At 60.5% G+C, this 51,291-nt stretch carries 49 protein-coding genes and 1 pseudogene (1 of these 50 running past the window's edge); 35 read left to right on the top strand and 15 right to left on the bottom strand.

The genetic code is table 11. The features are described 5' to 3' along the window. Positions 1–624, top strand: a pseudogene (locus GNF76_RS29315) (hypothetical protein); the annotation flags it as partial. 79 nt (positions 625–703) lie between these two features. Here the strand turns inward: GNF76_RS29315 and GNF76_RS11105 are convergent. Next, positions 704–3,598 (bottom strand): ribonucleoside-diphosphate reductase subunit alpha, encoded by a 2,895-nt coding sequence (locus GNF76_RS11105; RefSeq protein WP_155583193.1) that lies wholly within the window; start codon positions 3,596–3,598, stop codon positions 704–706. An 862-nt stretch (positions 3,599–4,460) separates the two neighbouring features. Here GNF76_RS11105 and GNF76_RS11100 point away from each other — a divergent pair. Both GNF76_RS11100 and GNF76_RS11095 read left to right on the top strand, forming a co-directional pair. After that, entirely contained in the window at positions 4,461–5,186 is a 726-nt protein-coding gene (locus tag GNF76_RS11100) for a response regulator (protein WP_178123279.1), read from the top strand. Continuing rightward, complete coding sequence (locus tag GNF76_RS11095; RefSeq protein WP_178123278.1) at positions 5,183–6,793, top strand: ATP-binding protein; 1,611 nt, start codon at positions 5,183–5,185, stop codon at positions 6,791–6,793. Before GNF76_RS11100 ends, GNF76_RS11095 begins: the two co-directional genes overlap by 4 nt. Before the next feature lie 94 nt (positions 6,794–6,887). Here GNF76_RS11095 and GNF76_RS11090 read toward each other — a convergent pair whose 3' ends face one another. After that, entirely contained in the window at positions 6,888–7,604 is a 717-nt protein-coding gene (locus GNF76_RS11090) for a 4'-phosphopantetheinyl transferase family protein (RefSeq protein WP_155583192.1), read from the bottom strand. A gap of 263 nt (positions 7,605–7,867) precedes the next feature. Between GNF76_RS11090 and GNF76_RS11085 the strand changes: the two genes are divergently transcribed. The 3 genes from GNF76_RS11085 to GNF76_RS11075 are packed head-to-tail and all read left to right on the top strand — an operon-like array spanning position 7,868 to position 10,224. Continuing rightward, on the top strand, positions 7,868–8,185 hold the full coding sequence (locus GNF76_RS11085) for a hypothetical protein (RefSeq protein WP_155583191.1): 318 nt from the start codon (positions 7,868–7,870) through the stop codon (positions 8,183–8,185). 18 nt (positions 8,186–8,203) lie between these two features. Continuing rightward, on the top strand, positions 8,204–8,881 hold the full coding sequence (locus GNF76_RS11080) for a response regulator transcription factor (protein ID WP_155583190.1): 678 nt from the start codon (positions 8,204–8,206) through the stop codon (positions 8,879–8,881). Then, the gene (locus GNF76_RS11075; RefSeq protein ID WP_155583189.1) at positions 8,878–10,224 is read left to right on the top strand and encodes an ATP-binding protein; all 1,347 of its coding nucleotides are present in this window, start codon (positions 8,878–8,880) and stop codon (positions 10,222–10,224) included. Before GNF76_RS11080 ends, GNF76_RS11075 begins: the two co-directional genes overlap by 4 nt. Before the next feature lie 113 nt (positions 10,225–10,337). Here the strand turns inward: GNF76_RS11075 and GNF76_RS11070 are convergent, their stop codons facing one another. Beyond that, the gene (locus GNF76_RS11070; RefSeq protein ID WP_155583188.1) at positions 10,338–11,336 is read right to left on the bottom strand and encodes an AraC family transcriptional regulator; all 999 of its coding nucleotides are present in this window, start codon (positions 11,334–11,336) and stop codon (positions 10,338–10,340) included. 331 nt (positions 11,337–11,667) lie between these two features. Here GNF76_RS11070 and GNF76_RS11065 point away from each other — a divergent pair, with 331 nt between their 5' ends. Together GNF76_RS11065 and GNF76_RS11060 are read left to right on the top strand one after the other, a co-directional pair. After that, the gene (locus GNF76_RS11065) at positions 11,668–12,999 is read left to right on the top strand and encodes a dicarboxylate/amino acid:cation symporter (RefSeq protein WP_155583187.1); all 1,332 of its coding nucleotides are present in this window, start codon (positions 11,668–11,670) and stop codon (positions 12,997–12,999) included. 137 nt (positions 13,000–13,136) lie between these two features. Then, positions 13,137–14,318, top strand: coding sequence for a CaiB/BaiF CoA transferase family protein (locus tag GNF76_RS11060; protein ID WP_155583186.1), 1,182 nt, complete (start codon positions 13,137–13,139; stop codon positions 14,316–14,318). A 125-nt stretch (positions 14,319–14,443) separates the two neighbouring features. Here the strand turns inward: GNF76_RS11060 and GNF76_RS11055 are convergent, their stop codons facing one another. Together GNF76_RS11055 and GNF76_RS11050 are read right to left on the bottom strand one after the other, a co-directional pair. Next, complete coding sequence (locus tag GNF76_RS11055; RefSeq protein ID WP_155583185.1) at positions 14,444–14,938, bottom strand: SprT family zinc-dependent metalloprotease; 495 nt, start codon at positions 14,936–14,938, stop codon at positions 14,444–14,446. Between the two features lie 129 nt (positions 14,939–15,067). Beyond that, positions 15,068–15,670 carry a Yip1 family protein gene (locus tag GNF76_RS11050; RefSeq protein ID WP_155583184.1) on the bottom strand — a complete coding sequence of 201 codons (603 nt, stop codon included), beginning with the start codon at positions 15,668–15,670 and terminating at the stop codon, positions 15,068–15,070. Positions 15,671–16,057: 387 nt separating this feature from the next. Here GNF76_RS11050 and ttcA point away from each other — a divergent pair, with 387 nt between their 5' ends. Both ttcA and GNF76_RS11040 read left to right on the top strand, forming a co-directional pair. Further along, on the top strand, positions 16,058–16,882 hold the full coding sequence (gene ttcA, locus GNF76_RS11045) for a tRNA 2-thiocytidine(32) synthetase TtcA (RefSeq protein ID WP_155583183.1): 825 nt from the start codon (positions 16,058–16,060) through the stop codon (positions 16,880–16,882). A gap of 67 nt (positions 16,883–16,949) precedes the next feature. After that, on the top strand, positions 16,950–17,621 hold the full coding sequence (locus GNF76_RS11040; RefSeq protein ID WP_155583182.1) for a DNA-3-methyladenine glycosylase I: 672 nt from the start codon (positions 16,950–16,952) through the stop codon (positions 17,619–17,621). Positions 17,622–17,646: 25 nt separating this feature from the next. Here the strand turns inward: GNF76_RS11040 and GNF76_RS11035 are convergent, their stop codons facing one another. Genes GNF76_RS11035 through arsC form a run of 3 tightly spaced genes read right to left on the bottom strand, consistent with a single transcriptional unit; the run spans position 17,647 to position 19,005 of the window. Then, on the bottom strand, positions 17,647–18,057 hold the full coding sequence (locus GNF76_RS11035) for a DUF2069 domain-containing protein (protein WP_178123277.1): 411 nt from the start codon (positions 18,055–18,057) through the stop codon (positions 17,647–17,649). Beyond that, positions 18,041–18,655 (bottom strand): NAD(P)H:quinone oxidoreductase, encoded by a 615-nt coding sequence (wrbA, locus tag GNF76_RS11030; protein ID WP_178123276.1) that lies wholly within the window; start codon positions 18,653–18,655, stop codon positions 18,041–18,043. The genes GNF76_RS11035 and wrbA overlap by 17 nt, the downstream gene beginning before the upstream one ends. After that, positions 18,652–19,005: an arsenate reductase (glutaredoxin) gene (gene arsC, locus GNF76_RS11025; RefSeq protein WP_155583181.1), complete on the bottom strand. Its 354-nt coding sequence runs from the start codon at positions 19,003–19,005 to the stop codon at positions 18,652–18,654. The genes wrbA and arsC overlap by 4 nt, the downstream gene beginning before the upstream one ends. A gap of 116 nt (positions 19,006–19,121) precedes the next feature. On the opposite strand from arsC, the gene GNF76_RS11020 reads away from it, so the two are divergent. Further along, complete coding sequence (locus GNF76_RS11020) at positions 19,122–19,583, top strand: TlpA family protein disulfide reductase (protein WP_155583180.1); 462 nt, start codon at positions 19,122–19,124, stop codon at positions 19,581–19,583. 92 nt (positions 19,584–19,675) lie between these two features. Here the strand turns inward: GNF76_RS11020 and GNF76_RS11015 are convergent, their stop codons facing one another. From GNF76_RS11015 to GNF76_RS11000, 4 genes are all read right to left on the bottom strand, one after another. Then, a complete protein-coding gene (locus tag GNF76_RS11015; protein WP_155583179.1) occupies positions 19,676–20,080 on the bottom strand; it encodes an META domain-containing protein in 405 nt (134 codons plus the stop codon). Then, positions 20,077–20,517 (bottom strand): hypothetical protein, encoded by a 441-nt coding sequence (locus GNF76_RS11010; RefSeq protein ID WP_155583178.1) that lies wholly within the window; start codon positions 20,515–20,517, stop codon positions 20,077–20,079. The genes GNF76_RS11015 and GNF76_RS11010 overlap by 4 nt, the downstream gene beginning before the upstream one ends. A gap of 71 nt (positions 20,518–20,588) precedes the next feature. Further along, positions 20,589–21,578, bottom strand: a complete 990-nt coding sequence (locus tag GNF76_RS11005; RefSeq protein ID WP_155583177.1) for a 2-hydroxyacid dehydrogenase — start codon at positions 21,576–21,578, stop codon at positions 20,589–20,591. Positions 21,579–21,603: 25 nt separating this feature from the next. Then, positions 21,604–24,357 (bottom strand): response regulator, encoded by a 2,754-nt coding sequence (locus GNF76_RS11000; protein WP_178123275.1) that lies wholly within the window; start codon positions 24,355–24,357, stop codon positions 21,604–21,606. 205 nt (positions 24,358–24,562) lie between these two features. Between GNF76_RS11000 and GNF76_RS10995 the strand changes: the two genes are divergently transcribed. Both GNF76_RS10995 and GNF76_RS10990 read left to right on the top strand, forming a co-directional pair. Further along, the gene (locus GNF76_RS10995; protein ID WP_155583176.1) at positions 24,563–25,291 is read left to right on the top strand and encodes a response regulator transcription factor; all 729 of its coding nucleotides are present in this window, start codon (positions 24,563–24,565) and stop codon (positions 25,289–25,291) included. Continuing rightward, on the top strand, positions 25,278–26,648 hold the full coding sequence (locus GNF76_RS10990; protein WP_155583175.1) for a sensor histidine kinase: 1,371 nt from the start codon (positions 25,278–25,280) through the stop codon (positions 26,646–26,648). Before GNF76_RS10995 ends, GNF76_RS10990 begins: the two co-directional genes overlap by 14 nt. 2 nt (positions 26,649–26,650) lie before the next feature. Here the strand turns inward: GNF76_RS10990 and GNF76_RS10985 are convergent, their stop codons facing one another. Next, positions 26,651–27,166 (bottom strand): DUF2062 domain-containing protein, encoded by a 516-nt coding sequence (locus GNF76_RS10985; RefSeq protein WP_155583174.1) that lies wholly within the window; start codon positions 27,164–27,166, stop codon positions 26,651–26,653. Positions 27,167–27,301: 135 nt separating this feature from the next. Between GNF76_RS10985 and GNF76_RS10980 the strand changes: the two genes are divergently transcribed. The 12 genes from GNF76_RS10980 (at position 27,302) to GNF76_RS10925 (ending at position 38,770) form a co-directional block, all read left to right on the top strand. Further along, a complete protein-coding gene (locus GNF76_RS10980) occupies positions 27,302–29,563 on the top strand; it encodes a DNA internalization-related competence protein ComEC/Rec2 (protein WP_379652556.1) in 2,262 nt (753 codons plus the stop codon). A gap of 75 nt (positions 29,564–29,638) precedes the next feature. Further along, positions 29,639–30,274 (top strand): MotA/TolQ/ExbB proton channel family protein, encoded by a 636-nt coding sequence (locus GNF76_RS10975; RefSeq protein WP_178123274.1) that lies wholly within the window; start codon positions 29,639–29,641, stop codon positions 30,272–30,274. Continuing rightward, positions 30,271–30,699 (top strand): ExbD/TolR family protein, encoded by a 429-nt coding sequence (locus tag GNF76_RS10970; protein ID WP_178123273.1) that lies wholly within the window; start codon positions 30,271–30,273, stop codon positions 30,697–30,699. The genes GNF76_RS10975 and GNF76_RS10970 overlap by 4 nt, the downstream gene beginning before the upstream one ends. Next, positions 30,699–31,709: a tetraacyldisaccharide 4'-kinase gene (gene lpxK / locus GNF76_RS10965; protein WP_155583172.1), complete on the top strand. Its 1,011-nt coding sequence runs from the start codon at positions 30,699–30,701 to the stop codon at positions 31,707–31,709. The genes GNF76_RS10970 and lpxK overlap by 1 nt, the downstream gene beginning before the upstream one ends. 24 nt (positions 31,710–31,733) lie before the next feature. Continuing rightward, a complete protein-coding gene (locus GNF76_RS10960) occupies positions 31,734–31,919 on the top strand; it encodes a Trm112 family protein (protein ID WP_003174668.1) in 186 nt (61 codons plus the stop codon). Next, the gene (kdsB, locus tag GNF76_RS10955) at positions 31,916–32,680 is read left to right on the top strand and encodes a 3-deoxy-manno-octulosonate cytidylyltransferase (protein ID WP_155583171.1); all 765 of its coding nucleotides are present in this window, start codon (positions 31,916–31,918) and stop codon (positions 32,678–32,680) included. Before GNF76_RS10960 ends, kdsB begins: the two co-directional genes overlap by 4 nt. Further along, positions 32,680–33,144, top strand: coding sequence for a low molecular weight protein-tyrosine-phosphatase (locus tag GNF76_RS10950; protein WP_155583170.1), 465 nt, complete (start codon positions 32,680–32,682; stop codon positions 33,142–33,144). Before kdsB ends, GNF76_RS10950 begins: the two co-directional genes overlap by 1 nt. Beyond that, entirely contained in the window at positions 33,141–34,160 is a 1,020-nt protein-coding gene (gene murB, locus GNF76_RS10945; protein ID WP_155583169.1) for a UDP-N-acetylmuramate dehydrogenase, read from the top strand. Before GNF76_RS10950 ends, murB begins: the two co-directional genes overlap by 4 nt. Positions 34,161–34,417: 257 nt before the next feature. Continuing rightward, positions 34,418–34,888 (top strand): (2Fe-2S)-binding protein, encoded by a 471-nt coding sequence (locus tag GNF76_RS10940; protein WP_155583168.1) that lies wholly within the window; start codon positions 34,418–34,420, stop codon positions 34,886–34,888. Next, positions 34,885–37,203 carry a xanthine dehydrogenase family protein molybdopterin-binding subunit gene (locus tag GNF76_RS10935; RefSeq protein WP_155583167.1) on the top strand — a complete coding sequence of 773 codons (2,319 nt, stop codon included), beginning with the start codon at positions 34,885–34,887 and terminating at the stop codon, positions 37,201–37,203. Before GNF76_RS10940 ends, GNF76_RS10935 begins: the two co-directional genes overlap by 4 nt. Beyond that, positions 37,203–38,189, top strand: coding sequence for an XdhC family protein (locus GNF76_RS10930; protein ID WP_155583166.1), 987 nt, complete (start codon positions 37,203–37,205; stop codon positions 38,187–38,189). The genes GNF76_RS10935 and GNF76_RS10930 overlap by 1 nt, the downstream gene beginning before the upstream one ends. Beyond that, the gene (locus GNF76_RS10925) at positions 38,186–38,770 is read left to right on the top strand and encodes a nucleotidyltransferase family protein (protein WP_155583165.1); all 585 of its coding nucleotides are present in this window, start codon (positions 38,186–38,188) and stop codon (positions 38,768–38,770) included. The genes GNF76_RS10930 and GNF76_RS10925 overlap by 4 nt, the downstream gene beginning before the upstream one ends. A gap of 67 nt (positions 38,771–38,837) precedes the next feature. Here GNF76_RS10925 and rne read toward each other — a convergent pair whose 3' ends face one another. After that, the gene (rne, locus tag GNF76_RS10920; RefSeq protein ID WP_155583164.1) at positions 38,838–42,062 is read right to left on the bottom strand and encodes a ribonuclease E; all 3,225 of its coding nucleotides are present in this window, start codon (positions 42,060–42,062) and stop codon (positions 38,838–38,840) included. A gap of 768 nt (positions 42,063–42,830) precedes the next feature. Here rne and rluC point away from each other — a divergent pair. From rluC to GNF76_RS10905, 3 genes are read left to right on the top strand one after another with little or no spacing between them, the layout of a single operon-like run. Further along, positions 42,831–43,790, top strand: a complete 960-nt coding sequence (rluC, locus tag GNF76_RS10915) for a 23S rRNA pseudouridine(955/2504/2580) synthase RluC (RefSeq protein WP_155583163.1) — start codon at positions 42,831–42,833, stop codon at positions 43,788–43,790. After that, complete coding sequence (locus GNF76_RS10910) at positions 43,777–44,439, top strand: HAD-IA family hydrolase (protein ID WP_178123272.1); 663 nt, start codon at positions 43,777–43,779, stop codon at positions 44,437–44,439. Before rluC ends, GNF76_RS10910 begins: the two co-directional genes overlap by 14 nt. Positions 44,440–44,460: 21 nt before the next feature. Further along, entirely contained in the window at positions 44,461–45,450 is a 990-nt protein-coding gene (locus GNF76_RS10905) for a S49 family peptidase (RefSeq protein WP_155583162.1), read from the top strand. A gap of 130 nt (positions 45,451–45,580) precedes the next feature. Here GNF76_RS10905 and GNF76_RS10900 read toward each other — a convergent pair whose 3' ends face one another. Continuing rightward, positions 45,581–46,159: a Maf family protein gene (locus GNF76_RS10900; protein WP_155583161.1), complete on the bottom strand. Its 579-nt coding sequence runs from the start codon at positions 46,157–46,159 to the stop codon at positions 45,581–45,583. Between the two features lie 105 nt (positions 46,160–46,264). On the opposite strand from GNF76_RS10900, the gene GNF76_RS10895 reads away from it, so the two are divergent. From GNF76_RS10895 to fabF, 7 genes are all read left to right on the top strand, one after another. Beyond that, a complete protein-coding gene (locus GNF76_RS10895) occupies positions 46,265–46,795 on the top strand; it encodes a YceD family protein (protein ID WP_005790551.1) in 531 nt (176 codons plus the stop codon). 13 nt (positions 46,796–46,808) lie between these two features. After that, positions 46,809–46,991: a 50S ribosomal protein L32 gene (gene rpmF, locus GNF76_RS10890; RefSeq protein WP_003179396.1), complete on the top strand. Its 183-nt coding sequence runs from the start codon at positions 46,809–46,811 to the stop codon at positions 46,989–46,991. Between the two features lie 4 nt (positions 46,992–46,995). Beyond that, on the top strand, positions 46,996–48,006 hold the full coding sequence (plsX, locus tag GNF76_RS10885; protein ID WP_155583160.1) for a phosphate acyltransferase PlsX: 1,011 nt from the start codon (positions 46,996–46,998) through the stop codon (positions 48,004–48,006). Positions 48,007–48,133: 127 nt separating this feature from the next. Continuing rightward, positions 48,134–49,072, top strand: a complete 939-nt coding sequence (fabD, locus tag GNF76_RS10880) for an ACP S-malonyltransferase (protein ID WP_155583159.1) — start codon at positions 48,134–48,136, stop codon at positions 49,070–49,072. 31 nt (positions 49,073–49,103) lie between these two features. Further along, complete coding sequence (fabG, locus tag GNF76_RS10875; protein WP_004371297.1) at positions 49,104–49,847, top strand: 3-oxoacyl-ACP reductase FabG; 744 nt, start codon at positions 49,104–49,106, stop codon at positions 49,845–49,847. Between the two features lie 192 nt (positions 49,848–50,039). Further along, complete coding sequence (gene acpP / locus GNF76_RS10870) at positions 50,040–50,276, top strand: acyl carrier protein (RefSeq protein WP_010165887.1); 237 nt, start codon at positions 50,040–50,042, stop codon at positions 50,274–50,276. A gap of 110 nt (positions 50,277–50,386) precedes the next feature. Further along, positions 50,387–51,291: the 5' portion of a beta-ketoacyl-ACP synthase II gene (gene fabF / locus GNF76_RS10865; protein ID WP_178123271.1), read on the top strand. The gene runs 340 nt beyond the window's last position; 905 of the gene's 1,245 nt are visible here — the first part of the coding sequence; its start codon is at positions 50,387–50,389; the stop codon falls past the right edge of the window.

Genomic DNA, 51,291 nt, shown 5'->3' with positions numbered 1-51,291 from the left:
CTGCCGCTTACTGAGGGGGCCAATCATTACAATTACAAAGTGGATAACAGCAATCCAGGGCAAAAACCGAAAAACATCTGGAGTGGCTTCAGCCAGGGCCCAGCCGGAAATTGCGTCACTGTTTCAGCAATCAAGGCTGCTATGCAGCAGTTCGGTCAGAAACCTACTGATGTCTTTAAAAGTGTAAAGGAAGCAGGTGATGGCTGGGACGTGGTGATGCGGGATGGGGGCGCGGTCCATGTATCCAAAGCAGAATTGAAACAGGCGGCAGAATACGCGCGATTCCAGGGTGATGATCCGTCCATGATAACGGATGCCAATTTCATGTATGCCGCGAGCGTCAAACGTGCGCAAAAGGAAGGAAATGACGGTTACAGGAACCTTGGCTTTTATGACGCAATGAAAACGCTCAATGATGGAGAACATAGCCGGGAAGGTTTGTATCGCTTGGGCCTGAAAAACAATATGCGGGCCGCTACGGACGCTGATTTACGGCGAAGTAAGGTGGGGACCGTGGAGTACAACGGTCACTCGATGGCCGTTTTCGATGGTCGGATTGAGTTGTGGGGGCGGCGAGGTGGTGCGCCTCAATCGGGCACGGCGACGGTATTGTTTGGCACTTAAGGCAAAAGAAAACCCCCGATAGCCGGGACTATCGGGGGCTCTTTCAATCCCGGGCACTCATGCCCGGGACCGGCTCAGCTTATTGGCAAGCTTCGCAATCCGGCTCATCAATCGCACACGCCTTTGGCACGGGTGCCGGGCCGGCAGGAGCAGCCAGGACCGAATCATCACCGTGGTTGCCGCCGCTGGAAACCGCGTTCAGCTTACCGGTGTTGATGGTCGACTTCTCGGTGCTGGTGGCGGCCAGGGCACGGAGGTAGTAAGTGGTTTTCAGGCCACGGTACCAGGCCATGCGGTAGGTCACGTCCAGCTTCTTGCCCGAAGCGCCGGCGATGTACAGGTTCAGCGACTGAGCCTGGTCGATCCACTTCTGGCGGCGGCTGGCGGCGTCAACGATCCACTTGGTATCCACTTCGAAAGCGGTCGCGTAGAGCTCTTTGAGTTCTTGCGGGATGCGCTCGATCTGCTGCACCGAACCGTCGTAGTACTTCAGGTCGTTGATCATGACCGAGTCCCACAGGCCGCGGGCTTTGAGGTCGCGAACCAGGTACGGGTTGATCACGGTGAATTCGCCCGACAGGTTCGATTTCACATACAGGTTCTGGTAGGTCGGTTCGATCGACTGCGACACGCCCGTGATGTTGGCGATGGTGGCGGTCGGTGCGATGGCCATGATGTTGGAGTTACGAATGCCTTTCTGCACACGGGCACGTACCGGCGCCCAGTCCAGGGATTCGTTCAGGTCAACGTCGATGTACTTCTGGCCACGTTGCTCGATCAGGATCTGTTGCGAATCCAGCGGCAGGATGCCTTTGGACCACAGGGAACCCTGGAACGTCTCGTAGGCGCCGCGCTCGTCGGCCAGGTCGCAGGAAGCCTGGATCGCGTAGTAGCTGACCGCTTCCATGGATTTGTCGGCGAACTCGACTGCAGCGTCCGAACCGTAAGGAATGTGCTGCAGGTACAGCGCGTCCTGGAAGCCCATGATGCCCAGGCCAACTGGACGGTGCTTGAAGTTGGAGTTCTGCGCCTGCGGTACCGAGTAGTAGTTGATGTCGATAACGTTATCGAGCATGCGAACGGCGGTGTTCACGGTGCGTTGCAGCTTGGCGGTGTCCAGCTTGCCGTCTGTGATGTGGTTCGGCAGGTTGATCGAGCCCAGGTTGCAAACGGCGATCTCGTCCTTGTTGGTGTTCAAGGTGATCTCGGTGCACAGGTTCGAGCTGTGGACCACGCCCACGTGCTGCTGCGGGCTGCGCAGGTTGCATGGGTCTTTGAAAGTCAGCCAAGGGTGGCCGGTTTCGAACAGCATGGACAGCATTTTGCGCCACAGGTCTTTGGCCTGGATGGTCTTGAACAGCTTGATCTTGCCTGGGTACTGGGACAGGGCTTCGTAGTACTCGTAACGCTCTTCGAAGGCCTTGCCGGTCAGGTCGTGCAGATCCGGTACTTCCGACGGCGAGAACAGGGTCCACGGGCCGTCATCGAAGACGCGCTTCATGAACAGGTCAGGGATCCAGTTGGCGGTGTTCATGTCGTGGGTACGACGACGGTCATCACCGGTGTTCTTGCGCAGCTCGATGAACTCTTCAATGTCCATGTGCCAGGTTTCCAGGTAGGCACACACAGCGCCTTTGCGCTTGCCACCCTGGTTGACCGCTACGGCGGTGTCGTTCACGACTTTCAGGAACGGTACGACGCCCTGGGACTTGCCGTTGGTGCCCTTGATGTACGAACCCAGTGCACGCACCGGCGTCCAGTCGTTGCCCAGGCCGCCAGCGAATTTGGACAACATGGCGTTGTCGTGGATCGCGTGGTAGATGCCCGACAGGTCATCCGGCACGGTGGTCAGGTAGCAGCTCGACAGCTGTGGACGCAGGGTGCCGGCGTTGAACAGCGTTGGGGTCGACGACATGTAGTCGAAGGACGACAGCAGGTTGTAGAACTCGATGGCACGGTCTTCTTTGTGCTTCTCTTCGATCGCCAGGCCCATGGCCACGCGCATGAAGAAGATCTGCGGCAGTTCGAAGCGGATACCGTCCTTGTGGATGAAGTAACGGTCGTACAGGGTTTGCAGGCCCAGGTAAGTGAACTGCTGGTCACGCTCGTGGTTGATCGCCTTGCCGAGTTTTTCCAGGTCGAAGGTGGCCAGGATCGGGTTCAGCAATTCGAATTCGATACCCTTGGCGATGTAGGCCGGCAGCGCCTTGGCGTACAGGTCAACCATCTCGTGGTGGGTAGCGCTTTCGGCAACTTTCAGGAAGCCCAGGCCTTCGGCACGCAGGGTGTCCATCAACAGGCGGGCGGTGACGAACGAGTAGTTCGGCTCACGCTCAACCAGGGTACGGGCGGTCATCACCAGGGCGGTATTGACGTCGGTCAGGGCCACGCCGTCGTACAGGTTCTTCAGGGTTTCACGCTGGATCAGGTCGCCGTCGACTTCTTCCAGGCCTTCGCAGGCTTCGGTGACGATGGTGTTCAGGCGGCCCATGTCCAGCGGCGCGAAAGAACCGTCAGCCAGGGTGATGCGGATCGACGGGTGAGCCTGCACGGTTTCTTCGGACGGTGCACGTACGGCACGTTCCTTGGAGCGGGCGTCACGGTAGATCACGTAGTCGCGGGCTACTTTCTGCTCGCCGGCACGCATCAGGGCCAGTTCGACCTGGTCCTGGATTTCTTCGATGTGGATGGTGCCGCCCGATGGCATGCGACGCTTGAAGGTCGCGGTGACTTGTTCAGTCAGGCGGGCAACAGTGTCGTGGATGCGCGACGAAGCAGCTGCGGTGCCGCCTTCAACTGCAAGAAACGCTTTGGTGATGGCGACGGTGATTTTGTCATCGGTGTAAGGAACGACAGTGCCGTTACGCTTGATCACACGCAATTGGCCGGGCGCGGTAGCGGACAGATCCATATTCGAATCAGCGCCCTGCGGCACGGAGCCTTGCGGGTTCTCGCGAGTTGTGTCGGTTTGCATGGGGGGTTGTCTCCACATTCTCTGTATTTATTTGGGCACCATCACGGTGCCCACCGTTCCGTCCTGAAGCACTACAACCGGTGAAACCGGGCATAACCACTTCGGGACAGTAGGAAGGCAGCTGATCGCGCCGCTTCCATGCCGAAGTCAAAGCCTTGAAGCCAGGGGCTTCAACGCCGTATTCCTGATGGGGTGACAGGCCTCTTTCTATTACGGCTCTGCAACACCCGTACCGTTTTCCCCGTTGTGGGCTGGAAAGCGGCTGCCATCCGCGTGCGCGGTTTGGTCTACTGAAAAAGCCTTTAGTTCCACCAAACAGGAGCAAGAAAGCGCTTGAGTTTCTTGGCTGATATGTGTTTGGTTTTTTCGCTCAAAACCCTACATGTAGGGTTTTTTTGGCGACGAGGTACAAGATAATGCGTTTTGGGGGGCTTAGCAACGGACTACCTGTGGATAACGCTGTGGGTAAAATGTGTATGAAACGTGGAATAGGCGCGTAGGCCGCAGTACTGCTGGACTGTACCGTTTGTCACCGAATATTCCAGGCTGAAATCTCCTGGGTGGATTTTTGCGGGCGCGAACCCTACCACAAAAAAACGCGATCACCGAATGCATTTCCTGGCTTGTGTTGCAGGGTCAGGCCATGGCTACAATCGGCCTTTATTCCTACACTGTTATGCCCTTTATGCATGACAAATTAGGTACGGCTGGCGAAGATCAAAATGTGGGAGCGGGCTTGCCCGCGATGACGGTGGATCAGTAGTAGATAGGTTGCCTGACACACTGCTATCGCGGGCAAGCCCGCTCCCACATTTGAACCTGCGCAGTCCTGACAAATCGCTTATAAAAACGAGGACCACCCGTGGAGCATGAAGCCTGGCAGGTATTGATTGTCGAGGATGACCAGCGTCTGGCTGAGTTGACCCGTGATTACCTGGAGGGCAACGGCCTGCGGGTCTCGGTGGAAGGCAACGGCGCCCTGGCGGTGGCGCGGATCATCGCCGAACAACCGGACCTGGTGATCCTCGACCTGATGCTGCCGGGGGAAGACGGCCTGAGCATCTGCCGTAAAGTGCGCGAGCGCTACGACGGGGTGATCCTGATGTTGACCGCGCGCACCGATGACATGGACCAGGTGCTGGGTCTGGACATGGGCGCTGATGACTACGTCTGTAAACCGGTGCGCCCGCGCTTGCTGCTGGCCCGGATTCAGGCCCTGTTGCGGCGCAGCGAAAGTGTTGAGCCCGTGGCCCCCGAGAAACAGCGGCGCCTGCAATTCGGCCCGTTGGTAGTGGACAACGCCCTGCGCGAAGCCTGGCTGCACGGCGGCGGCATCGAACTGACCAGCGCCGAGTTCGACCTGCTATGGCTGTTGGTGGCCAATGCCGGGCGCATCCTGTCTCGGGAAGAAATCTTCACGGCCCTGCGTGGCATCGGCTACGACGGCCAGGATCGCTCTATCGATGTGCGCATCTCGCGGATCCGTCCGAAAATCGGCGATGACCCGATCCACCCGCGCCTGATCAAGACCATTCGCAGCAAAGGCTACCTGTTCGTCCCCGAAGCTGCCGCCGATATGCCGCTGTGAATTCGATTTTCCTGCGCATCTATGGCGGCATGTGCGCGGCGCTGATCCTGGTTGCCCTGCTCGGCGTGCTGGCCCTGCACTTGCTCAATGAGGTGCGTGGCGGTCAGTACCGCGAACGCCTGGCCCACGGCACTTTCGCGTTGATGGGTGACAACCTGCAATCGATGAGTGCCATCGAACGGCGCCGCGCTTTGGCGGTGTGGGAGCGTTTGCTGGGCATTCCCCTGGAGTTGCAGGCAGTGGCCGATGCGCATCTCGACCTCACCCAGCGCAATCGCCTGCAACGTGGCCAGGTCCTGGTGGAGCAAACCGGTCCCCATGCCGCCAAGGTGTTGCGGTTGGTCAGTGAAACCGAGCAGTTGTTGCTGACAGGGGAAGTGCAGCAGATCAGTGAGCAACTGGCCCGGGCGACTATTTATCTGCTCGCCGATGAGTTGGTGCGCTTTCCGGTCGCCGAGCAGCCGCAACGGCTGGCGGATCTGAAAGAGGCCAAGGGTTTTGGCTTCGAAATGCATCTGGTGAGCCTCGACCAGGCCGACATGGACGATGACCAGCGCCGCCGCGTGGCGGAGGGTGACACCGTGATGGCGCTGGGCAAGGGCGGTGATTCGATCCGGGTGTTTGCCGGTATGGTCGGTACCCCGTGGGTTCTGGAAATCGGCCCGTTGTACCAGATGAATCCTTATCCGGCGCAATGGCTGATCCTGATCGCGCTGATTGGCCTGTCCTTGATCGGCTTGATCGTCTACCTGCTGGTACGGCAATTGGAGCGGCGCTTGAGCGGGTTGGAATCTGCCGCCACGCGTATCGCCAAGGGTAATCTGGAAGCTCGGGTACCCGCCCGCGGTGCCGATTCGGTGGGGCGCCTGGCGGCGGCCTTCAATGGCATGGCTGAACACTTGCAGCGTCTGCTGGCGATTCAGCGTGAATTGGTGCGTGCGGTGTCCCACGAGCTGCGCACACCGGTGGCGCGCCTGCGTTTTGGCTTGGAGATGATCGGCGATGCCGCGACCCCTGAGGCCCGGCGCAAGTATATGGAAGGCATGGACAGCGATATCCAGGACCTCGATGGCCTGGTGGACGAGATGCTGACCTATGCGCGTCTGGAACAAGGTTCGCCGGCGCTGAATTACCAGCGGGTCGACCTCAGTGCTTTGCTCGATCAGGTAATTGACGAGTTGGCGCCACTGCGCCCGGAAATCAACGTGGTGCGAGGTATTTGCCTGTCATCGGCCCATTGGGATGACGCCTGGGTCGACGCTGAACCGCGCTACCTGCACCGCGCACTGCAAAATCTGGTGAGCAATGCGATGCGCCATGCGAAAGGGCACGTGTTGATCAGCTATCAGGTAGGGCAGGTGCGTTGCCGGATCGACGTGGAAGACGACGGCCCGGGTGTGCCGGAACATGCCTGGGAACGCATCTTTACCCCGTTCTTGCGCCTGGACGACAGCCGCACCCGCGCTTCGGGCGGGCATGGGCTGGGGTTGTCGATTGTGCGGCGGATCATCTATTGGCATGGCGGGCGGGCGCTGATCAGCAAGAGCAACAACCTGGGTGGCGCGTGTTTCAGTTTGAGCTGGCCGAGGGATCAGGAGAAAACTTGAGATTGCCATCGCGGGCAAGCCCGCACATTTAATCGGCGTGCGTCCTGACAACTCGATCCACTGTGGGAGCGGGCTTGCCCGCGATGACAATTGATCAGGCGCTGATAGCCACCAGGCTCAGCAACTGCCCCTCATGTACCGAAAACTGCGCCTCCAGCTCCGTGCCATGGCACCACTCATCCGACAGATCCGTCAGCAGCCGCAATCGCGCATGCCCTGTCTCGGACCACTCCACAACCTCGGCATGTTCAAAGTAGAAGCGCTTCTGCACGATGGGGTAGAGCGCCTTGAACAGGCTTTCCTTGGCTGAAAAGGTCAGGGTCACCCACTGTGCAACCTGAGCTCGCGGGCCACTTGCCATGCGCTGCAACTCATCCGGCGTCAGGATCTCCCCGGCAAGCCGCTCGGCCCGTTCAAGCGTCAACACATTTTCCAGATCCATCCCCAGTCCGCGCCACTGCGCCTTATGCGCAACGATGGCCGCCGCGTGCCCGGTGCTGTGGGTGATCGAACCGCAGATATGTTCAGGCCATACGGGCGCACGGTCCTCGCCAATGGCCGGGACACAATCTAACCCTTCAAGTTGTTGCAGGGCCGCGCGGGCACAGAGCCGTCCGGCCAGGAACTCGGCCTGACGCTTGGCCACCGAGCGCTGGATACTGGCGGGCGGCGGCACAGCGCTGCGCAGGAAGTCGCCGGCGACCAGCAGGCTCGGATCAAAGCGGGTGCTCAGGAGCACCGTGCCTGGTAAAGGATCGGGCAGCGGCCAATGGGCGTCGAGTGGAGAGCAGCAGGCAGGTAGGGGATTCATGCCGGGTATTTTGCATGGGCAGGAGGGACCATGGAAGACTCAATGTAGCCGCTGTCGAGGCACGAGGCTGCGATACGGTCCGCAGGGCCGTCCTCGGGGGCTGCTTCGTCGGAATGCCGCACCAAACCCATCGCAGCCTCGTGCCTCGGCAGCGGCTACGGGACTCCGGTTCAGCCCAGGTTCAGAGAGTGTTCAGGGGGAGTTCAGGGGCGCCTGCGTAGTCTGGGCCCGTACCCAAAGCCCAAAGCGTACGAGGTAGCACTATGACGACGTTCAAGAAGCTGATGTTGGCGGTTACCATGCTCAGTGCCAGTGCCGCAGTCCAGGCGTCTGACGGTAGCCTGGTGATCCAGGACAATAACCGGGTCAAGAAATCCAGCAGTGTGAGTGCAGGTCTTGATCACGTCAGCTTCAATGATGCCGGTGGTCAGCGCTCTACCTGGGGCCAGCCTCTGGGTCGGGCGACGCCGTCGTCGCCCTATTACGCAGGATACGAGAACCTGTCCGGCCGTTTTAACGGCACTAAACTACGCCAGCAAGACCTGCAGGGCCGCTATGATGTACCCCTGCCGGAAAGTTGATTTGCCTTGGAGAGCTTTATGAAATTGCTGGTTGTGGAAGATGAGGCGCTGTTGCGTCATCACTTGCTGACCCGACTCACCGACAGCGGTCACGTGGTTGAAGCCGTGGCCAATGCCGAGGAGGCGTTGTACCAGACCGGGCAATTCAACCATGACCTGGCAGTCATCGACCTGGGCCTGCCGGGCATGAGCGGGCTGGACCTGATCCGCCAGTTGCGGGCCCAGGCCAAGACGTTCCCGATCCTGATCCTGACGGCCCGCGGCAACTGGCAGGACAAGGTCGAAGGCCTGGCGGCGGGTGCCGACGATTATGTGGTCAAACCGTTCCAGTTCGAAGAGCTGGAAGCGCGGATGAACGCGCTGCTGCGTCGCTCCAGCGGTTTCACCCAGTCGACCATCGTCGCCGGCCCCTTGCTGCTGGACCTTAATCGCAAGCAGGCCTCCCTCGAGGAGCAGCCACTGGCACTGACCGCCTACGAATACCGGATCCTTGAATATTTGATGCGTCACCATCAACAGGTGGTGGCCAAGGATCGCCTGATGGAACAGCTCTACCCCGATGACGACGAGCGTGATCCGAATGTGATCGAAGTGCTGGTCGGCCGTCTGCGTCGCAAGCTGGAAGGGCCGGCGGGTTTCAAGCCGATCGACACCGTGCGTGGCCTGGGTTACCTGTTTAACGAGCGCTGCCGTTGATTCGCTCGTTACGTGTGCGCCTGATGCTGGCGGCCACCACCTTGGCCGTATTGTTCATGCTGGCGTTGCTGCCAGCGATGCAAGGCGCCTTCAGCCTGGCCTTGCAGGACTCCATCGAGCAGCGTTTGGCGTCTGACGTAACGACCCTGATTTCTGCGGCACGTGTCGAAAACAACCGCCTGTTGATGCCGGCGCAATTGCCGGATGAACGCTTCAACCTCACCGACAGCCGCCTGCTGGGTTACATCTATGACCGTGAGGGCCATCTGGTCTGGCGTTCGCGGGCGACCCAGGAAGAAAACATCAACTACAAACCGCGCTATGACGGGCGCGGTAATGAGTTCGCCAGGATTCGCGAAGCCAACGGCCAGGAATTCTTTGTCTATGACGTCGAGGTCAAGTTGCTGGGGGGCAAAAGTGCAGCCTTCAGTATCGTCGCCCTGCAACCGGTGCGCGAATACCAACTGACCCTCGAAGGCCTGCGGGAGAACCTCTACCTGGGCTTTGGCGCGGCGTTGCTGGTGTTGCTGACGTTGCTCTGGATCGGCTTGACCTGGGGATTGCAAGCGTTGCGGCGGCTGAGCCAGGAGTTGGACCAGATCGAAGGTGGCACCCGCGAAAGCCTCAGTGAAGAACACCCTCGGGAGCTGTTGCGCCTGACCGGATCCCTCAACCGTCTGCTCCATAGCGAGCGCGAACAACGCACCCGCTACCGCGACTCCCTGGATGACCTGGCCCATAGCCTGAAAACCCCGCTGGCCGTCTTGCAGGGCGTCAGCGAAGACATGGCCCAGCGCCCCGAAGACCGCGATCAGGCCTGGGTACTGCAGTCGCAGATCGAACGCATGAGCCAACAGATCAGCTATCAACTGCAGCGCGCCAGCCTGCGCAAAAGTGGCCTGGTGCGTCACCAGGTGCGCTTGCAGCCGGTGTTGCAAAGCTTGTGCGACACGCTGGACAAGGTCTATCGCGACAAGGCTGTCCACGTTGCCTTTGTGCTGCCGGAAGCCTGCGATGTGCCCATCGAGAAGGGCGCCTTGCTGGAGTTACTCGGCAACCTGCTGGAAAACGCTTATCGCCTGTGCCTCAGCGAGGTACGTGTCACCCTGCAAGAAAGCCTGGAAGGCATCGAACTGTGCATCGAAGATGATGGCCCAGGCGTGCCACCGGACCAGCGTGCGCGGATCCTGCAAAGGGGTGAGCGGCTGGATCGCCAGCATCCGGGGCAGGGGATTGGTTTGGCGGTGGTCAAAGACATCATTGAAAGCTACGGCGCACGGCTGACCCTTGGGGATTCGCCGTTGGGGGGCGCGGCGTTCAAGATTCACTTTCCGGCGGTTTGATTTTCGTTGGATTCACCGGCCCTATCGCGGGCAAGCCCGGCTCCCACATTGGAATGCGGTCAACTGTGGGAGCCGGGCTTGCCCGCGATGGGGCCAGTCCAGGCAATACATCTCTAACTTTCCTGCGCCCGATACGCCCCCGGCGTCAGCCCGGTCCATTTCTTGAACGCCCGATGAAACGCCGACGGCTCCGAAAACCCCAGCTGTTCGGCGATTTCCTGCAGCGACAAATCCGCTCGCCCCAGGTGGAAAATCGCGATGTCGCGCCGCAACTCATCCTTGAGTGCCTGAAAACTGGTGCCTTCCTCGCGCAAATGCCGGCGCAAGGTTTGTGGGCTGATATGCAGGTGTTGGGCGACGGCTTCCAGATCCGGCCAAGGCGTGCGGTCGCGACTCAGTAAGCGCCGCAACTGGCTGCTCAAGCTATCACCCTCATCGGGACGCGACAGCAGGTCGGCGGGGGAGCGCTCAAGGAACAGTTTGAGGGTACGTTCGTCCTGCAGCAGCGGCAGGCTCAAGTAACGGCTATGAAACACCAGGCTGCTGGTGGAAGCGCCGAACACCTGGGGGCAGGGGAACAGCAAATCGTACTCGCCACTGTGGGCTGGCATCGGGTAGCTGAACGTCGCCTGGTCCAGGCGAATGCGCTGGCCGATCAGCCAACTGCCGAGGCGATGCCAGATCACCAGCAGGCATTCACTCAAGAAGTGATCCGGGTCCCACAACTGGGAGTCGTCCAGGCTCAGGCGGGCCATATCGCCTTCACGCGTCAGGTGCCAGCGCGGACCTTGCGGGAATAGGCTATAAAATAATAAGCCGCGCTCCAGCGCTTTCTCCAGGGTACGGCAGTGGATCAGCGCGTGGCACATCATGGCGAAGGTGCCGCGCTTGCTCGGACCTTCGGCAAACCCCAGGTATTCGTCATCCAGCTCCAGCCAGAGCATTTGCAGCAGCCGGGTGAATTGCTCTGGCGCGATGCGGGCACGAGGTTCGCTGAGCAGCTCGGGTGTGATGCCTACCTGTTGCAGTACGCCCGAGTAATCGTAGCCGGCCCGACGTGCACCACCGAGGGCGGCCCGGGCGTAATGACTGGCGATGGTACGTTCACGCATGAAGGGGCCTCGTCCTTTGAGTGGCGGATGTTAGCCATCACCCTTGGGTACCACAAGGCGGATATCCGCCAAATTGTAGGACGAGATTGGCTGGGTTGGCGGAAGTCCGCCACTTTCTCCACCCTCATGACGGCGTCCAGGCAACCATAATCCCTGATGTCTAAAGGCCTTCAGGGTTTTTCAGCAAAGTGGCACGGTGTTTGCGATACAGGTGAGAGATCTGCCCTGCGCAGCTCGCACAACAAATCCCTCCAGTGCAGGAGGGTTCGCAATTCTAGTGTCGTGGGCAATGGCGGATATTTGCCACACGGGACGTTTGAGGAACTTTGCAATGACGACTCGTCAGCCACTGTACAAATCCCTGTATTTCCAGGTGATCGTTGCCATCGTTATCGGTATCTTGCTCGGTCACTTCTACCCGCAGACCGGCGTGGCCCTCAAGCCTCTGGGTGACGGGTTCATCAAACTGATCAAAATGGTCATCGCCCCAATCATCTTCTGCACCGTAGTCAGCGGTATCGCTGGCATGCAGAGCATGAAATCGGTTGGCAAAACCGGCGGCTACGCGCTGCTGTACTTCGAAATCGTCTCCACCATCGCCCTGCTGATCGGCCTGGTCGTGGTTAACGTTGTGCAACCGGGCGCCGGCATGCACATCGACGTGGCTACCCTGGATGCTTCGAAAGTCGCGGCCTACGTGACTGCCGGTGCTGACCAGAGCATCGTTGGCTTCCTGCTCAACGTCATCCCTAACACCATCGTCGGCGCATTCGCCAACGGCGACATCCTGCAAGTGCTGATGTTCTCGGTGATCTTCGGTTTCGCCCTGCATCGCCTGGGTGCCTACGGCAAGCCGGTGCTGGACTTCATCGATCGCTTCGCCCACGTGATGTTCAATATCATCAACATGATCATGAAGCTCGCGCCAATCGGTGCCTTGGGCGCCATGGCGTTCACCATCGGTGCCTATGGCGTGGGTTCGCTGGTGCAACTCGGTCAGCTGATGATCTGCTTCTACATCACCTGCATCCTGTTCGTGGTCGTGGTGCTGGGCGCCATCTGCCGCGCTCACGGCTTCAGCGTGCTGAAACTGATCCGCTACATCCGTGAAGAGCTGCTGATCGTACTGGGCACTTCCTCCTCTGAATCCGCACTGCCACGCATGCTGATCAAGATGGAACGCCTGGGTGCGAAGAAGTCGGTAGTGGGTCTGGTGATCCCGACCGGCTACTCCTTCAACCTCGACGGTACTTCGATCTACCTGACCATGGCGGCCGTGTTTATCGCCCAGGCGACTGACACCCACATGGACATCACCCACCAGATCACCCTGTTGCTGGTGCTGCTGCTGTCCTCCAAGGGCGCTGCTGGCGTGACTGGTAGTGGTTTCATCGTACTGGCGGCCACCTTGTCGGCCGTGGGCCACCTGCCGGTTGCCGGCCTGGCGCTGATCCTGGGTATTGACCGCTTCATGTCCGAAGCCCGTGCCCTGACCAACCTGGTGGGCAATGCTGTGGCAACCCTGGTGGTGGCCAAGTGGGTCAAGGAACTGGACGAAGACAAGCTGCAAGTCGAGCTGGCTTCCGGTGGTCGTGGTATCTCCGACACCCGTGAAGAAGATGACCTGGGCGTAGCCGAAGGCCCGGCTCCTGTCATCAAGTAAGCTGTACTGGTCATGAAAAACCCATCTTCGGATGGGTTTTTTTATGCCTCAGTCAATGCTATTGAAAGTTTATGTAATTGCCGCTCACCGCCAACACTGCCTACTCTGTGCGCAATCGAATCGGAATCGGAGCTCCCATGTCAGGTCCTTTGGCGTCCCTCAAAGTGCTGGATTTTTCCACCTTGCTCCCGGGCCCATTCGCCTCGTTATTGTTGGCGGACATGGGCGCTGAGGTACTGCGCATCGAATCGCCCACCCGCATGGACCTGCTGCGAGTGCTACCGCCCCATGACCATGGCGTCTCGGCCAGCCACGCTTACCTGAATCGCAACAAGCGCAGCCTGGCCCTGGACCTCAAGCAGGCCGAAGCCGTGGAGATCGTTCGGCAACTGGTGAAAGATCACGACATCGTCCTTGAGCAGTTTCGCCCCGGTGTCATGGAGCGGTTGGGCCTGGGATACGAGGCCTTGAAGGCGATCAATCCGAAGCTGATCTACGTGTCGATCACCGGCTACGGCCAGACCGGTCCCTACAAGGACCGCGCCGGCCATGACATCAACTACCTGGCCCTGTCCGGTGTGGCCAGCTACACCGGGCGCCGGGACAGTGGGCCGTTGCCTTTGGGCGTCCAGTTGGCAGACGTCGGCGGTGGCTCCCTGCATGCGGTGATCGGCCTGTTGGCGGCGGTGATCGCCCGGCAACAGAGTGGCGTCGGCCAGTATCTGGACGTGAGCATGACCGACTGCGCCTTCAGTTTTAACGCCATGGCTGGTGCCGGTTATCTGGCCTGTGGCGTGGAGCCGGAGTGGGAAAATCAAGTGCTCAATGGCGGCAGCTTTTATGACTACTACCGCTCGCGGGATGGCCGCTGGCTATCGGTGGGCAGCCTGGAGCCGGCCTTCATGCAGCAACTGTGTGCGGCCCTGGGGCGCCCGGAACTGGCCGCCCAGGGGTTGTCGCCCAAGCCTGAGCAGCAGAAGGCGCTCAAGCAACAACTGCAGATTGAGTTCGAGAAGCGCAGTTTTGCTGAGCTATGCGCGTTGTTCGCGGCAGCGGATGCCTGTGTCGAACCGGTGTTGAGCTTGAGCGAAGCCCTTGAGCATCCCCAATTGAAAGCCCGGGAAGTGGTCAGCCAGGTGCCTCGGGGCGATGGTTCGACCCAGGCGCAAATGGCTTGCCCGCTGAAGTTCTCGCAAGGCTTGCCGGCGCCCAGGCATATTGGCGCGGCGGTGGGGGCTCACAGTGATGAAGTGTTGGCGGAGTTGGGGTTCAGTGCTCGGCGGATAGATGAGCTGCGGCGTGCCAAGGTGATTAAGTAGCGCCTGGCCCGACGCCATCGCAGGCAAGCCAGCTCCCACATTTGACTGAGTTGTCTGGATGAGCATCGATCAAGTGTGGGAGCCGGGCTTGCCCGCGATGAGGCCCTCAAAAACGCTACAAAACCTTATTCGACGCGGGTTTCCCCGGTAAACACCAGTGTCTCCCGACACCGCCTGCACAAATACCGCCGCCCCTGGCTCACCAACCCATGGCGCTGGGCCGAAAACGGGAAGTCGCTGTCGGCACACGGGCAACGGTAGATATAGCGGGTCATCCGCCGCCGCTGGATTTCATAGGTATGGCAGCGGTCAGGCGGCAGTTCGTACACCCCACGCATGATCAGTTGCCATTCCTCGCCATGGGGCTGGATGCGCTCGCCGAACAATTGGTGGGCAATCAGGTGCGCCACTTCGTGGGCGACGGTCTGTTTGAGGAAGTGTTGGCTGTTTTCACGGTACAACTGCGGGTTGAAGCGCAACAGGTTCTCGTGCAAATGCGCGACACCGGCTTTCTGGCCTCGCAGCTTGAGGCTGACCTGAGGGCGTTTGAAACTTCGTTTGAAAAAGGATTCGGCTTGTTGGAAACAATCTTCGACGCGGGTATTGAGTTGCTCGGGCATGCTGTACATATCTCCAGAGATGTCCAGTATGCCGCAAACAAGGGTGGATCCGAATCTGTCAGGCGCCGAATGGTCATGCATAACGCACAAAGCCACCTTGCGGTGGCTTTTCCTGCGAGGTGAAGTCGCCTAATTGGTGTAGATCGGCCCGACGCCCAGCCCCCAGACGATCACGGTAAACGCCATGATCGCCACCAGCACCACCAGGCCCACGGCCAATACCGAGCTGGAAAACAGGAAGCCTTCGTCCGGGTTGATGTTCATGAAGGTCGGCAGCCCCACATACAGCAGGTACACCGTGTAACAGATGGCGGCCGTGCCGACGACCATGCCCAGCCACATGTGCGGGTACAGCGCCGCCAACCCACCGAGAAACAGCGGTGTCGCGGTGTAGGTGGCAAAGGCTACGCAGCGCGCCATGCTTGGGTTGGCATCGTAGGTGCGGGCCATCCAGTGAACGAAGGCGCCCATGACCGCCACGCCACCGAGCATCGCCAGGTACGACATGACGGTCATCCACAAGGCGCTCTCCACGGTCAGCATGACCGGTGCGCGACTGCCGATGACCCAGCCGACCTGGGTGGTACCGATAAAGGCTGATACGGCGGGGATCGCCGCGAGAATCAGCGTGTGGGTGAGGTACATGTGGCTGATGCTTTCTTCCTTGTCGCCACGAATCTGCCGCCATTCCTGATCGGGGTGGGTGAAAAGCCCCACAACGTGATGGATCATGCCAGTCACTCCTGTCGTTATTACCATCGCCCCCCAGTGGAGCGCCCACGGGCCAATTGGCCTGAAAGGTCTGGATATATGTGCGACCTTATGTCGCAGTATAGAAACTGATGACCGGAAAAACTGTGGGGCTTTAGAGCGAATTGCACTGTAAACAGGGCGCTTAATCGCGCTGAGGTCTGTCAGGAGTAATACCGACAACTGTGGGAGCTGGCTTGCCTGCGATGCAGACACCTCGGTGCTTCAGACAAACCGAGTTGATCCCATCGCGGGCAAGCCCGGCTCCCACATAAGCCGGCTCCCACACTGGAATGGCGTCGCTCATAGCAGGTTTTTTGCGTAAAATACCCGGCTTTTCGTCACACACCTTTCGCGGATCCAAGCGCCATGGGCACTCTTACGGTCAACCAGAACAAACTGCAAAAACGCCTGCGTCGCCTGGCCGGTGAAGCGGTCGCCGACTTCAACATGATCGAGGAGGGCGACAAGGTCATGGTCTGCCTGTCCGGCGGCAAAGACAGCTACACCTTGCTCGATGTGCTGATGCACCTGCAAAAGGTCGCGCCCATCAAGTTCGACATCGTCGCCGTGAACATGGACCAGAAGCAGCCCGGGTTTCCCGAGGATGTGCTGCCGGCCTACCTCAAGGCATTGGGGGTCGAGTACCACATCGTCGAAAAAGACACCTATTCGGTGGTCAAGGAGCTGATCCCGGAGGGCAAGACCACCTGCTCGCTGTGCTCACGCCTGCGCCGTGGCACGCTCTACACCTTTGCCGACGAGATTGGCGCGACCAAGATGGCTTTGGGGCATCACCGTGATGACATCGTCGAAACCTTCTTCCTCAACATGTTCTTCAACGGCTCGCTCAAGGCCATGCCGCCCAAACTGCGGGCCGATGACGGGCGCAATGTGGTGATCCGTCCGTTGGCGTATTGCAACGAGAAGGACATCCAGGCGTACTCGGACTTCAAGCAGTTCCCGATCATTCCGTGCAACCTCTGCGGCTCGCAGGAAAACCTGCAACGCCAGGTGGTCAAGGAGATGTTGCTGGAGTGGGAGCGCAAGACCCCGGGCCGTACCGAAAGCATCTTCCGCAGTTTGCAGAACGTGATCCCGTCGCAGTTGGCCGACCGCAATCTGTTCGACTTCACCAGCCTGCGTATCGACGAAACCGCAGCTTCACGTTTCGTCAACGTAGTGAACCTCTGAGCCTTTCAATCGCTCTGACAGACGGCGCTCCTGGGCGCCGTTTTCATTTCAATCCGTAGGAGAGGGCATGCGCGATTACAAGTGGCTGCACGAATATTGTCTGAACCGTTTCGGTTCGGCGGCCGAGCTGGAGGCCCATCTGCCTGTGCCCAAGACAGCGGCGCAATTGCGCAAGATCAGTGATGACCGCTACCTGTCGACCCTATCGCTGCGGGTATTCCGCGCCGGGCTCAAGCACAGTGTGGTGGACGCCAAGTGGCCGGCGTTCGAGCAGGTGTTCTTTGGCTTTGATCCGGAAAAAGTCGTGCTGATGGGCGCCGAGCACCTGGAACGGCTGATGCAGGACACGCGGATCATCCGCCATCTGGGCAAGCTCAAGAGCGTGCCGCGCAATGCGCAGATGATTCTGGATATCGAGAAGGAAAAGGGCAGCTTTGGCGCACTGATTGCCGACTGGCCAGTGACCGATATCGTCGGCCTGTGGAAATACCTGAGTAAGCACGGACACCAGTTGGGTGGGTTGTCGGCCCCGCGCTTTTTACGCATGGTCGGCAAGGACACCTTTGTGCCCAGCTATGACGTGGTGGCGGCGCTGAATGCGCAGAAGATTGTCGACAAGGCGCCGACCAGCCTGCGGGACCTGGCGACGGTGCAGGGCGCGTTCAACCAGTGGCACGCCGAGAGTGGGCGGCCTATGTGTCAGTTGTCGATGATGTTGGCCTACACCGTCAACCATTGACCTGTAGGAGCGAGCAAGCCCGCTCCTACATTTCGCCCGCCAACCGCCGATCCAGCTGGAACCGCCAGCGCACATAAATCATTGCCGTGCAGAACACTGCCAGACTGGCGAGCATTTCCAGCACACCAAACCACTGCCGGTTCGGGTCATAGGCTGCCAGCGCGCCCTTGATGAAGTACAGGTTCACCACAAAACACATCCACGAATGCCCACGGGCGCTGCCGATCACCATGCCTGGCGCCAGCAACAACAGCGGCACCAGCTCGATCAACAGGATCACCCAAGGTCGCGCGCCATGCAGGTCGGCAAACACCAGGTAATAGGCGCACAGCAAACCGACCAGGCCGAGAAAACTCACCAGGCTCAGGGCCCGTGCCACCTTGACTCGTGGTTCCAGCCAGGCCTGGGGCGGCAGGACTTTAGGCTTCTTGGCCACGGCCGCTCTCCAGTTTCATCGCGGTCTTCGCCAGGCGCTGGCCAAGGGCACGGCACAGGGTGATTTCATGTTGGTCCAGCGCCCGTTTGCCGTCGGCACCGGCATGGTGGCTGGCCCCGTAAGGCGTGCCGCCGCCCTGGGTGTCGAGCAGTGCCTGTTCGCTGTAGGGCAGGCCGGTGATCAGCATGCCGTGATGCAGCAGCGGCAGTAGCATCGACATCAGGGTGGTTTCCTGGCCGCCGTGCAGGCTCGCGGTGGAGGTGAACACACCGGCGGGTTTGCCGACGAGGGCGCCGGTCAGCCACAGGTTGATGGTGCCGTCGAGAAAGTACTTCAGCGGTGCGGCCATGTTGCCAAAGCGAGTTGGGCTGCCCAGGGCCAGGCCCGAGCAGTTTTTCAGGTCATCCAAGCTGGCGTACAACGGGCCTTCGGCCGGAATGCTGGGGGCCACCGCTTCGCATTCGGTGGAGATTGCCGGCACGGTGCGCAGTCGCGCTTCCAGCCCGGCCTGCTCGATGCCTCGGCCAATCTGCCGGGCCATTTCACTGACCGAGCCGTTGCGGCTGTAATACAGCACCAGCACGTACGGCGCGCTCACGGCAGAATCTCCAGGATTTTTTCCGGTGGGCGGCCAATCACGGCCTTGTTGGCGGTTTCCAGGATCGGGCGTTCCATCAGTTTCGGATGAGCGGCGATGGCGGCGATCAGCTGCGCTTCGCTCAGGCTGGCATCGGCCAGGTTGAGGGTGCTGTACTCGTCTTCGCCAGTGCGCAGCAGTTGCCGGGCACTGATCTGCAACTTGTTCAGCAAGGCCTGCAGGTGCGGGGCGTCAAGCGGGGTTTCCAGGTAGCGCACCACGGTTGGCGCCAGGCCACGGGCTTCCAGCAGTTGGAGCGCACCGCGGGATTTCGAGCAGCGCGGGTTGTGATAAAGCGTCAGATCGGTCATGTGCGGGTCGCATCTTGCGTAAGGTGGCGGGTATTCTACCTGCGCTGCGTGAAGTCCTGAACCTTGAGAGGCGATAGGCCGCAGTTCATGTTCATTTTTGCTTGAAGGAATACCCCATGACGAGGCGACTGTTAGGCGCATTGTTTATCACCACGACGTTGCTGCTCAGCGGCTGCGGCAATGACTATGGCGTTGACCAATACGGTCAGAAAGTGGCTGCCGAACGCCTGGACAAGCAATGGCTGGTGGTCAATTACTGGGCTGAATGGTGTGGTCCGTGCCGCACCGAGATTCCGGAACTCAACGCGTTGGCCGAGCAACTCAAAGGCCAGTCGGTGGGAGTGTTTGGCGTCAACTTCGACAACGCACAGGGTGAGGAACTCAAGAGCGCCAGTGACAAGCTGGGCATCAAGTTCACTGTGCTCGCGCAGAACCCCGACGGGATATTCGATATTCCCCGCAGCGAAGCCTTGCCGGTGACGTACATCATCGATGACAAGGGCAAGGTGCGTGAGCAGTTGATGGGTGAGCAGACGGCGCAAGGGGTGTTGGCCAAGATCAAGGCGTTGCGCGGTTAAAGTGGGGGAGTGGCGGTGCGACGAGCGAACACGGTCAAATCGTCGCACCGCCGCTCCCACATGTTGATCCGCAGTGCTTTATAAAGCGCGAATCAGCCCTCTTCCAGCCACAACCGCAATGGCTTGCCTTCGGCTGGCCAGAAACGGGTTTGCTCGATAGGCGAGATGTCCCAGCGTTCCACGGTTTGCAAGGCCTCGAAGAAACGGTGCTCCTGCTCCATCAACGCCTCGGCGCAGAGTTTGCGGGTGCTGCCGACCTTGCCGAAGCTCAGTTTGTCGCCGTCCAGGGTGTACGGCGCAAACCAGTGGTTGCAGCCGCCATTGCCATACGCACGGCCGTCGGAGCCGAGGGTGACGGTCAAGTGGGCGTAGTCCATCAGCGGCCGTTCGCCGATCCACTCCAGCACATAGCTGTGATCCTGCTGGAGCTTGACCGGCTCACCGGCGCACCCGGCCAGGCCTGCTCCCAGCGCGGCGAGCAGGAACAACGGCTTCATTGAGCCGCCTTCCGGCATTTCGGGCAGCGGTGTTTGTCACCGACCGTGGCCCAGCCCAACTCGGCGATCCGCGCAGTGGCGGCCGGTTGCAGGGGCTCCTTGGTCAGCTTGGTCTCTACCGAGAACTCAAACTCCAGCTTGGCGTCACAGCTGTCGCAGTTGACGTTCCAGGTGTGAATCTCCAGCTCGCCGAACTTCGGCCCCTGGGCCATGGCGACCCATTGGCCTGCCGGCTTGAGGGAATAGCGGGCGTCGCCTTCAACGGTCAGGCGCATCGACAGGGTCTTGCTGCCGCGCAGGGTGACGATCAGCACATCACCGTTTTTAATCGAGCCACCGTTGCCGGTGACTTGATAACGGCCCGGCACCAGGGCGCGGCATTCGATCAGGGTGTGTTGCGGGCTCAGCAAGCTGAAGCGGAAATCGTGTTCGGCCATGGATCCTCCAAATAGGCGCGGCATCCTATCACGGGCCGCAGCCCATCATCGTCCCGGTATGTGACCATTGATCAGCCTTCGACCACGTTCTGCGGTAGCCCACAGGCCCATGCCGCGATGTTCGCCAGGGTAGTGCCGGCAATCGCCGCCAGGGCCTCGCGGGTCAGGAACGCCTGGTGCGCGGTGATGATCACGTTGGGGAAGGTCAGCAGGCGCGCCAGCACGTCGTCTTGCAGCGGCAAGTCCGAGCGGTCTTCGAAAAACAGCTGCGCCTCTTCTTCATAGACATCCAGTCCCAGATAGCCCAGTTGGCCCTTCTTGAGCGCCTCGATCAGCGCGGGTGTATCCACCAGGCCGCCGCGGCCGGTATTGATCAACATGGCGCCGGGCTGCATATGGGCCAGGGACCGGGCGTTGATCAAGTGTTTGCTGTCGGGGGTCAGCGGGCAATGCAGGCTGATGATCTGCGCCTGGGCCAGCAGCTCGGACAGGGTCACATAGCGGGCGCCCAGCGCTTCGACCTGGGGATTGGGACAGGGATCGTACGCCAGCAAGGTACAGCCAAACCCGGCCATGATTTTGGCGAAGGTCGCGCCGATCTGCCCGGTGCCGACCACGCCGACGGTCTTGCCCACCAGGTCGAAGCCGGTCAGGCCGTGGAGGCTGAAGTCGCCATCGCGGGTGCGGTTATAGGCGCGGTGCAGGCGGCGGTTGAGGGCCAGGATCAGCGCGACGGCATGTTCGGCCACCGCATGAGGCGAGTAGGCCGGCACACGGACGATGGTCAGGCCCAGGCGTTTGGCGGTGGCCAGGTCGACATGGTTGTAACCGGCCGAACGCAGGGCGATCAGCCGCGTGCCGCCTTGGGCCAGGTGTTCCAGCACGGGCGCGCTGAGGTCGTCGTTGATAAAGGCACACACCACCTCGTGATGTTCCGCCAGGGCCACCGTCTCCAGGTTCAGGCGCGCGGGCTGGAATTGCAGCGCCATGCCTGCGGGTAACGCTTCGCCCAGGAAGCTGTCACGGTCGTAGGCCTGGCTGCTGAAGAGGATGATGCGCATCAAATTGTTCCTTAACTTGGGGGGCTCAGGCGCTGACCCGCGCCTCACTGGCCAGTCGTGTAATCGCCAGGTCCAGCTCATCCAGGGCCGCCATGGCCCTGGCGTCATCCTGCTTGAGCAGGGTTTCGGCCCGTTGGCAGGCCGCACGCAATTGCGGGACGCCGCAGTAACGGGTGGCGCCATGCAGCCGGTGTACCCGTTCGATCAAGGCATTGTGGTCTCTGGCTTCTCGGGCGATGCGAATGGCTTCGCGGTCGGCTTCCAGGGAGGCCAGCAACATGGCGAGCATGTCGGCAGCCAAGTCGGCCTTGCCGGCCGCCAGGCGCAAACCTTCCTCGTGGTCGAGGACCGGCAGTTGAGCTGCGGGGACAACCGCTTCCGTACCGCGCTCCAGGCCTTGATTGCGCAGGGCCAAGCCTGTCCACTTCAGCACCACCTGCGCCAGTTGGCGTTCACTGATGGGTTTGGTCAGGTAGTCATCCATGCCGCTTTGCAGCAGGGCACGTTTTTCATTGGCCATGGCGTGGGCGGTGAGGGCGACCACCGGCAACGGTGTGCCGTGACGCTCGCTTTCCCACTGGCGAATTGCTTCGGTGCTTTGGCGGCCGTCCATGCCGGGCATCTGTACGTCCATCAGCACCAGGTCGAAGGTTTCCTTTTTTACCGCGTCGATCGCAGCGTAACCGCTCTCCACCGCGAAGACCTTGGCGCCCATGTCTTCCAGCAGCGTTTGCACCAGCAGCAGATTGGCCGGGTTGTCATCGACACACAGCACTCGTGGCGCACGGCTGGACAAGGGCTCGCCCGGTTCGCTGCGCATCGGGCGCGGGCTGATCAGGTCGGCCAGGGCCCGTCGCAATTTGCGGGTGCAGGCCGGCTTGGCCTGCAATTGGCTGTTGGGGTTGGGGACCGACTCGTTGAACAGCATCTGTTCGGTGGTCGGGCACAGCACCAGAACCTTGCAGCCCAAGTGTTCGAGGTCCCAGAGATGCTGGTTCAGGCGTTCCGGCGGAATGTCATTAGCGGTGATGCCCAGTACTGCCAGGCCAATCTCCTGCTCGGTCTGATGGGCGCTGGTGATGCCGTTGGTCAGACTCTCCAGGGTGTTGAACAGGGTCACTTCCAGGCCGCAGTCTTCCAATTGATGTTGCAGGGCCTGGCGCGCCAGTTCGTGGTTTTCCAGCACGGCCACGCGTCGCCCCAGCAGCGGCGGGGCGGGCAGGTCCTCGGCATCGTCACGGGTTTTGGGCAGGTTGAGGCTGATCCAGAATTCCGAGCCTTCTCCAGGTGTGCTGTCGACGCCGATTTCGCCGCCCATCTGTTCGATCAGGCGCTTGGAAATCACCAGGCCCAAGCCGGTGCCGCCTGGTTGTCGGGACAGCGAGTTGTCGGCCTGGCTGAACGCCTGAAACAATGCCCGTACGTCCTGGCTGGAGAGGCCGATGCCGGTGTCCTGGACACTGATGCGCAGTTGCACACTGTCTTCCTGCTCGTCTTCGAGCATGGTCCGGGCGACGATGGTGCCTTCGCGCGTGAACTTGATCGCGTTGCTGACCAGATTGGTCAGAATCTGCTTGAGTCGCAAGGGGTCGCCCACCAGCGCCAGCGGTGTGTCGCGGTAGACCAGGCTGACCAGTTCCAACTGCTTGGCATGGGCGGCCGGGGCGAGGATGGTCAAGGTGTCTTGCAACAGGTCCCGCAGGTTGAACGGAATGCTGTCGAGCACCAGTTTGCCGGCCTCGATTTTCGAGAAATCGAGGATCTCGTTGATGATCCCCAACAGGTTGTCGGCGGATTTTTCGATGGTCCCCAGATAGTCCAACTGACGGGGCGACAGCTCGCTTTTCTGCAACAGGTGGGTGAACCCCAGGATGCCGTTCAGCGGTGTGCGGATTTCATGGCTCATGTTGGCCAGGAATTCCGACTTGATCCGGCTGGCCTCCAGCGCTTCCTTGCGGGCCAGGTCCAGCTCGATGTTCTGGATTTCGATGGTTTCCAGGTTTTGTCGCACGTCTTCGGTGGCCTGGTCGATGCTGTGTTGCAATTCTTCCTGGGCGTTTTGCAGGGTCTCGGCCATGCGGTTGATGCCCGAGGCCAGTTGATCCAGTTCCTGGCTGCCCAGCGGCGGCAAGCGGGTTTCCAGGTTGCCGTCCTTGAGTTGGGCGACGGCTTGTTTGATCTGGCCGATAGGCGAGTTGATCGTGCGGCTGATGCGCAGGGCCAGTGCGGCGGTGCAGATCAGGCCGATGGCGATCAACAGCAGGCTGGCAAACAGGCTGCGATAGCCGCGCAGCAACATGCCGTTGTGGGAAAGCTCCAACTCGACCCAGCCCAGCAGGCGGTCGGCCTCATCGGGAATCAGTTCGCCGGCCAGGTTGCGATGGCGGCCAAAGACCGGCATCAGATAGCGGGTTGCATCATTGCCGGTGCGTTGCAGCAGGTGGGAACTGTTGCCGATGGGCGGCTGATTGAGCATGGTCGGGCCGGCATGGGCCAGGGGCGTGCGGTCCGGGCCAAGGAAGGACACGGCGCGTACGTCCGTTTGTTCCAGGGACTGTGTGGCAATGCGTTCCAGGAGGTCGGTGTTCTTGGTGCCCAGGGCTGGGGCTACCAGGGGTGCCAGCTGTTCGGCAATCATCTCGCCGCGATTGAGCAACTGCGTCTGCAGCTCCGACAGCTGCATCCAGGTGAAATAGCCACCCAGCAGCAATGCCATCAGGCTGGTAGGCAATAAGGTCAGCAACAGTACGCGGCCTTTTATCCCCATTCTTCTAAGCACGCCACTCTCCTGCTACCACGCTGTTGTCGAAATTCTGCGCAGGCATCCGGCCCGCGCCACCTGCGCAGTGTAGCCATTTGCGCGGTGTGGAATCTTGCAAATTAATGACGTGAGGCACACATCGGGCCATTGAACGCTCGGTGGCGGTTGCTCATGGGCAGGCAATCTTGAATAATCAGTCATTGAGAATGACTTGCAGACGCTAATGAATCCCGCAGCAATTGGCCTTCCCAGCATCCTGACCATTGAAGATGACCCCGTACTGGGCGCTTATGTCCATGAGCAACTGGGGCGCTGTGGTTTCCAGGTGACCTGGTGCCAGAACGGCCAGGCAGGCCTGAAAATGGCTCGCGAGCAGGCGTTCGACGTGGTGTTGATGGATATTCTGTTGCCGGGAATGGACGGTCTGTCGGTCCTTACCCATTTGCGCCAGAGCCATTCGATCCCGGTGATCCTGATGTCGGCCCTGGGCGCGGAAGCCGACCGCATCAGCGGCTTTCGCCTGGGAGCGGATGATTACCTGCCCAAGCCGTTCAGCATGATTGAGCTGCGGGTGCGTATTGAGGCCATCCTGCGGCGGGTGGCCCTGGATCGACGACCACTACCGGCTCTTGCTGCCGTGCGCAACGATGCCCGTAGTTTGTGTTTTGACGATGAGCTGTGTGACGTTGTTCACCAAGAGCAATGGGCCGGCCTGACCCGCAGCGAATACCGCCTGTTGGAGACCCTGCACCGCAATGGTGAAGAGGTGCTCAGCAAGGCGTTCCTTTATCAGCATGTGTTGCAGCGCGGCTATGCGCCCCATGATCGCAGCCTGGACATGCACGTCAGTCAGATCCGCCGCAAGCTCAAGACTATCGGTTACACCGAGCGTGAAGTGCGCACCGTGTGGGGCAAGGGCTACGTGTTGAGCGGTCTCGATGAAGGGGCTTGAGTCTTCACTCAAGCGACTGCCGGGCAAGCACTCGTTATTCTGGAAGTTGGCCTGCCTGCTGATTGCCTTCTGCCTGCTGATGATCTGGCTCAGTTGGTCGTGGGGCCGATATATGGAGCAGCAGGGCGCCTTTTTGTCCGATGACGCCCGTGCCACCTTGAGTGGGTATGCGGCCGGTGCGGAGCGGGCCTGGAACACCGGGGGCAGTACCGGCGTGGATGCCTGGCTGCAAACAATGGGCACGCGTGAGTCCACTTGGCTGGGGGTGATAGGCAACGACCTGCAATCTCTGAGCAGCTACCCGCTGACTGACAAGGAAAGCCAGCGCCTGACCTTTCTGCGGGGCCTGGACTGGCCCGTGAGTCGGCACGCCAAGGGCTTGCCGTGGCTGAAAATTCCGTTCCCTGTTGATCCCGGCGCCGGTGTGCTGGTCATCGAGTTACCGCAACGTTTCATGCCTGGGCGCTATCAGTTGTTCTGGCGCGTGGTTACCAATGGCGTGATCCCCGGTTTATTCACCCTGTTGCTCTGTGTGGGGCTCTATCGATTGCTGATCATGCCCCTCAATCACCTGCGCGAGCAGGCCAACGCCTGGCGGGCTGATCAACTGGCCACCCGTCTTTCCCATGACGCCACCAGCCGTCAGGATGAGCTGGGTGAACTGGGCCGTGCCTTCGATCACATGTCCGAGCGGCTGCAAAGCACCGTGTCTGTGCAGCAACAATTGTTGCGTGACCTGTCCCATGAGCTGCGCACGCCGCTGAGTCGCCTGCGGGTGGCCTGTGACAGCGAGCAGGATCTGCCTCAGTTGCGGGAGCGCCTGGGCCGGGAGATCGACGGTATGCAGCGCCTGGTGGAGGACACCCTGCAACTGGCCTGGCTGGACACCGAGCGTGCGCCGCTGCCTCAGGAAGAGATCCAGGTTCAGGCCTTGTGGGACATGCTCAGGGAAAACGCCTGTTTTGAAAGCGGCTGGCCTGTTTCACGCTTGCCGTGCGGGCTGGAAGCCGATTGCTGGGTACGCGGCCACCTGAACTCCCTGGCCCAGGCTCTGGAAAATATCCTGCGCAATGCGATTCGGCACTCGCCGGAGGCGGGAATTGTGCGTCTGGATGGGCGCCGCGAAGGGGGCGAGTGGCACTTGTGGCTGCAAGATCAGGGCGGGGGAGTCGATGAGGAAGAGTTGGAGCGTATCTTCGCACCTTTTACCCGGTTGGATGGTTCCCGCCCTGGAGACGGCGGCTTTGGCCTGGGCTTGAGCATTGCTCGCAACGCGGTGCAGCGCCAGGGCGGTCGCCTGTGGGCGGAAAACGCCGGGCAAGGCTTGCGGGTGCATATGCGCTTGTCGGCCCGATAGCGTCAGGGCCTGCGCAACTTGCGCTTCTTCCACTGCCGCGCGACCCACCAGCGCCAATACAGCATGGTCAAGCAATAGCCCAGGGCGCCCAGCACCAATCCCATCACCACCGAGCCCAACAGGAAGGGTTGCCAGAGCGTCGACAACTGCCCGCTGATCCACTCCCAGGTCAATTCGTCGGGAAGGCTGCGGGGGGGGAGATTCATCAGCCATGCCCCGGTCATATAGGTGCAGAAGAATATGGGTGGCATGGTGATCGGGTTGGTCAGCCACACCAGGCTCACCGCAATGGGCATATTGCCGCGTACCGCGATGGCCAGGACGGCGGCCAACAGCATTTGCAGTGGCATGGGAATAAACGCGGCGAACAGGCCGACCGCCATGGCCCGGGCAACCGAGTGGCGGTTGAGGTGCCAGAGGTTCGGGTCATGCAGCAACTTACCGAGAAAGCGTAAGGATTTGTGTTCCCTGATACTGGTCGGATCGGGCATGTACCGTTTGAATAAGCGCCGTGGCATAAGGGGTCCAGGTCAGTTCGAGGGGCAAGTATGACTGCATTTTACGAACAGGAAATTCAGACTTTGTGACAAAAGATCATAGTCTGCGCGGTGGGGGCAGCTAACACTCGAGAGGTCACTTTCAAGGAATGACCTATGAGAACAGGGATGTTCGCACTCGCAGTGGGATTGCTTGCTCTGCGTTTTTTGCCGGCACTGCCGTCGACCGGGTGGTTGCTGGCCATGCCGATGTTGGCATTGATGCTGTTACCGTTTCGCACCTACCCATTGGCGTTTTTCCTGCTGGGGTTGAGCTGGGCCTGCCTCAGTGCGCAGTGGGCCCTGGATGATCGGCTGTCGCCTTCGCTGGACGGGCAGACCCGCTGGCTGGAAGGTCGTGTCATCGGGCTGCCGCAACAGGCCGATGGGGTGGTGCGCTTTGAACTGGCCGACAGTCGGTCGCGCAAAGACAAGCTACCCAAACGCATCCGCGTGACCTGGCATGGTGGTCCGTCGGTTCATAGCGGCGAGCGCTGGCGACTGGTGGTTACCCTCAAGCGTCCTTCCGGGTTGCTCAATGGCCATGGCTTTGACTATGAAGCCTGGCTGTTGGCCCAGCGTATTGGTGCTACCGGTTCGATCAAGGACGGCCAGCGTCTGGCCCCCGCTCGGCACGCCTTACGTGATGCGATCCGCCAGCGTCTGTTGACGGTGGATGCCCAGGGCCGCGAGGCCGGTCTGGCGGCGTTGGTGCTGGGGGATGGTTCGGGCTTGGCGACGCAGGACTGGCGGACATTACAGGACACGGGCACCGTCCACCTGCTGGTCATTTCCGGCCAGCATATCGGGTTGTTGGCGGGGTTGATCTACGGGCTGGTGGCAGGTCTTGCTCGTTATGGCTGCTGGCCCGGGCGGCTGCCGTGGTTGCCTTGGGCGTGTGGCCTGGCGTTTGGCGCCGCGCTGGGGTACGGCGTGCTGGCGGGGTTTCAGGTACCGGTGCAACGGGCCTGTGTCATGGTGGGGCTGGTGTTGCTGTGGCGTCTGCGGTTTCGTCATCTGGGGATCTGGTGGCCGCTGTTGCTGGCGCTCAACGGCGTGCTGATCCTGGAACCGCTGGCCAGCTTGCAGCCGGGGTTCTGGCTATCATTTGCGGCCGTCGCTGTGCTGATCCTGGTCTTCAGTGGCCGGCTGGGGCCCTGGAAACCCTGGCAAGCATGGACCCGTGCCCAATGGCTGATAGCTATTGGTCTGTTCCCGGTGCTGCTGATCCTTGGCTTGCCCATTAGTCTCAGCGGCCCATTGGCCAATCTGTTTGCCGTACCGTGGATCAGCCTGGTGGTGTTGCCGTTGGCATTATTGGGGACTGCGTCATTGCCGTTGCCCTTTATAGGCGAGGGCTTACTGTGGCTGGCGGGTGGTGCGCTCGATTGGCTGTTCAGGGGCCTGGACCTGTTGGCGCAACGCTTGCCGGCGTGGACGCCCGCCGAGGTGCCCATCGGCTATTGGCTGGTGAGCCTGTTGGGTGCGGTGCTGCTATTGCTGCCCAAGGGCGTGCCGTTTCGCCTGTTGGGTTGGCCGATGCTGCTGTTGGCGGTGTTCCCGCCGCGCGAATCGGTGCCTCATGGCCAGGTTGATGTCCTGCAACTGGACGTCGGGCAGGGGCTGGCAATTCTACTCCGTACTCGCAACCACACGTTGCTGTACGACGCCGGGCCCCGGTTTGGCGAATTTGACCTCGGCGCGCGGGTCGTCCTGCCTGCATTGCGCAAGTCCGGTGTCACGGGGCTGGACGTGATGCTGCTCAGTCACGCCGACGCCGATCATGCCGGTGGCGCGGCCGCTATTGCCCGCGGGCTGCCGATCAAGCGGGTAGTAGGCGGGGAAACCGATGGGCTGCCGGCCTTCCTGAGCGTTCAACCCTGTATCAGCGGGGAACAGTGGGAGTGGGACGGTGTGACGTTCGAGCTATGGCAATGGCCGGATGCGACCAACGGCAACCAGAAATCCTGTGTGCTGCTGGTACAGGCCAAGGGCGAGCGGTTGCTGCTGACTGGCGATATCGATCGCGACGCCGAGCGGGCATTACTCGCGACTTCGCTGGCGGTGCACACCGATTGGCTGCAGGCGCCCCACCATGGGAGCCAAAGCTCCTCCTCATGGCCGTTTCTCCAGCAGCTCGCGCCCACGGCGGTGTTGATTTCACGGGGCCGTGGCAACGCTTTCGGCCATCCCCATCCGCAGGTCATAGCGCGTTATCAGGCGCTGGGCAGCACGATTTATGACAGCGCCGAACAGGGCGCGTTGCGCCTGCAGCTGGGCACCTTCCAGCCACCGGTCGCTGCTCGCAGTCAACGTCGCTTCTGGCGCGCCCCCCCGGCGCAATCCGGCGTTACCAAAGACCGGGTACCTGCGACATGATGTGCGTGGGCGGGCTAGCCCTTCCGGCTAAGCCTCTATGCTAAAGTGGCGCACTTTTTCGAGGGGGCATGCACTGTGTGGGAATTGGTCAAATCCGGCGGCTGGATGATGTTGCCGATCATTTTGAGTTCCATCGCCGCACTCGGCATCATCGCTGAACGCCTGTGGACCCTGCGGGCCAGTCGCGTGACCCCGGAGCATCTGCTGGGGCAGGTCTGGGGCTGGATCAGAGACAAGCAGCTGGACAAGGCAAAGCTCAAGGAACTGCGGGCCAATTCGCCCCTGGGGGAAATCCTCGCCGCAGGCCTGGCCAACTCCAAGCATGGTCGAGAGATCATGAAAGAGTGCATCGAAGAGGCCGCCGCCCGGGTCATTCATGAGCTGGAGCGCTATATCAATGCCCTGGGCACCATCGCCGCCATGGCGCCGCTGCTTGGGCTACTGGGTACGGTGTTGGGCATGATCGATATCTTTTCGTCCTTCATGGGCTCGGGCATGACCACCAACGCCGCCGTATTGGCGGGAGGTATTTCCAAGGCCTTGATCACCACGGCCGCGGGCCTGATGGTGGGTATTCCTTCGGTGTTCTTCCACCGCTTCCTGCAACGCCGGATCGATGAACTGGTGGTGGGTATGGAGCAGGAAGCCATCAAACTGGTGGAAGTGGTGCAGGGTGACCGTGACGTAGACCTGGTTGGGGGCAAAGCGTGAAATTTCGCCGCAAGCAACGGGAAAACGTCGATATCAACCTGGCGTCGTTGATCGACGTGGTGTTTATCCTGCTGCTGTTTTTTGTCGTCACCACCACCTTTACCCGGGAAACCCAACTGCGGGTCGACCTGCCGGAAGCGGTCAGCGGCTCGCCTGCTGAAGACTCGCAAGCCAAGCAATTGGACATCGCCATCAGCGCTGATGGCATCTTCTCGGTGAATAACCAGTTGCTGGAGAAAAACGACCTGGCCGGCTTGATGGACGCGCTGCAGAAGGCGTCCGGCGGTGATACCAGCCAGCCACTGTCCATCAGTGCCGACGGCAAGACCCAGCATCAGGCCGTGATCACGGCCATGGATGCCGCCGGCAAGCTCGGTTTCAGCCATTTGCGCATGACCACTGTCGAGGCGGCGAAGCAACCCTGATGGCCATGTCCGATCGTTTGCTCAATGCCTGGTACGCGGGCCATCCGGCCCTCAAGCTCCTGCAGCCACTGGAATGGCTCTATCGCCGGGTGGTGCGGCGCAAGCGCGAGCGCTTCCTGGCGGGCGAGGGTGAGATCTACCAGTCGCCGGTACCGTTGATCGTGGTCGGTAATATCACCGTCGGTGGCACTGGCAAGACACCCTTGATTCTCTGGCTGATCGAGCACTGCCAGCGCGCCGGTTTGCGCGTGGGCGTGGTCAGCCGTGGTTATGGTGCCAAGCCGCCGCAATTGCCCTGGCGTGTGGAAGCCAGTCACAGCGCTGAAGTGGCGGGGGATGAGCCCTTGTTGATCGTCCAGCGCAGCGGTGTCCCGCTGATGATCGACCCCGACCGCAGCCGTGCAGTGCAGGCGCTGCTGGCCAGCGAGACGCTGGACCTGATCCTGTCCGATGACGGCCTGCAACATTACCGTCTGGCCCGTGACCTGGAGCTGGTATTGATCGATGCCGCCCGAGGTCTGGGTAATGGTCATTGCCTGCCGGCTGGTCCGTTGCGCGAGCCGATCGAGCGTTTGCAAAGTGTCGACGCGCTTCTTTATAACGGCGCCGGCGTGGACCGTGACGATGGTTTTGCCTTCCGCCTGCTGCCCAGCGCCCTGGTCAACCTGCAAAGCGGCGAGCGCAAGCCCGTCGACCATTTTCCGGTGGGGCAGCGCATTCATGCCGTGGCTGGCATTGGCAACCCGCAACGTTTCTTCAAGACCCTTGAAACGCTACACTGGCTGGCGCTACCCCATGCTTTTGCCGACCACGCGCCCTACAGCGCCGAGGTCCTGAATTTCACACCGGCATTGCCGCTGGTCATGACTGAAAAGGACGCGGTGAAGTGCCGCGCCTTTGCCCGGCCCGACTGGTGGTACCTTGCGGTGGATGCGGTACCGTCACCGGCGTTTATCGCCTGGTTCGACACGCAGTTGATGCGTCTGCTGCCCGCCCGTCTATTGCCTTAACACGTTGCTCTCCAGGAAACACTCATGGACACCAAACTGCTCGACATCCTCGCTTGCCCGATCTGCAAAGGCCCACTCAAGCTCAGCGCCGACAAAACCGAGCTGATCAGCAAGGGCGCTGGCCTGGCCTACCCGATCCGCGATGGCATTCCGGTGATGCTGGAAAGCGAAGCCCGCACCTTGACCACCGACGAGCGCCTGGATAAATGACCACCGCCTTCACCGTTGTCATTCCGTCCCGCTACGCCTCCACCCGCCTGCCGGGCAAACCCCTGCAGATGATCGGCAGCAAGCCGATGATCCAGTTGGTCTGGGAACAGGCCTGCAAGAGCAGCGCCGAGCGTGTGGTCGTGGCCACCGATGACCTGCGCATCCTCGAAGCCTGCAAGGGCTTTGGCGCCGAAGCGGTATTGACACGTGAAGACCACAACTCCGGCACCGACCGTCTGGCCGAAGTGGCCACGCAGCTTGGGCTGGCACCTGATGCCATTGTGGTCAATGTGCAAGGCGACGAACCGCTGATCCCACCCGGGGTCATCGACCAGGTGGCTGCTAACCTCGCGGCCCATGGCGAAGCACGCATGGCGACCCTGGCTGAACCGATCGAAGACATTGAAACCCTGTTCAACCCGAACGTGGTGAAAGTGGTCAGTGATATCAATGGTTTGGCCCTGACCTTCAGCCGTTCCACCTTGCCGTGGGCGCGAGATGACTTCGCCAGGAGTCGTGATGTGCTGCCGACGGGTGTGCCTTACCGCCGCCACATCGGCATCTACGCCTACCGCGCCGGCTTCCTCCATGACTTCGTCAGCTGGGGCCCGTGCTGGCTGGAAAACACCGAGTCCCTGGAGCAACTGCGTGCCCTGTGGCACGGTGTGCGGATCCATGTGGGTGATGCCCTGGAAGCACCGCCGGCCGGTGTCGATACCCCTGAAGACCTCGAGCGCGTGCGCCGCCTGCTGGGGGCTTGATGGAAGTTCTGTTCGTCTGCCTGGGCAACATTTGCCGCTCACCCACCGCCGAAGGCGTATTGCGCCACAAGCTACGTGAGGCGGGGTTGGCTACCCAGGTCGAGGTGGCCTCCGCCGGCACCGGCGAATGGCATATTGGCAAGGCCCCGGACAAACGCAGCCAGCGTGCGGCGTTGCAGCGGGGCTACGATTTGTCGGCCCAGCGTGCCCAGCAGGTGTCTCGTGCCGACTTTTCCCGGTATGACCTGATTCTGGCCATGGACCACAGCAACCTGCGCAACCTCAAGGCGATGCAACCGGCCCAGGGCAAGGCGGAGCTGGACCTGTTCCTGCGCCGCTACGACTCGGTGGTGGATGAAGTGCCAGATCCGTACTACGAGGGCGAGCAAGGATTCGAACAGGTATTGGACCTGATCGAGCGCGCCTGTGATTTGTTGGTGATTGAATTGAAGGGACGGTTATGACCTTGCACGTGCAAGCGCAGGTTTCGCTCAAGCCGTTCAACAGCTTTGGCATCGATGTGCGCGCCCGGTTGTTTGCACAGGCCCACAGTGACGCCGACGTGCGTGAGGCCCTGGCTTATGCGGCCGGGCAACAACTGCCCTTGCTGGTGATTGGCGGTGGCAGCAACCTGTTGCTGACCCAGGACATCGACGCCGTGGTGCTGCGCATGGCCACCCAGGGTATTCGGATACTTCACGATGATGGTGTGCATGTCGTGGTCGAAGCCGAAGCTGGCGAAACATGGCACCCATTTGTGTTGTGGACGCTGGAGCACGGTTTTTCCGGTCTGGAAAACCTCAGCCTGATTCCCGGCACGGTAGGTGCTGCACCGATGCAGAACATCGGCGCTTACGGGGTGGAGATCAAGGACGTGTTTTCTGGCCTGACCGCCCTGGATCGCCAGACCGGCGAACTGCGGGACTTCAGTTTGGCTGAATGTAACTTTGCTTACCGCGACAGCCTGTTCAAGCACGAAGTCGGGCGCTGGCTGATCTTGCGGGTACGTTTTGCCCTGAGTCGTGCTGTGCACTTGAAGCTGGAATACGGCCCGGTACAGCAACGACTGACTGAGCAAGGGGTTACTCTGGCGACGCCCAGCGATGTCAGCCGGGCGATATGCAGCATTCGCAGCGAGAAACTGCCAGACCCTGCAGTGCTGGGTAACGCAGGTAGTTTCTTCAAGAACCCATTGGTTTCCCAGGCGCTGGCTGCCGAGTTACAAGGCTTATACCCGGACCTGGTGGCTTACCCTCAGGCGGACGGGCAAATGAAACTGGCTGCCGGCTGGTTGATCGACAAGGCCGGTTGGAAAGGTTTTCGCGAGGGGGACGCCGGTGTGCATCGCTTGCAGGCCCTGGTACTGGTCAACTACGGCGGCGCTACGGGGTTGGAAATTTCCAACCTGGCGCAACGGATCCAGCAGGACATCGCCCAGCGCTTCAAGGTTGACTTGGAAATGGAGCCTAATCGCTATTGAGCTAAGCTTCTTTTTTGACTGATCAAGCCCTGCATTGCAGGGCTTTTTTGTTCTCTTCACACGGTAATGCCAGGTGAGTTAACTTAGCTGACTAACGATGCTTTTTTGCTGCATAGATGCCGTTCATCAAGGGCCCGGTGAAGATCCGTCTTCACAAGAGAGCCCGATTAGCCTGAGCCATCTGCATGAACCGATTCCGCTTGCCTCAAGCGGCAGATTGCTCGACCCCATAACCCAATAAATATGCGGGCGTGCCCATGATTACCCTGAAGCTCAACGGTCAAGACCATCCACTGGACGTCACCGAAGATATGCCGCTGTTATGGGCGATCCGCGACGTGGCGGGCTACAACGGCACCAAATTCGGTTGTGGCATGGGCCTGTGTGGTGCGTGCACCATTCATATCGACGGTTCCCCGGCCCGTAGTTGCATCACGCCGATTGGCTCGGTCAAGGGCCAGAACATCAGCACCATCGATAACCTGCATAACGACCCCATCGGCCAAGTGGTCCAGCAAGCCTGGCTGGATACCGCTGTGGCCCAGTGCGGTTACTGCCAGGGCGGGCAGATCATGTCTGCCACTGCGTTGCTGAAAACCAATCCCAACCCCAGCGACGAGCAAATTGAAGAGGCGATGGTCGGCAATATCTGCCGCTGCGGCACCTACAATCGCATCAAGACTGCGATCCGTCAGGCCGCGACTCATTTGCAGGAGGCCAAGGCATGAACCGGTTACCTGTTGATTTCGTCCTGAATAACCTCAGCCGCCGCGGCTTCCTCAAAGGCGTTGGCGTCACCGGTGCCTTGGTGGTCGCTGCCAGTTGGGGCTTGCCGGATGCGTTTGCCGAAGAGGTGAAGAAATACGGCGGTGATGCCATGCCTCATGGTGTGATCGATGACCCCAAGGTTTACGTCAGCATTGCCACCGACGGCACCGTGACGGTGATCTGCAACCGCTCGGAAATGGGCCAGGGCGTACGCACCAGCCTGACCATGGTGGTGGCCGATGAACTGGACGCTGATTGGGCACTGGTGAAAGTCCAGCAGGCGCCAGGCGATGAAGTGCGCTTCGGCAACCAGGACACCGATGGCTCGCGCAGCATGCGTCACTGGTACGAGCCGATGCGCCGTTGCGGCGCGGCCGTGCGAACCCTGCTGGAACAGGCCGCTGCCGAACAGTGGAAGGTCCCGGTGGGCGAGTGCCATGCGCAGTTGCATAAAGTGATTCACCAGCCCAGTGGCCGCGAACTGGGCTATGGCGCCCTGGCCGCTGCGGCCGGCGCCCTGGCTGTCCCGGCGCGGGACAGCCTGCGTCTCAAGCAACCCTCGGAGTTTCGTTACATCGGTAAAGAGGGCACCAAGGCCATTGATGGTGCCGACATCGTCAACGGCCGGGCGGTCTACGGTGCCGATGTGCATTTTGACGGCATGCTCTATGCCACCATTGCGCGGCCGCAGGTCTATGGCGGCAAGGTCAAATCCTTCGATGCCAGCGCGGCGCTGAAAGTGCCGGGTGTCGTCAAGGTCCTGGAAATCGAAAGCAGGCCGCTGCCATCGGAGTTCCAACCCTTGGGCGGCGTGGCGGTGATTGCCAGCAATACCTGGGCGGCGATCAAGGGACGTGAGGCCTTGAAGATCGTCTGGGATGACGGTGTTAACGCGGGCTACAACTCCATCGACTACCGCAAGGTACTGGAAGCCGCAGCGTTGAAGCCAGGCAAAGTGGTGCGCAACACGGGCAGCATCGACCAGGCCCTGGGGGATGCCGACAGTACCCTGGAAGCGGCCTACTACTTGCCGCACTTGTCTCAGTCGCCGATGGAACCGATGGTTGCCATTGCGCGCTATGACAAGGGGCAATGCGAAGCCTGGGCCCCGAGCCAGGCGCCGCAAGTGACCCGCGAGCGGATTGCCGAGCGGTTGGGCCTGCCTTTCGATAACGTCACCTTCAATGTCACGCTGTTGGGCGGGGGCTTTGGGCGTAAATCGAAACCGGATTTCATCGTCGAGGCTGCCGTGCTGGCCAAGGAGTTCCCGGGCAAGGCCGTGCGTGTGCAATGGACCCGTGAAGACGATATCCATAACTCCTATTTCCATACCGTGTCCGCCGAGTACCTCAAGGCCGGGCTGAACAAGGACGGCATGCCATCGGCCTGGCTGCACCGTACGGTGGCGCCGAGCATCACTGCGTTGTTTGCCCCGGGGATGAACCATGAGGCGCCGTTCGAGTTGGGCATGGGCTTTACCAACATGGCCTACGCGATCCCTAATGTGCGCCTGGAAAACCCCGAGGCAGCAGCCCATACCCGGGTTGGCTGGTATCGCTCGGTATCGAACATTCCCCACGGCTTTGCGATCCAGAGTTTTGTCGATGAGTTGGCCCACAAGGCCGGCCAGGATCCGCTGAAGTACCAACTCAAACTCCTGGGCCCGGACCGTCAGATCGATCCCAAGACCCTGAGCGACGAATGGAACTACGGCGAATCCCCTGAGCGTTATCCCATCGACACTGCACGTTTGCGTGGTGTGTTGGAAACCGCTGCCAAGGCCGCCGGCTGGGGGCGCACCTTGCCCAAAGGGCGCGGCCTTGGTTTAGCGGTGCACTACAGCTTCGTCACCTATGTGGCCGCAGTGATTGAGGTTGAAGTCAAAGATGATGGCACCTTGATCGTGCACAAGGCCGACATTGCGGTGGATTGCGGCCCGCAGATCAACCCGGAGCGCATTCGCTCGCAGTTCGAAGGCGCTTGCGTCATGGGCCTGGGCAATGCGGTGCTGGGGGAAATCAGCTTCAAGGACGGCAAGGTTCAGCAGGACAACTTCCATATGTACGAAGTGGCGCGCATGTCCCTGGCGCCCAAGGAAGTGGCGGTGCATCTGGTGACTCCCAAAGGCGACGTGCCCCTTGGGGGCGTCGGTGAGCCGGGTGTGCCGCCGATTGCGCCAGCGCTATGCAATGCGATCTTTGCCGCCACCGGCAAACGCATCCGCAACCTGCCGGTGCGTTATCAGTTGCAGGGTTGGCAGGAGGCGAAGGCCTGATGGACAGCGTCGATCTGAATGTCCTGCGCAGCGTGCTTGCGTGGCGCCGCGCCGGACAGCGGGTGGTGTTGTACAGCGTGGTCCAGACCTGGGGCAGCGCGCCCCGGCCGCCGGGAGCCATGCTGGCCTTGCGCGGGGACGGGGTGGTGATTGGCTCGGTCTCCGGTGGTTGCATTGAGGATGATCTGATCGCCCGCTTGCAGGATGGCCGCCTGCCCGAAGACGGGCCGCCGGTGCAGTTAGTGACCTACGGCGTCACCCGCGATGAAGCGGCACGTTTTGGCCTGCCCTGCGGTGGGACCTTGCGCCTGACTGAAGAGCGGGTAGGTGACCCGGCCTGGGTAGCTGAACTGCTGGCGCGTTGTGAGGCCCATGAGATTGTCGCACGGGAGTTGGACCTGACCACGGGCGAAGTGACCTTGAGCGGTGCGAGCAAGACCGACACGCTGACGTTTGACGGCGAACGACTGCGCGCCATTTATGGGCCGCGCTGGCGTCTGTTGTTGATCGGCGCCGGTCAATTGTCACGCTACGTGGCGGAAATGGCCCGGCTGCTGGATTTCGAAGTGCTGATCTGCGACCCGCGCAAGGAGTTTGTCTACGGTTGGGAGGAGCAGCACGGACGCTTTGTGCCGGGCATGCCCGATGAGGCGGTGTTGAACATCCAGACGGATGAGCGCACGGCGATTGTTGCGCTGACCCATGATCCGCGCCTGGATGATATGGCGCTGCTCACCGCGTTGAACTCCAGGGCGTTCTACATTGGCGCCCTGGGTTCGCGGGTCAATAGCCAAAAGCGTCGGGAAAACCTTGCGACGTTGGGCCTGGCGCCGCAAGCCATTGAGCGCCTGCATGGGCCTATTGGTTTGCACATCGGCAGTCATACGCCAGCGGAGATCGCGTTGTCATTGATGGCGGAGATTGTGGCCATCAAGAATGGCGTGGACCTGTTGCAGAAAAAGCCGTTACAGGCGACGGTCAGTTGACGGGGCCAATCACCGCGATTGTCCTGGCGGCGGGGCAGGGCAGTCGTTTTCGTGCGCAGATGGATCAGGACAAGCTGCTGGCGCCTTGTGTGGGCCGTGATGGCGTTACGCGATCGGTGATTGAGCAGGTGTTGGTCAATCTGCCAGTCAATGTTGCCAAACGCTGTGTGGTGACGTCGCCTGATCGATCCGAAGTCATTCGCCTGGCGCAGGTCCATGGCTGTGAAGTGTTGCTTGTGTCCTCGACCGGCATGGGCGACAGCATCGCGGCGGCGGTAGCGGGCAGTGGTGCTTGCGCAGGATGGTTGGTGGTGCTGGGCGACATGCCGTTTGTCCTGCCGTCGAGTATCGAGCAAGTGGCGGCCGGAGTTGAGGAGGACGGCATCAGTGTCCCCGTGCATGAGGGTCAGTATGGTCACCCCGTAGGGTTTGGCCGTTCGTTCGGACCTGCCCTGATGGCGCTGACCGGGGATAGAGGAGCAAAGCCCTTGTTTGCCCAGGCCTTGGTGCTGGAAGTGCCGGTCGATGATCCGGGCGTGCTGTGGGATGTGGACGTGCCAGAGGCATTGCATTATCGGTAATGGATACAGCAGGCATAAAAAAGCCCCGCCTGATCACTCAGGCGGGGCTTTTTAGTGGCCGATGGAATCAGGCGAGGGGTTTAGGCTCGTGCTCTTCTTCCAGGGCTTTAGGGTTGTGCTCGACCACTTCCTCAACGGAACGCAGGTTCTCGTCGATGGCGGGGGCGGTGTGCTCAACCACAGCTTCAACTGCCGGGACGGATGCCTCGACGACTTCAGCCACAACCGGTGCAGCTTCGGCAACGACCGGAGCAGCAACGGCAGCCTGTTCGGCTTCCTTCTGCAGACGCTCGGCTTCACGCTTGCGACGACGCACTTCACGTGGGTCGTTCGGCGCACGACCATTTTCGGTCAGGGCGCTGACAGGGGCGGCTTCTACCACTGGAGTGGCTTCGGCAACGACTGGCGCTTCTACGACGGGCGCTGGCTCGGCAACAACGGCGACTGGCTCGGCAGCAACCACTTCGGCGACTGGCGCTGGAGCTTCTTCTACGACCGGAGCAGGTGCTGGTGCTTCGACTGCAACGGCTGGCTCGGGCGTCCACTGGAATGCAGTCTGTTCTTCGCGAACTTCGCGCACTACAGGCGTCGGCTCGGCGACAGGCGCTTCGACGGCAGCTTCAACCACTGGCTGTTGCTCGGCAACCACAGCAGGTTCGGCAGCCACTTCAACTTCCGGCAGCGCTTGGCGAACTTCACGAACCGGTGCAACTTCCACTTCCGGAACAACTGGCGCTTCGACTGGAGTCGTTGCTTCAACCACTGGTGCTTCAACGACGGGCGTTTCTACAACAGTATGTTCCTGGACCGCAGCGGTAGCGCGTTCGGCTTGCTCATTGGCCTGGGCTTCAGCAGGTGCGCTGATGACCGAGCTGGCAACGGCAGCGGTAACGGCCAGGCCGGCAGCCAGTTCGGCGCCAGTCGGTTCGCTGGTATTGTCTTCAGTCGCTTCGCCAGTTTCTTCCGAGCCTTCGATCACGTTGCCGTTGGCATCGCGTTGACGCTCGCGACGGTTGCTGCGACGACGCTGGCCACGGGAGCGGCGGCGTGGGCGATCGCCTTCGGCGTGCTCCTGACCGTCTTCCTGTTGCTGCTCGTCGTTGGACAGCAGTTCTTCTTCGCTGGCGGCTGCAGCTTGCTCGGCGCGAGGTTGACGCTCTTCACGCGGTGCGCGTGGAGCACGTTCTTCACGAGGCTGGCGCGCTGGGCGTTCTTCGGCAGTGACGGCAGTGGCCACGGCTGGAGCGGCATCCAGAGGTTCGCGCAGTTCACGCACGCGTTCTTCACGCTCGCCACGTGGCTTGCGGTCTTCACGAGGTGCACGCGGTGCGCGCTCTTCGCGAGGCGCGCGTGGTGCACGTTCTTCACGGGCTACGGCCGGGGTTTCTTCACGGGCTTCGCGTGGCTGACGCTCTTCACGTGGTGCGCGTTCTTCACGCGGAGCACGTTCTTCGCGAGGCTTGCGCTCTTCGTCACGACGACCGTTGCGGTTACGGCTCTGCTGGCGACCGTTGCGACGCTCTTCGTTGCGGGCAGGACGCTCGGTGACTGGCTTCTCGGCCACAGTCGGAGCCACTGGCTCTTCCTTGGTAGCGAACAGGCTGACCAGCGACTTCACCAGGCCCTTGAACAGGCTTGGTTCAGGCATGACGGCTGGCGCGGCAACCGGAGCTGCGGCTTCAACCGGAACCGGTGCGTTGGCACGGGCTGGCGCGGTCTTGACGGCCGCTTCCTGGCGAACCAGGGTGCGGGTCGCAGCAGCTGGCTGGACTTCTTCCACTTCGGCAGCGGCAGCAGCGATTTCGTAGCTGGACTGATTGGTGTGGGCTTCCGGGCTGTCATCACGCAGGCGCTGCACTTCGAAGTGCGGCGTCTCGAGGTGATCGTTCGGCAGGATGACGATGCGGGCACGCGTGCGCAGTTCGATCTTGGTGATCGAGTTGCGTTTTTCGTTAAGCAGGAACGCGGCCACCGGGATCGGCACCTGGGCGCGCACTTCAGCAGTGCGGTCTTTCAGGGCTTCTTCTTCGATCAGGCGCAGGATGGCCAGGGACAGCGATTCAACGTCACGGATGATGCCGGTGCCGTTGCAACGCGGGCAGACGATACCGCTGCTTTCGCCCAGGGATGGACGCAGGCGCTGGCGGGACATCTCCAGCAGGCCGAAGCGCGAGATACGGCCGACTTGTACGCGGGCACGGTCAGCTTCCAGGCATTCGCGGACTTTTTCTTCCACGGCGCGCTGGTTCTTGGCCGGAGTCATGTCGATGAAGTCGATGACGATCAGGCCGCCGATGTCACGCAGGCGCAGCTGGCGGGCGATTTCTTCAGCCGCTTCCAGGTTGGTCTGCAGGGCGGTCTCTTCGATGTCGCTGCCTTTGGTAGCGCGCGCCGAGTTGATGTCGATGGACACCAGGGCTTCGGTCGGATCGATAACGATGGAGCCACCGGAAGGCAATTCGACGACGCGCTGGAAGGCGGTCTCGATCTGGCTTTCGATCTGGAAACGGTTGAACAGCGGAACGCTGTCTTCGTACAGCTTGATCTTGCTGGCGTACTGCGGCATCACCTGGCGGATGAAGGTCAGGGCTTCGTCCTGGGCTTCAACGCTGTCGATCAGCACTTCGCCGATGTCCTGGCGCAGGTAATCGCGGATGGCGCGGATGATCACGTTGCTTTCCTGGTAGATCAGGAATGGCGCGGAACGGTCCAGGGACGCTTCTTTGATGGCGGTCCACAGTTGCAGCAGGTAATCGAGGTCCCACTGCATTTCTTCGCTGCTGCGGCCCAGGCCGGCAGTGCGCACGATCAGGCCCATGTCGGCCGGAGCGATCAGGCCGTTCAGTGCTTCACGCAGTTCGTTGCGCTCTTCACCTTCGATGCGGCGAGAAATACCACCGGCACGTGGGTTGTTCGGCATCAGGACCAGGTAACGGCCAGCCAGACTGATGAAGGTGGTCAGGGCGGCGCCCTTGTTGCCACGTTCTTCTTTTTCTACCTGAACGATGACTTCCTGGCCTTCGCTCAGGACGTCCTTGATGTTCACGCGGCCTTCAGGAGCTTTCTTGAAGTATTCGCGGGAGATTTCTTTGAGGGGCAGGAAGCCGTGGCGCTCGGAGCCGAAATCGACAAAGGCAGCCTCAAGGCTTGGTTCGATGCGAGTAATCCGGCCTTTATAGATGTTGGCCTTCTTCTGCTCGCGTGCACCGGACTCGATGTCCAGGTCGTAGAGGCGTTGGCCATCTACCAGTGCAACACGCAACTCTTCGGGTTGAGTTGCGTTAATCAGCATTCTTTTCATGTTGTACCGTCGGTTTCCGGGCTGCCGGAAACGGCGTTCGGCACACACGACTTCTCACGGTCGGTGTCAGGTGCGTCAAGAGTGGTTGGCCACTCCAGTGTCCAGCAAAACCCGCCAATGTGGGCCGGTATCGCGACGGACGCGTCCTGCTTGTTAGCGGTGGTGACAAAGGCACCACTTCAACAAAAGCTAAGGTCAGGAGGAGGAATCAACCGGCGACTGTGGACGAGATGAAGCGTCTAAATATAAGCCTAGTGCTACACGGTCCGACGGTTGTGCATCTCCACCCTACACGTATCCCTGATAATTCGGGTGCTGCCGCGCGCAGAATCCGCAGCGGGTTGGCATTTACCGTGTTCTCCAATGGGGAGTCCACGCTCATGGCTAAACAAGACCGGGTGTGGGCGACTGTGCTCTCACTCAGCTCGTAACAGGCGTTGTTTCCGAAGCATTCGCCGTGGTCTGGCTCAAGACTGACTGCACTTTGTGAACTGGCCGTAAATATCGGCGCAAAAGGCGAGTATTCACTCTGCTTTTTGCACTCGCTTCAGGCCTCATGTCACCTGCGCTTGTTACAATCTCGAGCCTTCCAGGGTGGCGAAAGCCCCGTAGGACGGCCTCGCGTCCTGATGAATTGCGATGGTCAGGGCCGGCAGTTTGCCGCTAGTCCTCTGTCCAGGCCGCTTTTGGCGGCGTTCGCGACTATAGCAGCAATGATTAAGTGCTTCAATTCCATAAAAAATTGTTATCATCGCCGGCATGACGACTACCGCCCCCCAGACCCCCAGCGTCCAGCTGCTTGAGGTCTCGCCGGAATATGCCGGCCAACGCATCGACAACTTTCTTCTTGCCAGGCTCAAAGGCGTGCCCAAGACCTTGATTTACCGCATTTTGCGTAAAGGCGAAGTGCGCGTGAACAAGGGCCGGATCAAGCCCGAGTACAAACTGCAGGCGGGCGATATCGTCCGTGTGCCACCAGTACGGGTGCCTGAACGTGACGAGCCTGTCCCTCTGGCCCAAGGCCTGTTGCAGCGCCTTGAAGCGTCGATTGTCTTCGAAGACAAGGCGCTGATTGTGATCAACAAGCCGTGTGGCATTGCTGTTCACGGTGGCAGCGGCCTCAATTACGGGGTGATCGAAGCCTTTCGTCAGTTGCGCCCGGATGCGAAGGAGCTGGAGCTGGTCCATCGTCTGGACCGCGACACCTCCGGGCTGCTGATGATCGCCAAGAAACGCAGCATGTTGCGCCATCTGCACGCCGCCCTGCGTGGTGATGGTGTGGACAAGCGTTACATGGCGCTGGTGCGTGGAAACTGGGCAACCTCCATCAAAAGCGTCCGTGCGCCGTTGCAGAAGAGCAACCTGCGTTCCGGTGAGCGCATGGTCGAGGTGGACGAAGAGGGTAAGGAGGCGTTGACTCTGTTCAAGGTGCTGCGTCGCTTCGGTGATTTCGCCACGATGGTCGAGGCCAAGCCGGTGACCGGCCGTACTCACCAGATCCGCGTCCATACCCTGCATGCTGGCCACTGTATTGCCGGTGATACCAAGTACGGCGATGAGGATTTCTCCAAGGAAATCCGCGATCTGGGTGGCAAGCGCCTGTTTCTGCACGCCTACATGCTGACCGTGCCGCTGCCTGATGGCGGCGAGTTGAAGCTGCAAGCCCCTGTCGATGAAATGTGGGCCAAGACCGTGGAGCGCCTGAGTGCCGCACCCTGATTACAAGCTGCTGATCTTTGATTGGGATGGCACGCTGTGCGACTCCATTGGTCGGATTGTCGAGTCAATGCACATGGCGTCGACGCGCTCGGGGTTTGAGCCCTGCGAGGACCTGGCGGTCAAGGGCATCATTGGCCTGAGTCTGGCAGAGGCCATCCGCACCCTGTATCCGCAGATCGGTGACGATGATTTGGTCGCGTTTCGCCAGCACTATGCCGATTACTATATGGCCCTGGATGCCGAGCCTTCGCCGCTATTTGAGGGGGTGGTGCAATCCATGGATGCGTTGCGTGGCGAGGGCTATCACCTCGCTGTCGCGACCGGCAAGGCGCGTCGTGGCCTGGATCGGGTGCTCAAGGCGCATGGCTGGAGCGATTATTTTGATGTCACCCGTGCGGCGGATGAAACCGCTGGCAAGCCCCATCCGCTGATGCTGGAGCAGATCCTCGCCCATTGTGGCGTGTCTCCTCGGCAAGCGTTGATGGTGGGTGATGCGTCGTTCGATCTGATGATGGCGCGCAACGCCGGGATGGACTCCGTGGCGGTCAGCTACGGCGCCCAGTCTGCCCAGGCCTTGCAGGCGTACGAGCCGAGGCTGACGATTGACCATTTTTCTGAACTGCAGGCCTGGCTCAGTCAGGCCAATTAAGTCTTTGCTGGGGTGGATGGCATGACCGATGAGTGGAAGGCGCCTGAAAAGGCCAGTACCGATAGCAATGACGACAAAAGCTGGAAATTGCTGGAAAAGACCTTGCTGGCCAGTGTCCAGGAGCAGCGCCGCTCGCGGCGCTGGGGGATCTTTTTCAAGCTGCTGACCTTCGTTTATCTGCTGGGCATGCTGGCATTGTTCAGTCCGCTGATGGATATGGAAAAAAGCGCAACCCGTAGTGGTCATTACACGGCGTTGATCGAAGTGCGTGGAGTGATTGCCGACAAGGAGTCTGCCAGCGCCGACAATATCGTCAGCAGCCTGCGGGCAGCCTTTGAGGATTCCAAGGTCAAGGCTGTGATTCTGCGCATCAACAGCCCGGGCGGCAGTCCGGTGCAGTCAGGTTATGTGTATGACGAGATCCGTCGTCTGCGCGGCTTGCACCCGGATATCAAGCTGTATGCGGTGATTTCCGACTTGGGTGCCTCGGGTGCCTATTACATCGCCAGCGCCGCTGACCAGATTTACGCCGACAAGGCCAGTCTGGTGGGCTCCATTGGTGTGACGGCGGCCGGTTACGGTTTTGTCGGCACCATGGAGAAGCTGGGAGTTGAGCGTCGGACCTATACCTCCGGTGAGCATAAGTCGTTCCTGGATCCGTTCCAGCCGCAAAAGGCTGACGAGACTCAGTTTTGGCAAAGTGTGCTGGATACCACTCATCAGCAGTTCATTGCCAGCGTCAAGCAGGGGCGGGGTGATCGACTCAAGGATAAAGAGCATCCGGAGTTGTTCTCCGGTCTGGTCTGGTCCGGCGAGCAAGCGCTGCCATTGGGCTTGATCGATGGTCTGGGCAGTGCCAGTTCGGTGGCGCGGGATGTGATTGGCGAGAAAGAACTGGTGGACTTCACCGTTCAGGAATCGCCGTTTGACCGTTTCTCCAAGAAGCTGGGTGCCAGCGTGGCTGAAAAGCTGGCGCTGTACATGGGCTTCCAGGGGCCGACCCTGCGCTGAAACCTTGAAAGCGACATGGCTCAAAATGTGGGAGCTGGCTTGCCTGCGATAGCATCACCTCGGTGCGACGGATGGACCGAGGTGTCTGCATCGCAGGCAAGCCAGCTCCCACATTTGTTTTGTGGTGTTCTCAGGGGATCTGCACGCCTTCGGCCAGCAGCATGTCTACCAGTCGAATCAATGGCAGGCCGACCAGGCTGGTAGCGTCTGGGCCTTCGGTGCTTTGAAACAGGCTCACCCCCAGCCCTTCGGCCTTGAAGCTACCAGCGCAGTCGTAGGGCTGTTCGATGCGCAGGTAGCGCTCGATGCGTGCCACGTCCAGCGTGCGCATGTGTACGGTGAAGGGGATGCAGTCGACCTGGATGTGCCCGGTGTCGCTGTTCAGCAGTGCCAGGCCGGTGAGGAAGCTGACGCGCTTGCCACTCGCCGCCAGCAGTTGCTCGCGGGCCTTCTCGAAGGTGTGGGGCTTGCCGATGATCTGGCCGTCGAGCGCGGCGACCTGGTCCGAGCCGATAATCAGGTGCCCCGGATGGCTGCCGGCCAGGGCGCGAGCTTTTTCTTCGGCGAGGCGCTTGACCAGCTCCACGGCCGTCTCGTTCGCGCGGTGGCTTTCGTCGATATCCGGCGAGCTGCAGATGAACGGCAGGTGCAGGCGGCTCAACAATTCCCGGCGATAAACCGAGCTGGAAGCGAGTAATAAAGGCAGCATGAACGTCTCCTCAGGGCAGTCGCGAATTCTAGCGAGGTGGCCAGGTGACGGACAGGGCTGAATTTCCTTTGACATGGCCGGGGGCATCCCTATAATGCTGCGCCTATGTTGAATGACCCGATTCCACCTCACGTTGACCCGCGCAAATTGGCTGATCGTGGCACCACCCTTCAAGGTGAAGTGCTGCTGGCCGATTTGGAGAGACTCTGCGACCCGCTTTCCGACACTGTCGGTACGGTGCAGGCTAAATTCGTTTTTGAACGAGATGAACGTAAATCTGTGGTAATACACAGCTTTATCGACACTGAAGTCAAAATGGTTTGCCAGCGTTGTCTTGAGCTGGTCACCCTGCCGATCCACAGCGAATGCAGTTATGCTGTGGTGAAAGAGGGTGCGAATACCCAGTCGTTGCCGAAAGGTTATGACGTGCTGGAACTGGGCGAAGATCCATTGGATCTGCATGCACTGATCGAGGAGGAGCTTCTGCTCGCCTTGCCCATTGTGCCTGCTCATCATCCGGAAGAATGCCAGCAGCCGGAGGGTCTCGATGACGAGGCCGAGCCGAGCGAGGACGAGGTAACGCGGTCCAACCCGTTCAGTGTATTGGCGCAGTTAAAGCGTGACCCAAACGTTTAGGAGTTAATCAATTATGGCTGTTCAGCAGAACAAAAAATCCCGCTCTGCCCGTGACATGCGTCGTTCCCACGATGCTCTCGAGGCTAGCACCCTGTCCGTAGAAAAGACCACCGGTGAAGTTCACCTGCGTCACCACGTATCGCCAGAAGGCGTATACCGTGGTCGTAAAGTGATCGACAAGGGCGCTGACGAGTAATCACTTGTCTGCTCAAGTCATCGCGATTGACGCAATGGGCGGGGACTTCGGTCCCCGCAGCATTGTTCAGGCCAGTATTGCTTGCCTGTCTGCTACGCCCTCGCTGCACCTGACCCTTGTCGGTCAACCCTCCCTACTTGAAGAACTGATTGCCAGCCATCCGGCGGTGGATCGTGTGCGCCTGACGATTACGGCTGCCAGCGAAACCATCGGCATGGATGAAAAGCCTGCGCAGGCGCTGCGTGGCAAGCCGGACTCTTCGATGCGCGTGGCCCTTGAGCTGTTGCGTGATGGCAAGGTTCAGGCCTGTGTCAGTGCCGGCAATACCGGGGCCTTGATGGCGTTGTCCCGGCATGTGTTGAAAACCTTGCCTGGCATTGATCGGCCAGCGATGGTGGCGGCGATACCCACCCAGCGTGGCTATTGCCAGTTGCTGGACCTGGGGGCGAATGTCGACTGCAGCGCCGAGCACTTGTTGCAGTTTGCTGTGATGGGCTCAGTGGCCGCCGAGGCGCTGGGTGTGGTGCGGCCTCGGGTAGCCCTGCTCAACATAGGCACCGAAGACATCAAGGGTAATCAGCAGGTCAAGCTGGCTGCCAGCTTGTTGCAAGGTGCGCGGGGCTTGAATTACATCGGTTTTGTCGAGGGTGACGGTTTGTACCGGGGCGAAGCGGATGTGGTGGTGTGCGACGGTTTTGTCGGCAATATCTTGCTCAAGTCCAGCGAAGGCTTGGCCACCATGATTGCCGCGCGTATCGAGGCGTTGTTCAGGCAGAACATGGCTTCGCGGCTGGTAGGTGCCTTGGCATTGCCGTTGATGCGGCGTTTGCAGGCGGACCTGGCACCGGCCCGGCATAACGGGGCGAGTTTTCTCGGCTTGCAGGGCATTGTGGTGAAAAGCCATGGTTCTGCGGGTGTGCAGGGCTTTCAAAGCGCTATCCAGCGCGCCTTGATCGAGATCCAGGAAAACCTGCCGCAACGCTTGCACGGCCGTCTTGAGGATCTGTTGCCTTAGGCGAATCGGGTCGGGAATGCTTAAATGTGACCGGCCAGTTCAATTGACCATCCAATCTGTCAGTTTCTTGCGCTCCCGGTTGTGGAGTGCCAATTCACCGACGACCAGATCATTAGGGGCTTGTTACATGTCTACATCCCTCGCATTCGTCTTTCCAGGGCAGGGTTCGCAGTCCCTCGGCATGTTGGCCGAGCTGGGCGCGCAATATCCGCTGATCCTGGAAACCTTCAAGGAAGCTTCCGATGCCCTGGGTTACGACCTGTGGGCGCTGACCCAGCAGGGGCCGGAAGAGCAGCTCAACCAAACCGACAAGACCCAGCCGGCCATTCTCACCGCCTCGATCGCCCTGTGGCGCCTGTGGTTGGCTGAAGGTGGCGTGCGCCCAGCCTACGTCGCCGGCCACAGCTTGGGCGAATACAGCGCCCTGGTAGCTGCTGGCAGCCTGACCCTCGGTGAAGCGGTCAAGCTGGTGGAACGTCGTGGTCAACTGATGCAAGAAGCTGTTCCTGCCGGGCAGGGTGGCATGGCCGCCATTCTCGGTCTGGAAGACGCTGACGTGATCGCCGCCTGTGCCGAAGCGGCTCAGGGCGAAGTGGTCAGTGCCGTCAACTTCAACTCGCCGGGCCAGGTGGTGATCGCCGGTGCCAAGGCGGCTGTTGAGCGTGCGATTGAAGGCTGCAAGGCTCGTGGCGCCAAGCGTGCCATGCCGCTGCCGGTCAGCGTGCCGTCCCACTGTGAGCTGATGCGCCCGGCTGCCGAGCGTTTTGCCGAGTCTGTTGCTGCTATCAATTGGCAGGCGCCGCAGATTCCGCTGGTGCAGAACGTCAGCGCTGCCGTTGTCAAAGACCTGGAAGTCCTCAAGCGCGACCTGCTGGAGCAGCTGTACAAGCCGGTTCGCTGGGTTGAGTCGGTGCAGACCCTGGCCGCCAACGGCGCCACCCAATTGGTCGAGTGCGGCCCAGGCAAAGTCCTGGCCGGCCTGAACAAGCGCTGCGCCGAAGGCGTGTCGACTTCCAACCTCAATATCCCGGATGCCTTCGCTGCCGCTCGCGCGGCACTGGCCTGAGCCTTAATTTCCGAACTTAGGAGAAGCCTGCATGAGTCTGCAAGGTAAAGTTGCACTGGTTACTGGCGCAAGCCGTGGCATTGGCCAGGCGATCGCCCTGGAGCTGGGCCGTCTGGGCGCTGTGGTCATCGGTACTGCAACCTCCGCCGCCGGCGCTGAGCGTATTGCTGCGACGTTGAAGGAAAATGGCGTTCAAGGCACCGGTCTTGAGCTCAATGTGACCAGTGATGAGTCCGTGGCTGCCGTATTGGCCGAAATCACCGCGCAGTTCGGTGCCCCGGCTATTCTGGTGAACAACGCCGGTATCACCCGCGATAACCTGATGATGCGCATGAAAGACGACGAGTGGCATGATGTCGTCGACACCAACTTGAACAGTCTGTTTCGCCTGTCCAAGGGTGTTCTGCGCGGCATGACCAAGGCGCGTTGGGGTCGAATTATCAATATTGGCTCTGTAGTGGGTGCCATGGGCAACGCAGGCCAAGTAAACTACGCCGCCGCCAAGGCCGGTCTGGAAGGTTTCAGTCGTGCACTGGCGCGTGAAGTCGGCTCGCGGTCGATTACGGTCAACTCGGTGGCCCCAGGGTTCATCGACACCGATATGACCCGCGAATTGCCTGAGGCGCAGCGTGAAGCCTTGCTGACGCAGATTCCGCTGGGCCGTCTGGGCCAGGCTCAAGAGATCGCTAATGTGGTCGCTTTCCTGGCATCCGACGGTGCGGCATACGTGACTGGGGCTACAATCCCGGTGAACGGCGGGATGTACATGAGTTAAATTGTGACGGATCGCTTCAAAAAAATGTCATACGAGCTGTCTAAAATCCGTTATAAAGCTGCAATCTATTTATAGACAGATGGCCAATAGGGTACGAGGGTGAAGCTTTCAGTTGAAAAGCTGAAAAGCCTTTCTATACACTTACCCACTGGCCAGCTGCCTGAATTTGTCCATTAGGAGTGAAAACAAGGTATGAGCACCATCGAAGAGCGCGTCAAGAAAATCGTTGCCGAGCAACTGGGCGTTAAAGAAGAAGAAGTGACCAACACTGCTTCCTTCGTTGAAGACCTGGGTGCCGACTCCCTTGACACCGTTGAGCTGGTGATGGCTCTGGAAGAGGAATTCGAGACCGAAATCCCGGACGAAGAAGCTGAAAAAATCACTACTGTTCAAGCTGCTATCGACTACGTTACTAGCCACCAGGCGTAATAGTTTGTAATCGTCGCTTGCTGTGAAGGAAAAACCGCACTGCCCTATGGCGTGCGGTTTTTTCCTTTAGGCCTGATGCAAAGTGTCGTCATTAGAAAAAGGAGAGTGCTGTGTCGCGTAGACGCGTCGTAGTCACCGGTATGGGTATGTTGTCGCCACTGGGTACGGATGTGCCGAGCAGTTGGCAGGGCATTCTGGCTGGCCACAGTGGTATTGGTCTGATTGAGCATACGGACCTTTCTGCCTATTCCACCCGTTTTGGCGGCTCGGTAAAGGGTTTCAATGTCGAGGAATATCTCTCGGTCAAGGAATCCCGCAAACTCGACCTGTTCATTCAATACGGCCTGGCAGCCGGTTTTCAGGCAGTGCGTAATGCCGGCCTGGAAGTCACCGACGCCAACCGTGAGCGCATCGGCGTGGCCATGGGTTCGGGTATTGGCGGTCTGACCAATATCGAAGAGACCAGCCGCACCCTGCATGAATCCGGTCCCCGTCGAATCTCACCGTTCTTCGTGCCCGGTTCGATCATCAATATGATTTCCGGCTTCCTGTCCATCCATCTGGGTGCCCAGGGGCCTAACTACGCCATTTCCACGGCGTGCACCACGGGCACTCACTGCATCGGCATGGCGGCGCGTAACATCGCCTATGACGAGGCCGACGTGATGATCGCCGGTGGCGCCGAAATGGCCGCTTGCGGTCTGGGCATGGGCGGCTTTGGTGCCTCCCGTGCGTTGTCGACCCGCAATGACGAGCCGACCCGTGCCAGTCGTCCGTGGGACAAGGGCCGTGATGGCTTTGTGCTTTCCGATGGTGCCGGTGCGCTGGTGCTTGAAGAGCTGGAGCACGCCAAGGCTCGTGGCGCGACCATCTACGCCGAACTGATCGGTTTTGGCATGAGCGGTGATGCCTACCACATGACGTCGCCGCCAGCCGATGGTGCAGGTGCTGCACGTTGCATCACCAACGCGCTGCGCGATGCCAGGATCAACGTTGATCAGGTGCAGTACATCAA

This window comes from Pseudomonas spelaei (genome assembly GCF_009724245.1).
Classification (GTDB): Bacteria; Pseudomonadota; Gammaproteobacteria; order Pseudomonadales; family Pseudomonadaceae; genus Aquipseudomonas; species Aquipseudomonas spelaei.
This window is presented reverse-complemented; position numbering and strand designations above follow the sequence as displayed.

Coding starts and splice junctions, on each gene's coding strand:
- GNF76_RS11105 (WP_155583193.1), bottom strand. CDS start 3,598: ATGCAAACCGACACAACTCGCGAGAACCCGCAAGGCTCCGTGCCGCAG.
- GNF76_RS11090 (WP_155583192.1), bottom strand. CDS start 7,604: ATGAATCCCCTACCTGCCTGCTGCTCTCCACTCGACGCCCATTGGCCG.
- GNF76_RS11085 (WP_155583191.1), top strand. CDS start 7,868: ATGACGACGTTCAAGAAGCTGATGTTGGCGGTTACCATGCTCAGTGCC.
- GNF76_RS11080 (WP_155583190.1), top strand. CDS start 8,204: ATGAAATTGCTGGTTGTGGAAGATGAGGCGCTGTTGCGTCATCACTTG.
- GNF76_RS11070 (WP_155583188.1), bottom strand. CDS start 11,336: ATGCGTGAACGTACCATCGCCAGTCATTACGCCCGGGCCGCCCTCGGT.
- GNF76_RS11065 (WP_155583187.1), top strand. CDS start 11,668: ATGACGACTCGTCAGCCACTGTACAAATCCCTGTATTTCCAGGTGATC.
- GNF76_RS11060 (WP_155583186.1), top strand. CDS start 13,137: ATGTCAGGTCCTTTGGCGTCCCTCAAAGTGCTGGATTTTTCCACCTTG.
- GNF76_RS11055 (WP_155583185.1), bottom strand. CDS start 14,938: ATGCCCGAGCAACTCAATACCCGCGTCGAAGATTGTTTCCAACAAGCC.
- GNF76_RS11050 (WP_155583184.1), bottom strand. CDS start 15,670: ATGATCCATCACGTTGTGGGGCTTTTCACCCACCCCGATCAGGAATGG.
- ttcA (WP_155583183.1), top strand. CDS start 16,058: ATGGGCACTCTTACGGTCAACCAGAACAAACTGCAAAAACGCCTGCGT.
- GNF76_RS11040 (WP_155583182.1), top strand. CDS start 16,950: ATGCGCGATTACAAGTGGCTGCACGAATATTGTCTGAACCGTTTCGGT.
- arsC (WP_155583181.1), bottom strand. CDS start 19,005: ATGACCGATCTGACGCTTTATCACAACCCGCGCTGCTCGAAATCCCGC.
- GNF76_RS11020 (WP_155583180.1), top strand. CDS start 19,122: ATGACGAGGCGACTGTTAGGCGCATTGTTTATCACCACGACGTTGCTG.
- GNF76_RS11015 (WP_155583179.1), bottom strand. CDS start 20,080: ATGAAGCCGTTGTTCCTGCTCGCCGCGCTGGGAGCAGGCCTGGCCGGG.
- GNF76_RS11010 (WP_155583178.1), bottom strand. CDS start 20,517: ATGGCCGAACACGATTTCCGCTTCAGCTTGCTGAGCCCGCAACACACC.
- GNF76_RS11005 (WP_155583177.1), bottom strand. CDS start 21,578: ATGCGCATCATCCTCTTCAGCAGCCAGGCCTACGACCGTGACAGCTTC.
- GNF76_RS10995 (WP_155583176.1), top strand. CDS start 24,563: ATGAATCCCGCAGCAATTGGCCTTCCCAGCATCCTGACCATTGAAGAT.
- GNF76_RS10990 (WP_155583175.1), top strand. CDS start 25,278: ATGAAGGGGCTTGAGTCTTCACTCAAGCGACTGCCGGGCAAGCACTCG.
- GNF76_RS10985 (WP_155583174.1), bottom strand. CDS start 27,166: ATGCCACGGCGCTTATTCAAACGGTACATGCCCGATCCGACCAGTATC.
- GNF76_RS10980 (WP_379652556.1), top strand. CDS start 27,302: ATGAGAACAGGGATGTTCGCACTCGCAGTGGGATTGCTTGCTCTGCGT.
- lpxK (WP_155583172.1), top strand. CDS start 30,699: ATGGCCATGTCCGATCGTTTGCTCAATGCCTGGTACGCGGGCCATCCG.
- GNF76_RS10960 (WP_003174668.1), top strand. CDS start 31,734: ATGGACACCAAACTGCTCGACATCCTCGCTTGCCCGATCTGCAAAGGC.
- kdsB (WP_155583171.1), top strand. CDS start 31,916: ATGACCACCGCCTTCACCGTTGTCATTCCGTCCCGCTACGCCTCCACC.
- GNF76_RS10950 (WP_155583170.1), top strand. CDS start 32,680: ATGGAAGTTCTGTTCGTCTGCCTGGGCAACATTTGCCGCTCACCCACC.
- murB (WP_155583169.1), top strand. CDS start 33,141: ATGACCTTGCACGTGCAAGCGCAGGTTTCGCTCAAGCCGTTCAACAGC.
- GNF76_RS10940 (WP_155583168.1), top strand. CDS start 34,418: ATGATTACCCTGAAGCTCAACGGTCAAGACCATCCACTGGACGTCACC.
- GNF76_RS10935 (WP_155583167.1), top strand. CDS start 34,885: ATGAACCGGTTACCTGTTGATTTCGTCCTGAATAACCTCAGCCGCCGC.
- GNF76_RS10930 (WP_155583166.1), top strand. CDS start 37,203: ATGGACAGCGTCGATCTGAATGTCCTGCGCAGCGTGCTTGCGTGGCGC.
- rne (WP_155583164.1), bottom strand. CDS start 42,062: ATGCTGATTAACGCAACTCAACCCGAAGAGTTGCGTGTTGCACTGGTA.
- rluC (WP_155583163.1), top strand. CDS start 42,831: ATGACGACTACCGCCCCCCAGACCCCCAGCGTCCAGCTGCTTGAGGTC.
- GNF76_RS10905 (WP_155583162.1), top strand. CDS start 44,461: ATGACCGATGAGTGGAAGGCGCCTGAAAAGGCCAGTACCGATAGCAAT.
- GNF76_RS10900 (WP_155583161.1), bottom strand. CDS start 46,159: ATGCTGCCTTTATTACTCGCTTCCAGCTCGGTTTATCGCCGGGAATTG.
- GNF76_RS10895 (WP_005790551.1), top strand. CDS start 46,265: ATGTTGAATGACCCGATTCCACCTCACGTTGACCCGCGCAAATTGGCT.
- rpmF (WP_003179396.1), top strand. CDS start 46,809: ATGGCTGTTCAGCAGAACAAAAAATCCCGCTCTGCCCGTGACATGCGT.
- fabD (WP_155583159.1), top strand. CDS start 48,134: ATGTCTACATCCCTCGCATTCGTCTTTCCAGGGCAGGGTTCGCAGTCC.
- fabG (WP_004371297.1), top strand. CDS start 49,104: ATGAGTCTGCAAGGTAAAGTTGCACTGGTTACTGGCGCAAGCCGTGGC.
- acpP (WP_010165887.1), top strand. CDS start 50,040: ATGAGCACCATCGAAGAGCGCGTCAAGAAAATCGTTGCCGAGCAACTG.